This is a genomic window from Acinetobacter sp. YH12241, assembly GCF_013417535.1.
GTDB lineage: Bacteria > Pseudomonadota > Gammaproteobacteria > Pseudomonadales > Moraxellaceae > Acinetobacter.
In genome coordinates, this window is sequence record NZ_VPDQ01000008.1 from 1 (window position 1) to 57,671 (window position 57,671).

Annotated in this window: 57 protein-coding genes and 2 pseudogenes (1 of these 59 running past the window's edge); 25 read left to right on the top strand and 34 right to left on the bottom strand. The window is 45.0% G+C overall.

All coding sequences use genetic code 11. From position 1 onward, the window contains the following. A pseudogene (locus FTV18_RS06435) lies at positions 1–114 on the top strand (IS1595 family transposase); the annotation flags it as partial. Positions 115–384: 270 nt separating this feature from the next. Here the strand turns inward: FTV18_RS06435 and FTV18_RS06440 are convergent. From FTV18_RS06440 to ribF, 5 genes are all read right to left on the bottom strand, one after another. Further along, a complete protein-coding gene (locus tag FTV18_RS06440; protein WP_005232867.1) occupies positions 385–927 on the bottom strand; it encodes an NADPH-dependent FMN reductase in 543 nt (180 codons plus the stop codon). A 133-nt stretch (positions 928–1,060) separates the two neighbouring features. Further along, positions 1,061–1,543 carry a peptidylprolyl isomerase gene (locus FTV18_RS06445; RefSeq protein ID WP_125278879.1) on the bottom strand — a complete coding sequence of 161 codons (483 nt, stop codon included), beginning with the start codon at positions 1,541–1,543 and terminating at the stop codon, positions 1,061–1,063. Further along, positions 1,536–2,075: a signal peptidase II gene (gene lspA / locus FTV18_RS06450; RefSeq protein ID WP_004781354.1), complete on the bottom strand. Its 540-nt coding sequence runs from the start codon at positions 2,073–2,075 to the stop codon at positions 1,536–1,538. The genes FTV18_RS06445 and lspA overlap by 8 nt, the downstream gene beginning before the upstream one ends. Then, positions 2,068–4,914, bottom strand: a complete 2,847-nt coding sequence (gene ileS, locus FTV18_RS06455) for an isoleucine--tRNA ligase (protein WP_180017312.1) — start codon at positions 4,912–4,914, stop codon at positions 2,068–2,070. The genes lspA and ileS overlap by 8 nt, the downstream gene beginning before the upstream one ends. Before the next feature lie 64 nt (positions 4,915–4,978). Next, positions 4,979–5,980, bottom strand: a complete 1,002-nt coding sequence (gene ribF, locus FTV18_RS06460) for a bifunctional riboflavin kinase/FAD synthetase (RefSeq protein WP_180017310.1) — start codon at positions 5,978–5,980, stop codon at positions 4,979–4,981. 255 nt (positions 5,981–6,235) lie between these two features. Here ribF and FTV18_RS06465 point away from each other — a divergent pair, with 255 nt between their 5' ends. Continuing rightward, positions 6,236–6,799 (top strand): 5'-nucleosidase, encoded by a 564-nt coding sequence (locus tag FTV18_RS06465; protein ID WP_180011126.1) that lies wholly within the window; start codon positions 6,236–6,238, stop codon positions 6,797–6,799. A gap of 72 nt (positions 6,800–6,871) precedes the next feature. On the opposite strand, the gene FTV18_RS06470 is transcribed toward FTV18_RS06465, so the two are convergent. The 14 genes and pseudogenes from FTV18_RS06470 to ubiG all read right to left on the bottom strand — a co-directional run bounded on the left by FTV18_RS06470 (position 6,872) and on the right by ubiG (position 18,955). After that, entirely contained in the window at positions 6,872–7,495 is a 624-nt protein-coding gene (locus FTV18_RS06470; RefSeq protein ID WP_005232857.1) for a TetR/AcrR family transcriptional regulator, read from the bottom strand. 348 nt (positions 7,496–7,843) lie between these two features. Then, positions 7,844–8,650, bottom strand: a complete 807-nt coding sequence (locus FTV18_RS06475; RefSeq protein ID WP_180002555.1) for an ABC transporter ATP-binding protein — start codon at positions 8,648–8,650, stop codon at positions 7,844–7,846. A gap of 25 nt (positions 8,651–8,675) precedes the next feature. Continuing rightward, positions 8,676–9,491: pseudogene (ssuC, locus tag FTV18_RS06480) on the bottom strand (aliphatic sulfonate ABC transporter permease SsuC). Continuing rightward, positions 9,491–10,666: an FMNH2-dependent alkanesulfonate monooxygenase gene (gene ssuD / locus FTV18_RS06485; protein WP_180017308.1), complete on the bottom strand. Its 1,176-nt coding sequence runs from the start codon at positions 10,664–10,666 to the stop codon at positions 9,491–9,493. Before ssuD ends, ssuC begins: the two are co-directional and overlap by 1 nt. 16 nt (positions 10,667–10,682) lie before the next feature. Further along, positions 10,683–11,615: a sulfonate ABC transporter substrate-binding protein gene (locus tag FTV18_RS06490; RefSeq protein WP_257218576.1), complete on the bottom strand. Its 933-nt coding sequence runs from the start codon at positions 11,613–11,615 to the stop codon at positions 10,683–10,685. An 88-nt stretch (positions 11,616–11,703) separates the two neighbouring features. Further along, complete coding sequence (locus FTV18_RS06495) at positions 11,704–12,663, bottom strand: sulfonate ABC transporter substrate-binding protein (RefSeq protein WP_180017306.1); 960 nt, start codon at positions 12,661–12,663, stop codon at positions 11,704–11,706. Between the two features lie 335 nt (positions 12,664–12,998). Beyond that, the gene (argA, locus tag FTV18_RS06500; RefSeq protein WP_180017304.1) at positions 12,999–14,342 is read right to left on the bottom strand and encodes an amino-acid N-acetyltransferase; all 1,344 of its coding nucleotides are present in this window, start codon (positions 14,340–14,342) and stop codon (positions 12,999–13,001) included. A 132-nt stretch (positions 14,343–14,474) separates the two neighbouring features. After that, positions 14,475–14,837: an RcnB family protein gene (locus tag FTV18_RS06505; RefSeq protein ID WP_166137582.1), complete on the bottom strand. Its 363-nt coding sequence runs from the start codon at positions 14,835–14,837 to the stop codon at positions 14,475–14,477. A gap of 222 nt (positions 14,838–15,059) precedes the next feature. Next, a complete protein-coding gene (locus tag FTV18_RS06510) occupies positions 15,060–15,455 on the bottom strand; it encodes an RcnB family protein (RefSeq protein WP_180017302.1) in 396 nt (131 codons plus the stop codon). A 306-nt stretch (positions 15,456–15,761) separates the two neighbouring features. After that, positions 15,762–15,917 carry a hypothetical protein gene (locus FTV18_RS06515; protein WP_004781372.1) on the bottom strand — a complete coding sequence of 52 codons (156 nt, stop codon included), beginning with the start codon at positions 15,915–15,917 and terminating at the stop codon, positions 15,762–15,764. Between the two features lie 184 nt (positions 15,918–16,101). After that, positions 16,102–16,521 (bottom strand): hypothetical protein, encoded by a 420-nt coding sequence (locus FTV18_RS06520; RefSeq protein ID WP_004781373.1) that lies wholly within the window; start codon positions 16,519–16,521, stop codon positions 16,102–16,104. A 223-nt stretch (positions 16,522–16,744) separates the two neighbouring features. Next, entirely contained in the window at positions 16,745–17,491 is a 747-nt protein-coding gene (locus FTV18_RS06525; RefSeq protein WP_179991891.1) for a YciK family oxidoreductase, read from the bottom strand. A gap of 49 nt (positions 17,492–17,540) precedes the next feature. Beyond that, positions 17,541–18,230 (bottom strand): HAD family hydrolase, encoded by a 690-nt coding sequence (locus tag FTV18_RS06530; protein WP_034704017.1) that lies wholly within the window; start codon positions 18,228–18,230, stop codon positions 17,541–17,543. Then, complete coding sequence (gene ubiG, locus FTV18_RS06535) at positions 18,227–18,955, bottom strand: bifunctional 2-polyprenyl-6-hydroxyphenol methylase/3-demethylubiquinol 3-O-methyltransferase UbiG (RefSeq protein ID WP_159124177.1); 729 nt, start codon at positions 18,953–18,955, stop codon at positions 18,227–18,229. Before ubiG ends, FTV18_RS06530 begins: the two co-directional genes overlap by 4 nt. Before the next feature lie 226 nt (positions 18,956–19,181). Between ubiG and FTV18_RS06540 the strand changes: the two genes are divergently transcribed. Continuing rightward, on the top strand, positions 19,182–19,799 hold the full coding sequence (locus FTV18_RS06540) for a thiol:disulfide interchange protein DsbA/DsbL (RefSeq protein ID WP_004781380.1): 618 nt from the start codon (positions 19,182–19,184) through the stop codon (positions 19,797–19,799). Between the two features lie 82 nt (positions 19,800–19,881). On the opposite strand, the gene FTV18_RS06545 is transcribed toward FTV18_RS06540, so the two are convergent. Then, positions 19,882–20,526, bottom strand: coding sequence for a TetR family transcriptional regulator (locus tag FTV18_RS06545; protein ID WP_180017300.1), 645 nt, complete (start codon positions 20,524–20,526; stop codon positions 19,882–19,884). Between the two features lie 194 nt (positions 20,527–20,720). On the opposite strand from FTV18_RS06545, the gene rph reads away from it, so the two are divergent. Both rph and FTV18_RS15700 read left to right on the top strand, forming a co-directional pair. After that, positions 20,721–21,437 carry a ribonuclease PH gene (rph, locus tag FTV18_RS06550; RefSeq protein ID WP_004781384.1) on the top strand — a complete coding sequence of 239 codons (717 nt, stop codon included), beginning with the start codon at positions 20,721–20,723 and terminating at the stop codon, positions 21,435–21,437. 149 nt (positions 21,438–21,586) lie between these two features. Further along, complete coding sequence (locus FTV18_RS15700; protein WP_257218575.1) at positions 21,587–21,709, top strand: hypothetical protein; 123 nt, start codon at positions 21,587–21,589, stop codon at positions 21,707–21,709. An 87-nt stretch (positions 21,710–21,796) separates the two neighbouring features. Here FTV18_RS15700 and nadC read toward each other — a convergent pair whose 3' ends face one another. Then, on the bottom strand, positions 21,797–22,642 hold the full coding sequence (gene nadC, locus FTV18_RS06555) for a carboxylating nicotinate-nucleotide diphosphorylase (RefSeq protein ID WP_034704010.1): 846 nt from the start codon (positions 22,640–22,642) through the stop codon (positions 21,797–21,799). Positions 22,643–22,823: 181 nt separating this feature from the next. On the opposite strand from nadC, the gene ampD reads away from it, so the two are divergent. Further along, a complete protein-coding gene (gene ampD / locus FTV18_RS06560) occupies positions 22,824–23,396 on the top strand; it encodes a 1,6-anhydro-N-acetylmuramyl-L-alanine amidase AmpD (RefSeq protein WP_180017298.1) in 573 nt (190 codons plus the stop codon). 77 nt (positions 23,397–23,473) lie between these two features. Further along, positions 23,474–25,024, top strand: a complete 1,551-nt coding sequence (gene murJ, locus FTV18_RS06565; protein ID WP_171505608.1) for a murein biosynthesis integral membrane protein MurJ — start codon at positions 23,474–23,476, stop codon at positions 25,022–25,024. 83 nt (positions 25,025–25,107) lie between these two features. On the opposite strand, the gene FTV18_RS06570 is transcribed toward murJ, so the two are convergent. Next, positions 25,108–25,266, bottom strand: coding sequence for a DUF1328 domain-containing protein (locus FTV18_RS06570; protein ID WP_004647174.1), 159 nt, complete (start codon positions 25,264–25,266; stop codon positions 25,108–25,110). 192 nt (positions 25,267–25,458) lie between these two features. Between FTV18_RS06570 and FTV18_RS06575 the strand changes: the two genes are divergently transcribed. Continuing rightward, positions 25,459–25,911 carry a YcgN family cysteine cluster protein gene (locus FTV18_RS06575; RefSeq protein ID WP_004781392.1) on the top strand — a complete coding sequence of 151 codons (453 nt, stop codon included), beginning with the start codon at positions 25,459–25,461 and terminating at the stop codon, positions 25,909–25,911. A gap of 43 nt (positions 25,912–25,954) precedes the next feature. Here FTV18_RS06575 and FTV18_RS06580 read toward each other — a convergent pair whose 3' ends face one another. Beyond that, the gene (locus FTV18_RS06580) at positions 25,955–28,087 is read right to left on the bottom strand and encodes a bifunctional diguanylate cyclase/phosphodiesterase (protein WP_180017296.1); all 2,133 of its coding nucleotides are present in this window, start codon (positions 28,085–28,087) and stop codon (positions 25,955–25,957) included. A gap of 267 nt (positions 28,088–28,354) precedes the next feature. On the opposite strand from FTV18_RS06580, the gene FTV18_RS06585 reads away from it, so the two are divergent. Next, a complete protein-coding gene (locus FTV18_RS06585) occupies positions 28,355–29,629 on the top strand; it encodes a replication-associated recombination protein A (RefSeq protein WP_180017294.1) in 1,275 nt (424 codons plus the stop codon). 267 nt (positions 29,630–29,896) lie between these two features. Here the strand turns inward: FTV18_RS06585 and purC are convergent, their stop codons facing one another. The 3 genes from purC to dapA are packed head-to-tail and all read right to left on the bottom strand — an operon-like array spanning position 29,897 to position 32,172. Next, the gene (gene purC / locus FTV18_RS06590; protein ID WP_004781395.1) at positions 29,897–30,616 is read right to left on the bottom strand and encodes a phosphoribosylaminoimidazolesuccinocarboxamide synthase; all 720 of its coding nucleotides are present in this window, start codon (positions 30,614–30,616) and stop codon (positions 29,897–29,899) included. A 38-nt stretch (positions 30,617–30,654) separates the two neighbouring features. Beyond that, positions 30,655–31,260, bottom strand: a complete 606-nt coding sequence (locus FTV18_RS06595) for a lipoprotein-34 precursor (NlpB) (RefSeq protein ID WP_180017292.1) — start codon at positions 31,258–31,260, stop codon at positions 30,655–30,657. A gap of 12 nt (positions 31,261–31,272) precedes the next feature. Next, a complete protein-coding gene (gene dapA, locus FTV18_RS06600) occupies positions 31,273–32,172 on the bottom strand; it encodes a 4-hydroxy-tetrahydrodipicolinate synthase (RefSeq protein ID WP_180017290.1) in 900 nt (299 codons plus the stop codon). 728 nt (positions 32,173–32,900) lie between these two features. Between dapA and mhpT the strand changes: the two genes are divergently transcribed. The 3 genes from mhpT (at position 32,901) to FTV18_RS06615 (ending at position 36,051) form a co-directional block, all read left to right on the top strand. Then, positions 32,901–34,106: a 3-(3-hydroxy-phenyl)propionate transporter MhpT gene (gene mhpT, locus FTV18_RS06605; protein WP_179991897.1), complete on the top strand. Its 1,206-nt coding sequence runs from the start codon at positions 32,901–32,903 to the stop codon at positions 34,104–34,106. A gap of 233 nt (positions 34,107–34,339) precedes the next feature. Beyond that, on the top strand, positions 34,340–34,969 hold the full coding sequence (gene pncA, locus FTV18_RS06610) for a bifunctional nicotinamidase/pyrazinamidase (RefSeq protein ID WP_159124185.1): 630 nt from the start codon (positions 34,340–34,342) through the stop codon (positions 34,967–34,969). A 107-nt stretch (positions 34,970–35,076) separates the two neighbouring features. Next, entirely contained in the window at positions 35,077–36,051 is a 975-nt protein-coding gene (locus FTV18_RS06615; RefSeq protein WP_166137546.1) for a bile acid:sodium symporter family protein, read from the top strand. Positions 36,052–36,127: 76 nt separating this feature from the next. Here FTV18_RS06615 and FTV18_RS06620 read toward each other — a convergent pair whose 3' ends face one another. Further along, complete coding sequence (locus FTV18_RS06620) at positions 36,128–37,381, bottom strand: hypothetical protein (protein ID WP_159124187.1); 1,254 nt, start codon at positions 37,379–37,381, stop codon at positions 36,128–36,130. Positions 37,382–37,458: 77 nt separating this feature from the next. On the opposite strand from FTV18_RS06620, the gene serB reads away from it, so the two are divergent. The 3 genes from serB (at position 37,459) to FTV18_RS06635 (ending at position 40,052) form a co-directional block, all read left to right on the top strand. Beyond that, positions 37,459–38,679 (top strand): phosphoserine phosphatase SerB, encoded by a 1,221-nt coding sequence (gene serB / locus FTV18_RS06625; protein ID WP_180002568.1) that lies wholly within the window; start codon positions 37,459–37,461, stop codon positions 38,677–38,679. 417 nt (positions 38,680–39,096) lie between these two features. Continuing rightward, entirely contained in the window at positions 39,097–39,432 is a 336-nt protein-coding gene (aciT, locus tag FTV18_RS06630; RefSeq protein ID WP_034703185.1) for a ciprofloxacin tolerance protein AciT, read from the top strand. 140 nt (positions 39,433–39,572) lie between these two features. Further along, entirely contained in the window at positions 39,573–40,052 is a 480-nt protein-coding gene (locus tag FTV18_RS06635; RefSeq protein ID WP_004281258.1) for an SCP2 sterol-binding domain-containing protein, read from the top strand. Between the two features lie 100 nt (positions 40,053–40,152). On the opposite strand, the gene dtd is transcribed toward FTV18_RS06635, so the two are convergent. After that, positions 40,153–40,593 carry a D-aminoacyl-tRNA deacylase gene (dtd, locus tag FTV18_RS06640; protein ID WP_004281259.1) on the bottom strand — a complete coding sequence of 147 codons (441 nt, stop codon included), beginning with the start codon at positions 40,591–40,593 and terminating at the stop codon, positions 40,153–40,155. A 227-nt stretch (positions 40,594–40,820) separates the two neighbouring features. Between dtd and FTV18_RS06645 the strand changes: the two genes are divergently transcribed. The 5 genes from FTV18_RS06645 (at position 40,821) to asd (ending at position 46,258) form a co-directional block, all read left to right on the top strand. After that, positions 40,821–42,335: a catalase gene (locus FTV18_RS06645; protein ID WP_180017289.1), complete on the top strand. Its 1,515-nt coding sequence runs from the start codon at positions 40,821–40,823 to the stop codon at positions 42,333–42,335. 186 nt (positions 42,336–42,521) lie between these two features. Then, positions 42,522–43,049: an ankyrin repeat domain-containing protein gene (locus tag FTV18_RS06650; protein ID WP_179991900.1), complete on the top strand. Its 528-nt coding sequence runs from the start codon at positions 42,522–42,524 to the stop codon at positions 43,047–43,049. 128 nt (positions 43,050–43,177) lie between these two features. Further along, complete coding sequence (pncB, locus tag FTV18_RS06655) at positions 43,178–44,383, top strand: nicotinate phosphoribosyltransferase (RefSeq protein ID WP_179991901.1); 1,206 nt, start codon at positions 43,178–43,180, stop codon at positions 44,381–44,383. 178 nt (positions 44,384–44,561) lie between these two features. Continuing rightward, positions 44,562–45,410: a sulfurtransferase gene (locus FTV18_RS06660; protein ID WP_179991991.1), complete on the top strand. Its 849-nt coding sequence runs from the start codon at positions 44,562–44,564 to the stop codon at positions 45,408–45,410. Then, complete coding sequence (asd, locus tag FTV18_RS06665) at positions 45,407–46,258, top strand: archaetidylserine decarboxylase (protein ID WP_166137528.1); 852 nt, start codon at positions 45,407–45,409, stop codon at positions 46,256–46,258. The genes FTV18_RS06660 and asd overlap by 4 nt, the downstream gene beginning before the upstream one ends. Positions 46,259–46,557: 299 nt before the next feature. On the opposite strand, the gene FTV18_RS06670 is transcribed toward asd, so the two are convergent. Both FTV18_RS06670 and argS read right to left on the bottom strand, forming a co-directional pair. Continuing rightward, a complete protein-coding gene (locus tag FTV18_RS06670; protein ID WP_159124212.1) occupies positions 46,558–47,172 on the bottom strand; it encodes an SPOR domain-containing protein in 615 nt (204 codons plus the stop codon). Positions 47,173–47,485: 313 nt separating this feature from the next. Then, entirely contained in the window at positions 47,486–49,276 is a 1,791-nt protein-coding gene (gene argS / locus FTV18_RS06675) for an arginine--tRNA ligase (protein WP_179991902.1), read from the bottom strand. Positions 49,277–49,529: 253 nt separating this feature from the next. Here argS and FTV18_RS06680 point away from each other — a divergent pair, with 253 nt between their 5' ends. Further along, positions 49,530–49,817: a DUF2798 domain-containing protein gene (locus tag FTV18_RS06680; RefSeq protein WP_125278848.1), complete on the top strand. Its 288-nt coding sequence runs from the start codon at positions 49,530–49,532 to the stop codon at positions 49,815–49,817. A gap of 88 nt (positions 49,818–49,905) precedes the next feature. Here the strand turns inward: FTV18_RS06680 and FTV18_RS06685 are convergent, their stop codons facing one another. The 3 genes from FTV18_RS06685 to FTV18_RS06695 are packed head-to-tail and all read right to left on the bottom strand — an operon-like array spanning position 49,906 to position 52,369. Then, positions 49,906–51,207, bottom strand: coding sequence for a DUF445 domain-containing protein (locus FTV18_RS06685; RefSeq protein ID WP_179991903.1), 1,302 nt, complete (start codon positions 51,205–51,207; stop codon positions 49,906–49,908). Between the two features lie 11 nt (positions 51,208–51,218). Then, positions 51,219–51,788 (bottom strand): hypothetical protein, encoded by a 570-nt coding sequence (locus FTV18_RS06690; protein ID WP_180017286.1) that lies wholly within the window; start codon positions 51,786–51,788, stop codon positions 51,219–51,221. Positions 51,789–51,829: 41 nt separating this feature from the next. After that, the gene (locus tag FTV18_RS06695; RefSeq protein ID WP_034703170.1) at positions 51,830–52,369 is read right to left on the bottom strand and encodes a DUF924 family protein; all 540 of its coding nucleotides are present in this window, start codon (positions 52,367–52,369) and stop codon (positions 51,830–51,832) included. A 211-nt stretch (positions 52,370–52,580) separates the two neighbouring features. On the opposite strand from FTV18_RS06695, the gene gshA reads away from it, so the two are divergent. Together gshA and FTV18_RS06705 are read left to right on the top strand one after the other, a co-directional pair. Further along, a complete protein-coding gene (gene gshA / locus FTV18_RS06700) occupies positions 52,581–54,158 on the top strand; it encodes a glutamate--cysteine ligase (protein WP_159124207.1) in 1,578 nt (525 codons plus the stop codon). Positions 54,159–54,176: 18 nt separating this feature from the next. Beyond that, positions 54,177–54,704 carry a disulfide bond formation protein B gene (locus tag FTV18_RS06705; RefSeq protein ID WP_180002577.1) on the top strand — a complete coding sequence of 176 codons (528 nt, stop codon included), beginning with the start codon at positions 54,177–54,179 and terminating at the stop codon, positions 54,702–54,704. Between the two features lie 88 nt (positions 54,705–54,792). On the opposite strand, the gene FTV18_RS06710 is transcribed toward FTV18_RS06705, so the two are convergent. Next, complete coding sequence (locus FTV18_RS06710) at positions 54,793–56,124, bottom strand: alpha/beta hydrolase (RefSeq protein WP_166137513.1); 1,332 nt, start codon at positions 56,122–56,124, stop codon at positions 54,793–54,795. Between the two features lie 242 nt (positions 56,125–56,366). Here FTV18_RS06710 and FTV18_RS06715 point away from each other — a divergent pair, with 242 nt between their 5' ends. Continuing rightward, complete coding sequence (locus FTV18_RS06715) at positions 56,367–56,960, top strand: YqiA/YcfP family alpha/beta fold hydrolase (protein WP_180002578.1); 594 nt, start codon at positions 56,367–56,369, stop codon at positions 56,958–56,960. A gap of 1 nt (position 56,961) precedes the next feature. After that, on the top strand, positions 56,962–57,671 hold the beginning of the coding sequence (gene parE, locus FTV18_RS06720; protein ID WP_180002579.1) for a DNA topoisomerase IV subunit B. 1,171 nt of this gene lie beyond the right edge of the window; only the first 710 of its 1,881 coding nucleotides appear in the window; the start codon lies at positions 56,962–56,964; its stop codon lies beyond the right edge, outside the window.

The window sequence follows — 57,671 nt, forward strand, 5'->3', positions numbered from 1 at the left end:
AAGTTTAACGGCATATCAAAAGAGTACTTTGATTATCATCTTAAAGAAACTGAATGGCGTTGGATGAGGGAACCTAATGAGTTAGCAACTGAGCTGTGGAACCTCATTAGGTAAAATTAAGTGTAAACCTGCTAGTCTAGAGCCTACCAGATTTTAAATACAAAAAAGCCCCAACATCCTGTTGAGGCTTTTCTGGATTTGCTTTTCAGATCTGACTCCTGTCTGACCTGTCAACGTCCTGTTACTCTGCGCTTTTTATTGTTGTTGTATCGCTTTGCAGACTTCCTGTCTGTCTATGAATCAAACTATAGCCTTGAACTGAAAGTGGGAATAGCCGACAAATTCTGCGCTGCCTGTAGGCTAAAGCGCACATCGCTGTCGTCCTCAGGCACTGACATACTGGATCAGCTTATCCACGACATCTCTGAGTGTTTTATTGTCGAATTCATTTCCTTCAAAGCTGTAGTCTTTATTGCGACTAAAAATGTCTCGCAGCTCTACAATCGCATTGGTATCCACCATACCGAGCTGAGTGCCGACCTGGCGGATCTGATCAATGGAACGTGAGCCATTAGTGACGCCATAACCTATATAGGCTGCCGGCTTGCCTTGCCATTCCTTGGCCAGATAATCCAGCGCATTTTTTAATGCCGGGCTATAGCCATGGTTATATTCGGGACTGATAAAAATAAATGCATCCGCAAGGGCAATAAAGTCAGCCCATTCCTGCTGTTTCGGCTGATCATAAATACCGGTCAATGGGGGATGAGAACCAGCAAAAAGCGGAAGATCCCATTCTTTTAAGTCGACAAGTTCGGTTTCAAGCGTGCTAAAACCATATTTTTTAATTTCCTGTAGTACCCAATGTGCGACCTTAATTGCTGTACGTCCTTCACGCACACTGCCAACCACAATATAAATTTTCATATCTTTCCCTTTCTTATCGCATGCTCATCAAATTAAATTAATCAGATTTCTGAACAGAGACTAGAGAGGATTTGTATCCAGAAACTAAAAAAGCTCCCGAAGGAGCTCTTTTAAATCATGTGATTAGCCGATATTACATCAGCTTCACGCCTTGCTGGCCAGCTGGAGTAACTTTGAAGATTTCGACTTCAAAGGTGATATTTTTACCTGCAAGCGGATGATTAAAGTCCACTTCGGTAATATCATCATTTACGGATCTTACTACGCCATACAAAGTCGATTTGGCCTTGTCTTCAAACTCGATCATGTGACCTTCGATCGGACGTTCGCCAAATTTCACCGTATCAAATTTTTGGACATTTTCAGGATTCCACGGACCAAAAGCTTCTTCGGGCGGGAGGCTGACGGTACGACGGTCACCAGCACGCAAGCCCATCAAGGCTTTTTCAAAACCTGGTAATAGGTTGCCATCACCAATGGTCAGGCTTACCGGTTCTTCACGGCTACGGGTATTGTCAATTTCTACGCCACTTTCGATCGCGACAGAAAAATGAAGCTCGACTTTAGAGCCGTCTTCAACACGAGTTTCCTCGTTAGGATTAATAAAATCAGTCATGTTGCGCCTGTGCACGTTGAATTCGGTGTTTTTCCAGGAAAAACGTATCAATCAGCAGCAGAATCGTACCTAAAGTAATGGCACTATCCGCAATATTAAAAGCAGGGAAGTGGCTGTTCTGATAATAGACATGAATAAAGTCAACCACATAACCCAAAGAAATGCGATCAATCAGGTTACCAATAGCACCACCCAGAATCAGGGCAACCGCTAATGGTAATACTTTCATGCTCTTTGGCATACGCATCAGCCAGAACACGAAAACCACAGACACTAAGCCTGCAAGAGAAGTAAAGAAATAACGTTGCCAGCCACCGGCATCGGACAAGAAACTAAAGGCAGCGCCATAGTTATGTAACAGTGTCCAATTTAAAAAGGGCAGGACGGGCACCGGATCTGCATATTCCAGATGTGTTACCGCAATCCATTTGGTCCATTGATCTAGAATGATCGCCAGAATAGCCAGTCCAATCCACCACAAATTGTGAGGATAGAACTGGAACAGACCCTTTTTCTGCTGTGGGTTAGGCATATTTTCTCTCTTCACCTTGGCCGCTCGGGAGGTTAATAATACAACGACCGCATAGTCCTGGATGTGAGGCATGTGTATTCACATCAGGAAGCACGTGCCAGCAGCGTACACATTTCTCGCCATCTGCCGCAGATACTTTCACGCGTAGACCTTCAAGTTCAGCGTCATTGCCTTGAGCAGCATCAAACGGATTCACGATTACCTGAGAAGTGATCAAAACGAAACGCAGCTCATCACCCAGACGGTCTAGAACAGCTTTCAGTTCATCATTGGCCCACAGCTCAACTTTGGCAGACAGGTTTGAACCCACCAGTTTCTCGTTACGCGCATTTTCAATGTGCTTGTTCACCGCAGATTTCACTGTAATCAGGGTTTGCCAGTCTGCTTCAGACAACAGGTTTGCCTGTGCTGAAACTGGAATATCGTACCATTCAGCAGTGAACACATATTTCTCGCTTTGACCTGGAATTAGTGGCCATGCTTCTTGAGCGGTGAAGCTCAGGATTGGTGCCATCCAGCGAACAAAGGCTTGTACCAGATGATACAGCGCAGTTTGCGCAGAATGACGTGCCTGTGAATCTGCTTTAGTGGTGTACTGACGGTCTTTGATGATGTCTAAGTAGAAACCACCGAGGTCGTTAATACAGAAATTGGTCAAGGCATTGGTCACGATATGGAAGTTCATATCTTCATATGCTTTCTTGATGGTTTCCTGTACATCATTGGCGCGTTGCAGGATGTATTGATCCAGTGCAATCAGTTGATCTACAGGTAGTGCATCAGTTTCCGGATTGAAGCCATTCAAATTCGCCAGCAAGAAACGCAGGGTATTACGGATACGACGGTAACCATCTGATGCACGGTTAAAAATTTCTTTACCTGCGGTCATTTCATAACGGTAATCTGCTGAAGCGATCCAGAAACGCAGGCCGTCTGCACCCATGTTCTTGATAATGTCTTGCGGAGTAATAATATTACCCAGCGATTTCGACATCTTGCGACCTTTCTCATCAACCACGAAACCGTGAGTCAGCAGACCTTTATATGGCGCACGTTGATTGATTGCCATAGAGGTCAATAATGAAGACTGGAACCAGCCACGGTGTTGGTCAGAACCTTCAAGATATAAATCAGCTGGATCAGTTAACTCTTCACGGTCACGCAGCACTGCATAGTGAGTTGTACCAGAGTCAAACCATACGTCTAAGGTATCGCGAACTGCGTTGTACTGCTCAGCATCATTACCAATAAAGTCTTTGGCTTCACGATTATACCAGGCATCAATACCTTCCTGTTCGATTAGTTTAGCCACTTCTTCGATCAGTTCAGGTGTACGAGGATGCAGTTCATTGGTGTCTTTGTGCACGAAGAATGGGATTGGCACGCCCCAAGTACGTTGACGTGAGATACACCAGTCCGGACGGCCTTCGATCATTGCCTGGATACGGTTTTTACCCCAATCCGGAACGAAGCTGATGTCATTTTCAATGGCATTCAATGCGCCCTGACGCAGACCTTTTTCATCCATGCTGATGAACCATTGTGGGGTCGCACGGAAGATAATCGGAGTTTTATGACGCCAGCAGTGCGGGTAGCTATGCTTGATCGGCTTATGTGCCCATAGCTTGTTAGCTTCGCCAAGCGCCGCAATAATTTGTGGATTGGCCTTGTAGATATGTTCGCCTGCAAATAGTGGTGAAGTCGGTAAATACACACCATTACCGCCCACTGGATTATCTACTTTCAGGTTATACAGCAGACCAACTTTATAATCGTCCACACCGTGGCCAGGTGCAGTATGTACAGCACCAGTACCGCTGGTTGCAATAACGTGTTCACCCAGAATAACTGGCACTTGACGCTCAGCGATTAAAGGATGTTGTAGTACCAGATTCTCAAGTTTCGCACCGGCAAAATCGGCAATCACTTCAACCGCGTTAAAGCCATAACGTTCAGTCGCAGATTCAACCAGATCTTTAGCCAGGATAAAGTTTTGCGCCGCTTTATCTTCACCACGTGCAACAACCAATTGGTATTCAATTTCAGCGTGCAGAGCAACCGCCTGATTCGCAGGCAGGGTCCAAGGCGTAGTCGTCCAGATCACGATATCGGTTGAGTCTTTAACTTCAACACCTAAACGTGCAGACAGATCCGCCAGATCCACCACGGTGAAACCCACGTCAATCGCGTCTGACTTTTTATCTTCATATTCAACTTCAGCTTCAGCCAGTGCTGAACCACAGTCCAGACACCAGTTCACCGGTTTAAGACCTGGCTGGATATGGCCATTTTTCGCGATTTCACCGAGTGAACGCACGATGTTGGCTTCCTGCTTGAAGTTCATGGTGAGGTAAGGATTGCTCCAGTCACCAAACACGCCCATACGGATGAAGTCTTTTTTCTGTAGCTCCACCTGACTCAATGCATATTCGCGGCAAGCTTTACGGAAAGTAGGCGCATCCACTTTAACGCCGACCTTACCGACTTTTTCTTCAACTTTCAGTTCAATTGGAAGACCGTGACAATCCCAGCCTGGCACATAAGGCGCATCAAAGCCGTCCATGATGCGGCTTTTAATGATGATGTCTTTAAGTACCTTGTTGACTGCATGACCTAAGTGAATCTGGCCATTGGCATATGGAGGGCCATCATGAAGCACGTATTTTTTCTTGCCAATTCGCGATGCACGAATCTGCTGATAAATGTCATCGGCATACCACTCTTCTAACCATTTCGCTTCACGTACTGCCAGATTTGCTTTCATTGCAAAGTCAGTACCTGGGAGGTTCAGCGTGGCTTTATAATCCACTGCATTTTCAGGAGTTTGCTTATCGCTCATGCAAGTTGTCTTCCAATTTAATCAGTCATTAGACTGACACGTTTTACAATAAAAATACGGGACATTAAAAGGGAAATGTGGGGTGTTTTCGACGAAACTCAAGCAGTTTCTCAACATCATCATCAATTCCGGCCTTTAACGCTTCAAGCGAAGGATAATCTTTTTCGCCATGCAGATAATTCAAGAAGGTTACCCGCATTAACAGGCCATACAGATTAGCAGAAACATCAGGAAAATGTACTTCTAATCGCCATTCCGGATGAGTCTGTTTGATCGCAGGGCGGGTACCTACATGACCGGCACCAAACAGGCTGCCCTGATCATAGCCGGCAATACCCGGCTGTTCAGGATTTTCTTGCTGAACCTTGGCGCTGAGTGATCCGGTTTCACAGACGACTTCAACCCCATAAATACCCTGCAGACAGGGTCTATGCCGGTTTAACCGGACATTAATGGTCGGGAAATCAATGGTACGGCCAATCTGGTCGCCGTATTGCACCCGGCCGGTAATACTATAAGGACGTCCCAGTAATTTGGCTGCCAGAGCCAGGTCACCCGCTTGCAGAGTCTGACGGATGCGGGTAGAACTGACCCGTTCACCATCCAAGGCAATGGTATGCAGGTTGGTAACCTTAAATCCGTAGTCTCGCAGGAATTCACTATTACCTTGACGGTTTTTACCAAAGTGAAAATCATCCCCCAAGACCAGATGCGCTGCATTCAGTTTATCTTTCAGAATGTCGGCAAAGGCTTCGGCACTCAGGCTACGAAAATGATGATCAAACTTGGCGACCGCAATATAGTCCACACCCAGTTCGCTTAAATATTCCACTTTTTCACGCAAAGAGGAAATACGCGGCGGTGCTTCATAAACTTTAAAAAATTCAAGCGGTTGTGGCTCGAAAATCATCACAACAGTTTTTAGTTGCTCAGCTTCTGCAACAGCTTTTAACTGTTTGATCATGGCCTGATGACCCAGATGCACGCCGTCAAAATTACCAATCGTAACGGCGGTTTTTGGCAATTCAGAATGTGACGCTAAAGCATTGAGACGGAGCAGCTGCATAGGCGAAATCAGGGAATTGAAAAATAGGAAAGGCTATATATTGCCATAATCTCAACGATTCGTCTTGTTGTTGTGTTTTTATGCAAAAAAATTATTGAAAAATCACGAAACCCATCAAGAAGAAAGTGTGCCATCCAAGAATCTTCTGCGGTTATTTAAGTGAAAGATCTGCAAAACAGAAATCTAAAAACCCGCTTTTCATTGCCTGGATTTTGCTTTCTAATGTCACGGTTTTCTCAGTATCGAGTAGTTTGCATGTCAGATTCGGCACTCATCATGGCATTGGCCAGTGAATCCAAAGGTTTGTTCGAAGCAGAAGGTGTAGAAGTCCACTATAGTGGCATCGGCAAGGTGAATGCTGCTTTTAAGGCTTTTGAAGTGATTCAGAAAACTCGCTGTAAGACCCTGATTAATCTGGGCACCGCAGGCAGTTCCCATTTCAAGGCGCATGAACTGGTCGAAGTTAAGCGTTTTGTGCAACGTGATATGGATGTTTCACCCTTGGGGTTTGACGTCGGCATTACCCCGATGGATAATCATTTGCCGGGTGCAATTGATCTGGAACCGTTCTTTGCCCATTTACCGAAAGGGGTTTGTGGAACAGGGGACAGCTTTGAAATAGACTTACCAAAAGTGGCTTGTCAGCTGGTGGATATGGAAGGCTATGCGCTGGCCAAGGTATGCAGAAAATTGGATGTGCGCCTGATTTCAGTCAAATATATTACTGACGGTGCAGATGATAGCGCTCACTTGGACTGGGAAGAGAATCTGCTGCTGGGTGCGCAGAAATTATTGAATTTATATCGAACGTTAAAATAATAATAAAGGGTGAGAGAAGGGGTCGGCGACCATAAAATTTATGGTCGTATGCCAAATAATTTTTGCGTTGACCTATTTTTCTTGTGTACGCGGAAGTACGCCGTACAGCATCATATGTACAGTATGCTGGATAATCCGTTGTTGCATGCTGCGGTTACGTAAAGTCTTGCCTGTTACCATTTCCATCTGAGTCGCGAAATCTGCATAGTTCTGGGTTACCGCCCAGATATTCAGAATCAGCAGTTCAGGATCGATATCTTTAGAAATCTTGCCTTGTTCCTGCCAGTTTGAAATCACTTTGGCTTTACGCTTGACCAGTTTTTTCAATGGACCTTTTAAGATTTCTAAAATGTGCGGCGCACCCTGAATCACTTCCAGAGCGAACAGGCGTGAAGCTTTAGGCTGGGTACGCGATACTTCAATTTTTTGCATCAAATAATTGGTAATCGCTTCTTCAGGCTCAAGATCAGCTTCTAGCATTTGTAAAGGTGCCAGCCATTTTTGTAGAACGGTCGTTAAAACCTCTACATAGAGCGCCTCTTTATTTTCGTAATAATAGAAAATATTCGACTTATGCATTTCTGCAATTTGCGCGATCTCATCTAAACTCGCCCCATTAAAACCGTATAGGGAAAAAACATCGAGTGCAGCATTCAGCAGCTGGTTGCGTTTTTGAGTACTCTTTTTTTGTTCCATCAGCAAATATTAAAAACAATTAAAAAGGGAATTTTTAATTGTACGTCAAATCATCAGATTTGTGCATCAAGTCAGGTGCTAATTTTATGAATAATGATGATTTATTCTTTAGATTAAAGATATAATTAGTATCGGTTTAAGGCGCAGGAATTAAAAACCAAGCTTTTGAAAAGGTTGATGATTTTTTAAGTATTAATTATTACCTTGAAGCATCATAAAGTTAAAATAAAATTAATGAATGAAGTTGAAATTTTGCCAATTGCTGAATAAATAATCAGTGAGACAGATATTCTCTTGATTCGAAATAAGGAATCCAGAATAAACAGTTATTCCAGATTCCCTCACATTTTAGGTTGCCAGAACGGCATTCAGAACCTGCTGTTCAAGTTCGGCGAATTTCACATTCTTTTGTCGTGGACGTGGAAGATCAACTTTGAACTCTTTGGCAATATGGCCTTTATCCAACAGGATAATCCGGTCTGCCAGTTGTACGGCTTCACTCACGTCATGGGTGACCAGAATCGCGGTAAAGCCCTGTTCAGTCCATAATTTTTCAATTAGGTTCTGCATATCCAGACGGGTCAGGGCATCCAGCGCACCAAGTGGTTCATCTAGCAATAAAATACGCGGCTTATGCGATAAGGCGCGTGCAAGAGCTGTACGCTGACGCTGACCACCAGACAGTTGTGAAGGCCAGAGCCCGGCTTTCTCTTTTAAGCCGACTTTCTCCAGCATTTGTGAAGCATTGTCATGCTGGTCTTTTGGTAGGCCGAGTTGCACGTTCTGTTCGATGCTGCGCCATGGCAATAAACGCGGATCCTGGAACATCACGCGGATATCATCAGCGGTGATGCCTTCACGGATATGACGTGCGGACTTGAATTTAATTTCGCCATAGCTCTGTTTTTCTAAATCTGCAATCAGACGAAGCAGGGTACTTTTACCACAACCACTACGACCAACAATCGCCAGAAATTCACCCGGCTGAATATGCAGGTCCAGATCTTCCAGTACCTTCACCGAACCATAGAACTTGTGCAGCTGTTCAATAATGATTTCGGCACCCGCAACGGCATTGGGATTGATGTCGGTTGCAGCAGGCTCCTGCACTGCAGTCGGATCATTGGCAAGACGCCCTAAGCTGAGATCAGTCATCACATGCTCCTCAATATTTTTTCAATTATTTTTGATAGCCAGCATGCCAGCGCAGCAGGAATCGTTCTAAGGCCACGGCTAGGACATCTGCCAGTTTACCGAGCAGGGCATACAGTAAAATACCCACCAGTACGACATCAGTTTGCAGGAATTCACGCGCGTTCATGGTCATATAACCGATACCAGACTGGGCAGAAATCGTTTCCGCCACAATCAGCAGTACCCAGACCAGACCGAGTGAAAAGCGTAGACCGACCAGAATTGAAGGCATTGCCCCTGGCAGGATGATTTCTTTATAAAGCTGCCAGCGAGTCAGGCCATAGCTTTTACCCATTTCAATCAGCTGGGGATCGACTGAACGAATCCCATGATAGGTATTGATGTAGATTGGGAAAAACACACCAATCGCGACCAGGAACAGCTTGGCTGATTCATCAATCCCGAACCATAAGATGACCAGTGGAATTAAGGCCAAAGCCGGGATATTACGGATCATTTGCAAGGTGGTATCCAGCAGGGTAGAAGCCGTTTTGGATGAACCATTCAGTAGACCCAAAATCAGCCCTAGACCACCACCTACTAATAAACCACTTAAGGCACGGCCAGCACTCACTTTGACATGTGTCCACAATTCACCGCTGAGCAGCAAATTCCAGAACGCGATGACTACGGCACTTGGTGCAGGCAAAATGCGGCTTTCCAGCAAACTGGTACTCGACGCGATTTGCCAGAGTAGAATTAATCCGACAGGAACTAACTAGGGCAGCAAACGCTGCCCAAGCTGTGTTCCACGTGAAACCTTCTTTTCTGCGAGGGTTTCAACTGAAACGACTTTCGACATTAAGCTGGCTCCTGAATACTCTCAGCCTTCTTGTTCTCATCTGGAGTGTAGTTATTTGCCACAATCTCACCGAATGGACCAGTCAGGTTTGGCTGAGCCAGTTTTTGCTGAGTTTCAAGCGGAAGTAATGGGAATACCAGTTCCGCAAAACGGATCGATTCTTCCAGATGTGGGTAACCTGAGAAAATGAAGGTATCGATACCTAGATCAGCATATTCCTGAATACGTGCTGCGACAGTTTCTGGATCTCCTACAAGCGCTGTACCTGCACCGCCACGTACCAGACCTACACCTGCCCACAGGTTTGGAGACACTTCGAGTTTGCTACGGTCGCCATTGTGCAGCTCAGCCATACGACGTTGGCCGACAGAGTCCATTTGCTTGAATTTCGCTTGTGCAGCAGCAATGGTGGCATCATCCACATACTGGATGAGCTCGTCTGCTGCTCTCCATGCTTCTTCATTGGTTTCACGCACGATCACATGCAGACGGATACCGTAGCTCAGCTTGCGACCTTTCGCTTCCGCTTTGGCACGCACATTTTCAATTTTTTCTTTCACTGCTGCAGGTGGCTCACCCCAAGTCAGGTAAGTGTCAACCTGATCAGTGGCCAGTTCAACGGCTGCATCTGAAGAACCACCGAACCAGAGTGGTGGATATGGTTTTTGAACTGGTGGATAAAGCAGTTTGGCATCATCTACACTGAGACGTTCGCCATGGAAAGTGAAGCTTTCGCCGGTATGTGAATGGGTCAGGATTTCACGCCAGATGGTGGTGTATTCAGCTGCAGTCTTGTAGCGTGTTGCATGATCTTCATAAACGCCGTCGCCTTTTAGCTCTTGCTCATCACCACCCGTCACCAGGTTCAGCAATACACGGCCACCAGACAGACGGTCAAAGGTTGCAGCCATACGTGCAGTCAGAGCAGGCGTAGTAACACCTGGACGCAGCGCGACGAGGAATTTCAATTTTTTAGTGGCATCAATCAGGCTGGCAGCAGTTAACCATGGATCTTCACATGAACGGCCAGTCGGGATTAACACACCTTCATAACCAAGATTATCGACCGCAACCGCAATCTGCTTCATGTAAGCATGATCGACCTGGCGTGCACCTTTGCTGGTACCTAAGTAGCGGCTGTCGCCATGTGTCGGGATAAACCAGAAAATTTTCATGTCTTTGATCCTTAGATTATTTGCCTGCCCAAACGGCTTGCTGAATATTGATAGATTTCGGAATGATCTTGAGTTCGCTGAAACGGTTTGCGAGTTCCTGCTGATCGGCAATTACTTTCTTGGTGAGCGGTGCCGCACCAGACGGATTCGGACGACGCTGGATAAAGGTCTGGCTGACAATCGGTTTTAGACCGGTACTTTGTGCAAAGATGCTTGCAGTTTCAGCCTTATGGCTTTGTACCCATTTATCTGCAACATTGACCTGCTTGATAATGCCTTTTAAGGCTTGCGGATGATTTTTGATCAAATTTTCTGAAGCGAGGTAAAAGGTATAATTCGGACTTAAGCCCTTGCCTGAAGATAAAACTCTGGCTTTATCTTCTACTTGAGCCGCAGCATAGTACGGATCCCAAATTGCCCAGGCATCAATCGCCCCTTTCTGGAAAGCTGCACGCGCATCAGCAGGGCTTAACCAGACCGGCTGGATATCGGTCCATTGTAGACCCGCTTTGCGTACTGCCTGCACCAGTAAATAATGTGAGCTTGAACCGCGGTGTACGCCGACACGTTTACCTTTGAGCTGGCTCAGCTTGGTAATTTTGGAATTGTGCTGGACCAGAATGGCAGAAGATAAAGGTTTTGCAGTTTCATAAGCAAAATAGTGCAATGGCTTATTGCCTGCCTGAGCGTAGACAGGAGGTGTATCTCCAGTTGCACCCACATCGATAGAACCTACCGCCAATGCTTCTAGAATTTGTGGTCCGCCTGGGAATTCATTCCAGCTGATTTTTGCATTTGGAAATTCTTTTTCAAACAGTTTTTGCTGCTGTGCAATCACCAGGTTCACAGAAGCTTTTTGATAGCCCACACGAAGCTGTTTAACAGAAGGATCTACTGCCCAAGCGGCACTTGAACCCAACATCGCGCAAGCAACTAATGCAGCGTTCATTCCATGACTGGAGGTCTTGAACCATGTGATTGCTTTGTTGTGTAGCTGATGTTGAGTCATGATTAAATCCCCTAAATTGTTCTTTGGTTTACTTCGCGATAATTGCAGATTGAATATTCAGTTTGGCTGGAATCAGTTGCTGACCATAGAAAGCATCAGCCACTTGTTGTTGTTTTTGTGCCACTTCGGGAGTGAGTGGTTTTACTCCAAAACCCATGCGTGAAATAGACGTTTTCAATACATCAAAGGCCAGGCCTGTCGGTTTTTCCAGAAGTTTGGCGGCTTCATCCTGATGAGCAGAAACCCACTCAGTGGTCAGGTTGAGTTCATTCACGACAGCTTCAATAATCTGTGGGTTGGCTTCAGCGAACTTGCGATCTGCCAGATAGAACTGATGGTTACTGATGATGTTCTCACCCGTTGCGATGACACGCGCACTAATCTGATGTTCTGCTGCAGCGAAGAACGGGTCCCAGATCACCCAGGCATCGACAGCACCGCGTTCAAAAGCGGCACGGGCATCAGAAGGTGGCAGGTAAACCACTTCGATATCACTGAGTTTCAGATTGTTGGCTTCAAGGACTTTAAGTAGTAAGTAATGAACATTTGAGCCTTTATTTAAGGCAACACGTTTGCCTTTCAGATCCTGAACTGACTGGATATTCGAATCTTTTTGTACGATTAGCGCTTCAGCTTTCGGTGCTTCAGGCTGATTGGCCACATAGACCAGATTTGAATTCGCTGCTTGAGCAAAGATCGGTGGCGCTTCACCGGCTTCACCAAAAGATACGCTGCCGACATTCAAGCCTTCAAGCAACTGAGGACCAGCCGGGAATTCAACCCATTTCACATTCACGCCTTGTTCTTTTAATGACGTTTCTAAGGTGCCACGTTCTTTTAAGATCGGCAGTACGCCATATTTCTGGAAACCAATATTCAGGGTCACGGCTTCCTGTTTTTTGCCACAGCCAGAAAGCATCATCACGCCAGCCACCGCAGCACTAAGGACCGCAGTTTTTGTGAATAATTGAATGTGTGATTGGCGCATGAATCAGAACTCCTGAAAATTTAGAAATGTGAAATGAAGAGCTTAGGCATACGCTAAAGCTTTTTACTTTTCTAAAAAAATAACTATTCAGGAATTTCTAATGAAGAAAAAAGATAAATAAAAAAGTGCAAAACTTATGCAGGAAAGTGATTTACACATTAATTTAGGAAGAAAGAATTATTTATATAAGGCAATGAAATATAAAATTATTTATTCTAAATAAAGTGGCCAGATATGCTTATTAGAAAATCAGCAATAAGATTTTTATGCTGAATGCAGGTTTTATGAATATCATTATCTAAAATAGAGATATGAGAGCGCATAAAAAAGTCACTTTAAAGTGACTTTTTACAGACAATTGAATTGCGCTGATAATTATAAAAAGCCTGTCGGGCATCAGGCAAATCATCTACTGATGCCGGTTCAAAACCCTGTTCCAGAAACCAGTGTGCAGTACGGGTCGTTAAAATAAACAGTTGCTGAATACCCAGACTTTTGGCCTTATCTTCCAGATAATGCAGGATCTGGCTACCGCGGTTGGATTGACGGTAACTTGGATCTACTGCAACGCAGGCGATTTCTGCGGAACGCAGTTCATTGCCCGTAGTCGGAATCGGATACAGGGCAGCACAGGCCAGAATCATGCCGTCACGCTCAATTACCGCGAACTGGTCAATTTCATTTTCCAGACGTTCCCGCGAACGGTAAACCAGAATGCCTTCTTCTTCCAAGGGGCGAAGCAAGCGGATCAGGCCACCGACATCCTGAATATCGGCCATACGCACTTCTTCATAATGCGCATCGGTGATCATGGTGCCGGAACCATCCCGGGTGAACAGTTCTTCCAGCAAGGCGCCGTCATAGGTATACGAAATCAGGTGAACGCGATTGACGCCATTTCGGGAAGCTTCCTGAGCGGCCTTGAGCTGGAGCCGAATTTCAATATCCTGTTCATCAGAAAGAATATAGTCATCCAGTTGCTGTGGGGTTACTTCCCGTTTTAACTGACCCTTACTGTCGAGCAGACCATGCTCTCGACCCAAGATAATCAGTTTATCGGCTTTGAGGCGAGTCGCAGTTTTGGTGGCAACTTCCTCAGCTAGAAGGTTAAAAACTTCGCCTGTGGTTGAATAGCCGGTCGGACCGAGAATCACAATATTATGATTGTTCAGATGACGTTGAATCGCATCAGTATCAATGGCCCGAACTTCACCAGTTAACTGAAAATCGACCCCGTCACGGATGCCATAAGGTTTAGCTGTCACAAAATTTCCTGAAACGGCATCAATGCGCGCACCATACATGGGTGAATTGGCCAGCCCCATCGACAATAGCGCCTCAATCTGTAAACGGATCGATCCTACTGCATTCAGTACACAGCTTAAGGATTCACGAGTTGTGACCCGACGCTGCTGGTGGAAGGGGGTCTCGAAGCCACTCGCAGCCAGATTCTGGTTAATTTGCGGACGCGCGCCATGTACCAGAATCAGGCGGATTCCTAAAGAATTGAGCAGGGCAATATCATGAATGATGTGCTGAAAGTTGCCATGCAATACCGCTTCACCATCAAACATGATCACAAAGGTTTTATTGCGATGAGCATTGATATAAGGCGCAGAATGGCGAAACCAGTGCACATATTGCAAGGTGTTGCTCGGTGAGGTTTCTGCTGCAGTCATAGCTGTGCCTATTTCAATATTTAAAGATCTAGCTTTGATTCTAATGAAAAAATACTGAAGTGGAAGTACAGAGATAAAAAAACACCTGAAGCGAGCTTCAGGTGTCTGCTAGAAGGGCAGAAAAGAGAATGATTAGTTGATGATTCGAACAATCTTGTCGTTACGATCATTGACTAGTACATAGTCACCATTGATTTTGTACCATTGCTGGTTTTTACCTGCTTTCGGCAGACGGCGTGCTTCATAGCCACTGACTTCAAAGCGACGGTTATCGTACTGGTTTGGCAGTTTTTGACCTACGCGCCAGTCACGGCTTGGGTTAACCCCACGGTTGTTGTAACGACGATCATCCCATTTTTTCGCATCTTTATGATCCCAGTGCGGTGCCGGTTTATGTGGTGCATAACGTGGATCATGATGCTGCGGTGCGGCCATTGCAGAAGTAGCAACCAGCGCACTAAGAGATAAGGCAATTGTAGTTAAAACTTTTTTCATGGCTCTCACCTAAAAATCTGTACATGTTTTCGATGAGATTAAATTAGCGAATAAGTAGATAGAAAGCGTGAGGCCAGTTTAGTGGAATTGTTAAATTCATGAAGGAATTTAGGAGATTAGCCACGATTAAAAGGAAAGCTCTAAAATAAGAAAAAGCCTAAAAAGGCTCATCCGAAAAATCAAAAAGCCCAAACGAGGTTGGGCTTTGCATCAGGTTCTAAATCAGTCTCCGATAATCCGGACAATACTGTTATTTTCAGAGTTCACCAGAATGTAGTCATTGTTGACTTTGTACCATTGCTGCTTACGGTCTGGTTTAGGCAGTTTATGGTCCTTATATTCGACCTTGTAGCCATTACTGCGATAATGCTGCGGCATGACATAGCCAGGCTGCCAGCGTAACTGTTGCAGACGTTTAACACCACGTTCTTCACGCATACGACGTTTATCATACTGGTCTTGGTGATCGTCATGGAACCCACGCGCTTTCTTGGCCTGATGATGGCCCGAACCCCGTTCCATACGCTGTTCATCATTGAAATGAGGGGCAGCGTTTGCAACATTTGCCAGCATGAATGCACTGCAAGACATCGCTAATGCTACCAGAACCTTTTTCATGTTGAACCCTCATTCAATTGTTCATTTTTTACAGTAACTAATGTACGGAAAAATTGCAGAGAAACTGTGAAGAACTGGCTGAAGTTTTATATCAATTACAGAGAAATTATGATTATGCCATGATTTTACATAAGCTTAGGATGCACTTCAGTCAGTTGACCAGTTATACCCAGCCCCATTGGCATTTCAGCAAAACCGGGATCAAGATGCAAGCGCAATGTCCTGAATTGTGTATCAAAACCGTCTCAAATTAGTGGAAAAATATTCTTTTTAAGCACCAGATCTTGATTCAGTCATTGCAATTTTTCAATTCCACTGTTCCGTTAAACCCTGTAAGGACTGAATGGCTTCAGCCACAGACTCTGCCTCGACTGCATCTTCTAAAGCCAAAATCAGGGCAGTTGATAACTGCAAGTTTTCAATACGACGAATAGTTTCAGTTTTACGTTTTTGGTCTGCCATTAAATTTTCCTTCGCTTTGACTTAACTTGAAAAGCATTATAAAAATTTTATATTAATTTGGAAAACCGAATAATTTTATATTATTGATTCATTAAAACGATTTATATCTTTTTTTTTAAAGAATTTAAGGATAAGAAAAGCGCACTATCCGTAAATGCGCTCTTTCGGGATCTAATGAACGATCTTAATAGGCATAGTTCAGATCAGTATAGTCACTTAGGGATTTCTGTACATGTGCCTGAATAAAAGTACGCACATCTTCTGCTGTCATTGCTTTGCCCTGATTGCTAATCACATGTTCAATTTCAGGCTGACCTTCGATCTTGATGCGATAGACAAAGTGTTTCGCTACCTGATAGCGATCGTCCAGTTTTTCGATACCGGTCACATAATGATAGGAATGTTCAAAATTCAGATCGGTATGGGAAAAGACAAACTGGTCAAACAGTTTCAGTTTTTGACCATTTTCGAGTGCCTGAATGTCATCGACAATGCTGGCATCAAACTTCATGCCGTATTTTTCAGAGATCGGCTGCTGATCGACCAGCAGAGAGACCATGCCATCTTCCAAAGTCGTCACGGTGATGTTGTTTAAGTCAGTCATGTTGCACTCAAATAAAAATCTGTTGGCGCTAGTATAGGGGAATTTGCAGCGAACTGAATAAAGACAGTATTGTAGAAATAAGAAAGGTCTGGCTGATTCAGTCTGAAATCTGGATGAATTGGGCAGAAGAATAAGCCAGCTTTCAAATGGGTCTTATCTTTATAGAGTTTAAAAACAAAAAGCCAATGCGGACATTGGCTTTTAAATAGGCGTCAATTAAAGCTTAATCTTGAGCATCAATACTTTGACCATTCATATGCAAGCTATCTTCACCCATCAGGTACAGATAGGCTGGCATGATGGAATCCGGTGTCGGTAAGGTTTTCGGATCTTCATTCGGATAAGCCTTGGCACGCATTGCCGTACGTGTAGCGCCTGGATTGATACAGTTAAAACGGATATTCGAATTGACCCGTTCTTTGGCAAATAACTGGCTCACTGCTTCAATGGCAATTTTTGAAACTGAATAAGCGCCCCAGCATTCCCGGGCTTCACGACCTACGCCGGAACTGGCAAAGACCACAGAAGCATGTTTGGATTTTTCCAGCAAGGGTAACAGGGCTTGGGTAATCACAAAAGGCGCACGAAGGTTAACCGCCATGACATCATCCCAGACATTGACCGGGTATTCCGCCAACGGCACTCGTTCGCCTAAAATACCGGCATTATGCAAAATCCCGTCCAGACGGCCAAACTGGCGATCGAGCGTGTCGAGCAATAACTCATAATCACGTTCAGAGGCGCTAGATAACTGTAATGGGAGAATGGCAGGTTGCGGCGCCCCCAAGCTTTCAATCTCGTCATAGATGACTTCAAGCTTGTTTAAGGTACGCCCATGCAGAACTACAGTCGCCCCATGCAGGGCATAGCTGATTGCTGCTGCACGACCAATGCCATCGCCCGCACCCGTGATCAGGATAATACGATCTTTTAACAGATCGGGGCGAGGTTGATATTCTGAATACTTCATTATCTACCTCCTCATTATTATTGTTAAGTGTCTTCAGTAGTTTCAGGAATCAAGACAGGACACTTGGCTCGCTCAAGACCAGTTTTTGAATGTGCTGATGTAACTCATTCACTGTATTCACTATATAGTCGGCTTGCCAGGCTGTTAAGTCATCTTTGTATTGCAGTGGTAAATAACCGTATGCTGCCAGTATGGTATACATCTTGGCATTGCGGCCTGCATCAATATCCCGTGGATGGTCACCGACATAGATACAGTCCTCTGCAGCCAGCTGTAGCTGCTCGGCAGCCAAATACATTGGCTCTGGATCTGGCTTGGTTCGGGTCACATCTTCCGGACAGACCAGTACGGCACAGCGCTCGGTCAGGTTTAAAGCTTTAAGTAAAGCTTCGCTCAACCAGCGCGGTTTATTGGTTACGATTCCCCAAGGGATATCATTTTCCTCTAATTCTTCAAGTAAAGGATACATTCCGCTGAACAGGTCTGTATCTACTGCAATATCTGCACCATACATATCCAGAAAACGCTGGCGATGATCCAAGAAAACCGGGTCTTCCAGTTGCAGTTCCGGATAGACCAATTTGACCATAGCACGTGCACCTTCTGAAACCTGGGTACGGATCAGATCAGCTTCAACCACTTCACGGCCGGCTTCGCGGCACATATGCTGGATAATCCGGATAAAGTCAGCCGCAGTATCAATTAAAGTACCATCTAGGTCGAATAGAACAGCCTTCATTGGGCGGCCTCTTGCGTGTTTTCTTTAACGGTGTACACCATATAGTTTACATCGACATTCGGTGCCAGCCAGTAACGCTTGGTCAGCGGGTTATAATGCAGGCCAGTCATATCTTTCAGTTTTAAACCGGCATTACGGATGTCGTGCGCCAGTTCAGACGGCTTGATGAATTTGCTGTAATCATGTGTACCTTTGGCCAGCATACGCAGGATATATTCTGCACCAATGATCGCGAACAGATAAGATTTTGGATTACGGTTAATGGTCGAGAAGAAGACATGACCACCCGGTTTGGCCAGTTTATAACAGGCCTGAATAATAGAGGCTGGATCAGGTACATGTTCCAGCATTTCCATACAGGTAACCACATCGTATTGACCGGCTTGCTCTTCTGCCAGCTGTTCTACCGGAATCTGACGGTATTCAATATTGCTAACATCTTCCTGCTCAGCATGGATGCGTGCCACATTCAGTGGCGCTTCGCCCATATCAATGCCCAGCACCTGAGCGCCACGGCGCGCCATGCTTTCTGACAGGATGCCCCCGCCACAGCCCACATCCAGCACTTTCTTGCCGCTCAAGCCACCAGCATGTTCATCAATCCAGTTGAGACGTAGCGGATTGATCATATGCAATGGGCGGAACTCGGAATGCTGATCCCACCATATAGCTGCAAATGCTTCAAACTTGGCAATTTCTTGTGGATCAACATTCAATTGCGACATCGGTGTCACCTCAATCAGTCGTGATTATTTAAAATTTAAGTTCGCCCAGAGGCGGTATAAACAGATTTAACTTCTTGTAAATCAGTACACTTGTTTAGTGTAGCGATTCTGGAAAAAAAAGCGATAAAAGCTGTAAAAAAGTTCACAGAATAAAAACGAAACCGGCATAATTACTTTATAGTGAAGCCATAAATTAGACATAATGATTTAGAGGACGATAATCCCAATGAAAAAATTTATTTTAGGCACTGTAGCCGCATCTGTTTTGGCATTTTCTGGCAGTGCAATGGCCGCCAACTTTGTAGCAGGTCAAGACTATCAAGTCTTGGCGAATCCAGTAAAAGTTGAAAAGCCGGGGAAAATTGAAGTCCGTGAATTCTTCTGGTATGGCTGTGGTCACTGCTATTCACTTGAACCACACATGCAGAGCTGGTTAAAAAAATTGCCTAAAGATGTACGTTTCGTGCGTACCCCAGCCGCGATGAATCCGCTATGGGAACAGGCAGCACGCGCATACTATGTGTCTGAAGCTCTAGGTGTTCGTCAAAAAGCACATTTGCAGCTATTCCATGATATTCATGCGAAGAAACAGCCAATTCTGGAACAGGCTCAATTAGCCAAGTTCTATACCCGTTATGGTATTTCTGAAGCGAAATTTAATACCACTTATAAATCATTCCCGATTTCTTCAAAAATCGCACAGGCCAAAAATCTGGCTGCGACTTATCAGTTGAGCGGTGTACCAGCGGTAACCGTAAATGGTAAGTATGTGGTTCAGGGCGATGATGCCAAAGTGGTTCAAGTGGTAAATTATCTGGTTGAAAAAGAGCGTAAAGCTAAATAAACCAGATCTGCATGAATCTAAAAACCCGCAGCTATATGCGGGTTTTTTTATGTCAGGATAAAATTGAATTGTGAAATAGATTTCACTCAGATGAGACTCCGGTTTGAGATAAACTTCCACGAAATAACAGTTCTAACTGCTTTAGGCTTTGGGCTTTGAAGTCATTTATCCGAGTTTGTCGCAGTGCAGGATCAGGCTGTGCCTGAAGCTGAATCCAGCCCATAGCCCAGTTTAATGCGAGAGGAACTAAGATCTGTGCCAGTGCAGTTAACTCGGCTGGAGAAGGAGATTGCTGGACGGCTGGAATCTGTTCCAGGGTATGCCGTAAATCTTGGGTCAGATAATGAATTTCCCGCTCAATGCCTTGTCTGAGGATATTGGAACCGCCCCAACGTTCGGCACTGACAAATGTCCAGGCTTCGGGATGGGCATCGACTGCTTGAAAAAACAGTTCGATTTTGGCTGAAAGCTCATCCAGAGAAAAATCTGCAGGTCCCAACTGACTCAGCACACCTTTGAGATGAATTGAAACCTGATCCAGAAGTTCCAGCCCCAACTGATCCATATTCTGAAAGTGTCGATAAAACGCAGCAGGCACCAGCCCGACTTCATGAGTGATTTCGCGCAGGCTGATGCTGCTAAATGCATAGCCACGGCTGCTCAATGCCAAGGTAGCATCGAGGAGGGCCTGGCGGCTTTGGTGCTTGCGTTCTTCACGTAAAGACATAGGGATTTTCCTTCGGCAGATTTGCAGTTTAGCAAAAAACATCTGTCCATCGCAGTAGCGCAGATGGACTGAAAAATCTATACAAGCAAAGCGTGTCCAGTGATTTTGTAAATGATCTGTCCTCTGTTCCAATCTTGGCGGAGGCTTCTGTTATACTGAGCCGCAATTATTTTTAGTCAACAGCAGGACCTATTATGCGTATCGACCAACGAGCATTAGATCAATTACGTGAAGTGAAAATTACCCGTAACTATACACGTTATGCGGAAGGTTCCGTATTGGTTGAATTTGGTCATACCAAAGTGCTGTGTACTGCCAGTGTGGACAGCTCTGTACCACGTTTCCTGAAAGGTCAGGGTCAAGGCTGGGTAACAGCAGAATACGGCATGCTGCCACGTTCAACACATACCCGTAGTGATCGTGAAGCTGCTCGCGGCAAACAAAGTGGCCGTACTCAGGAAATCCAGCGTCTGATCGGTCGTAGCCTACGTTCAATGGTCGACCTGAAAAAACTTGGTGAAAATACCATTACCATTGACTGTGACGTGATCCAGGCAGATGGTGGTACCCGTACTGCATCAATTACGGGTGCAGCCGTAGCATTGATTGATGCCATGAACGTATTGCTTGAGAAAAAGAAAATTAAACAGGACCCACTTAAAGGTCTGGTAGCAGCCATTTCTGTAGGTATTTTTAAAGATGAAGTCTTGCTGGATCTTTGCTATGAAGAAGATTCAAACTGTCAGACTGACTTGAATGTCGTGATGACTCAGGCAGGTGAATTTATTGAAATCCAAGGTACTGCTGAAGATAAGCCATTTACCCGTGAGCAATGCAATGACATGCTGGCCATGGCTGAAAAAGGGATTCAGGAACTGATCAAGAAACAGCAAGAAGCTTTGGGCTGGTAAGCTTTTCAAGTTGTAAAAAACGCATCTTCGGATGCGTTTTTTATTGTACCTACACATTGCCTGACAAAAAATGAACAGGATCTGTCTACTGTGTAACCTCTGTTTTAAGCGATGATCTTTTAACCAAATCTCATTCAGAGGGGTATAACATGAAAATATGGTTGATGGCATTTTCAGTATTTGCTGTACTGGGTTTAACTGCCTGTGATTCGAATTCTCGTGATGAAAACCGTGATGGTGCAAATATGAAACGAGGAAGTGATACCAATTAACAGAGTAGAGGCCATTCAACCTCTATGATTTATATCCTTGAGAATAAGAAAAAGGGTGCTATGGCACCCTTTTTTAATAATAAGACTTTAACCATTAAAACGCATCGACAGGTCAATGGCTTTGACATCTTTGGTTAGTACGCCCATCGAAATATAATCTACGCCTGTACTCGCCACTTCACGTAAGTTATCAATGGTGATATTGCCTGAGGCTTCCAGTTTACAGCGACCAGCCACATGTTTGACCGCATCAATCATTTGCTGCTGACTGAAATTATCCAGCATCACGATATCAGCCTCGGCTTCTAGGGCCTGATTCAGTTCATCCCAGGTTTCAACTTCCACTTCAACTGGTTTACCCGGTGCAATCTGGTGGGCCATGGCAATCGCCTGGCGAATGCCGCCGGCTGCCATAATATGATTTTCTTTAATCAAAAAGGCATCGAATAGGCCCAGACGGTGATTCTGACCACCACCGACAGCAACAGCATATTTTTGGGCAATACGTAAGCCTGGCAGCGTTTTACGGGTATCTAAGAGCTTGGTATGCAGACCGTCCAACTCTTTGACATAGGTTGCTGTTTTGGTCGCAACTGCAGACAGCGTCTGTACAAAGTTCAGGGCAGGGCGTTCTACAGTCAGTAGGCTACGTGCAGAACCGGCCAGTTTTAGAAAAGCTTCATTGGCAGCGACATGATCGCCGTCATTTTTTAGCCAGATCACTTCTACACTCGGATCATAGGCCTGAATCAGGGCATTGACCCAAGGCTGACCAGCAAGAACCATTGCTTCACGGCTAATAATCGTGGCAGTCGCCTGTTCATCTTCAGGAGTCAGCAGGGCAGTAATGTCACCATCGCCAATATCTTCGGAGAGTGCCTGTTGAATATTGATCTGAATCGACTGTTCTAGCAAAGCCTGAGATATGCTCATGAGTATTTCCGTATCTTTTTTAGCCGTGAAAAATTGTGCGTTATCTTAACACCGTTACATTAAAATGAGCGATTTTTCATACAGCCTGCCGGGATGAATTGAGATTTGCCTATGAAAGTTTTAGCATTAAGCCGGCTGCAATCCTGATATTGCAGATTTTATTTTTGTACAGGACAGTTTTATGCAACAGGCAGCTGAGTTTCAAATCCGGGACGGGCAATTGCTCGGGGCGCGCCAGATCCCTTCTCCAAATTATAATCAGCGGCCTGAACATACCGATATCCAGTTAATGGTGATCCATAACATCAGTCTGCCGCCGTCACAGTTTGGTGGTGGCTATATTGAACAGTTTTTTCAGAATCAGCTGGAGTGGTCAGTGCATCCGTATTTTCGGACTATTGAAGGCATGCAGGTGTCGGCGCATCTGCTGATTTTGCGTTCTGGTGAAGTGCTGCAGTTTGTGAATTTCAATGACCGAGCCTGGCATGCAGGTCGTTCCAGCTATCTGGCCAAAAAAGAATGTAATGATTATTCCATCGGGATTGAACTGGAAGGCAGTGATGACCTGCCGTTTGAACAGGCACAATATGATGCCTTGGTCAAAGTCACCGCCTGTTTGCAAGACTATTATCCAAAAATGCAGCAGCATATTGCCGGACATTCGGATATTGCACCGGGACGTAAAACCGATCCGGGACCATATTTTGACTGGTGTGCTTTTCGTGCCCAGTTACAACATTATAAGAACCCATGACCCTTCAGGAAGTCATGTGATTAAGCAATGAACTTCTTTTGCAAGTTTCATTACAATAGGCCCAAATTAATTATTAGGTGAATAGGATGGCGCTTTGGCGTTCGACCGTAATTGTCAGTGCGATGACCATGTTGTCGCGGGTTCTGGGATTGGTCCGGGATGTGGTTTTACTGAATGTATTCGGTGCCGGTAAAGATTTCGATACCTTCGTGGTGGCATTTCGTATTCCAAACTTTTTCAGACGGCTGTTTGCAGAAGGGGCATTCTCCCAAGCCTTTATTCCGGTACTGACTGAATATAAGACCAGTCGCACCCATGCAGAAGTGCAGATCCTGATCAGCCGGGTCTTTGGCTGTCTGGCTACCTTCATGACCACCCTGACCATGATTGCCATCATTGCCGCACCGGTGATCATGTATATCTATGCGCCAGGGTTTCATGGCGATGAAGCAAAGTTTGCGCTGGCCACAGACATGTTCCGCCTGACCATTCCCTACCTGCTGTTTATGTCACTGACGGCTTTTGCCAGCAGTATTCTGAACAGTTATGGCTCTTTCAGTACGCCAGCCTTTGCTCCGGTTTTATTGAATATTGCCATGATTGCCGGTGCGCTCTGGCTCACGCCTTTTATGGCAGAGCCGATTATGGCACTAGGCTGGGCCGTCGTCATTGCCGGGATTTTGCAGCTGGCAATCCAGATTCCAGAGTTATGGCGTAAAAACCTGCTGATTCCACCGAAAGTGGACTTCAAGCATGAAGGGGTGGATCGCATCATGAAACTGATGCTACCCGCTTTATTTGGTGTATCCGTCACCCAGATCAACCTGTTACTGAATACGGTTTGGGCCTCTTTCATGCAGGACGGTTCAGTGTCGTGGCTGTATAGTGCTGAACGGATGACCGAGTTACCATTGGGTCTGATTGGTGTGGCAATCGGTACCGTGATTCTGCCGTCCTTATCCACACAGCATACAGAAAAGAATCCGGAAAAATTCCGCGACATGATGGATTGGGCAGCGAAAGTCATTGTGCTGGTGGGTCTACCAGCCAGTATTGCCTTGTTCATGCTGTCAACACCGATTATTCAGGCATTATTTGAACGCGGACAGTTCACTTTTGAAGATACCCAGATGACGGCGCTGGCATTGCAATGTATGAGTGGCGGTGTGATTGCTTTTATGCTGATTAAAGTCTTTGCTCCCGGCTTCTATGCCCAGCAGGATACTCGTACACCGGTACGCGTCGGTTTAATGGCGGTAGCAGCCAATGCGATTCTGAACGTGATCTTTATTGGTTTCTTTAAGCTGATTCATTGGGAAGCGGAGCATATGGCACTGGCACTGGCTTCGACCGGTTCAGCCATGGTCAATGCGGGTCTGCTGTATTTTTATCTGCATCAACGCAATATTTTCCGTTTTGGCGCACACTGGAAAAAAATCTTTATGCAATTCATGTTTGCCAATGTGGTGATGATTGCAGCCTTGGCCTATGCACTGAGCTGGTACAATGGTGATGTATCACAGTGGATGCGTGTACTGGAAGTGCTGATTTTATGTGTGGTAGGAGTCGTGGCGTATTTGGCCGCATTGGTCGCTGCTGGTTTCAGACCACGCCATATCAAACCGTAATTCATTTTGGGCGCATAAAAAACAAGAGCCAAATGGCTCTTGTTTTTTCTGTAGGAAACTTTTCCTTAAGCAGAACTCAGTCGCTAGACCTTGCCGCGAGAAAGGAAACCAACAATGGCAAGAATAACGGCAATCACCAATAAGATAATTGCGAAATCCTTAGATAAGCCTGCTACTCCACCGAAACCAAGTAGACTGGCAATCAAGGCAATCACAGCAAAAATAATAGCCCAGCGAAACATATCAATTCTCCATGTGTTTTTATTCTCAAATCCAGTATAGGAATATTCGATTTTGGGCACTGTTAGTGTTTTGTTGATGTACTGTCTCTGATTTAACAATAGTTTACGTGATATTAATAAGATTCACGTCCCTACATTTCCTTTGTTGAGACTTGGTATAATAAGCTGATTTTTACCATAGCCGTTTTGATTATGTCTGATGCCTTACGTCCATACTTCTGGAAAAAATATAGTCTCACTGAGCTGACGCCAGAAGAATGGGAAGCGCTTTGTGACGGTTGTGGGCTTTGCTGCCTGATCAAGCTGGAAGATGAAGACACCCACGAAGTCGCCTATACCAAAGTGGCTTGCAAATTACTGGACTGCAAAACTGCCCGCTGTTCGGATTATCCGAACCGGCTGCAATATGTGCCGGATTGTATCCAGCTGACACCTGAGAAACTGGACACTATTCACTGGTTACCCTCAAGCTGTGCTTATCGCCGAGTTGCTGAAGGGAAAAGCCTGCCATCCTGGCATTATCTGAAGACGGGTTCACGACAAAGCGTGATTCAGGCCAAAAAATCCGCTGCTGGTCGCTGCTTAAGTGAAGTCGATATTGATGAAGATGAAATTGATGAATATATCGTGCGCTGGGTGCGCTAATGATTAGCGCAATCCAACCCCGTCAAATGATTAAATAAAAAAATTAAGCGGCCTGTTGTAGCAGTTGCTGTGCTGAAGACCCGGACATAGGACGATAAAAATAAAAACCTTGTCCGATCTGGCAATCACAATTGATCAGCGTGTCCAGTTGTTCAGTATTTTCAATACCCTCGACCAATACATCCAGAGAAATACTGGAACCAATCTGGGTAATGGCTTTGACAATGGCCAGCGCAGACGGATCATTGTTCATGCGTTCTACAAAGTTGCGATCAATCTTGATGCAGTCGACCGGATATTCCTGCAAACGGGTCAGGGAAGAATGACCGGTACCGAAGTCATCCAGAGAAATATGAATTCCATGTTTTTTCAGCAGGTTCAGTGCCCGGATCACATAATTGGCTCCGCCTTCAGACAAGCTCTGCTCGGTAATTTCCAGCTCAACCTTATGCGCAGGAATATCGAATCGGGACAGACGAGCCAGAAATTTCTCAGCATAGTCATCGCGCAGGAATTCAACTGGAGCTGCATTGATTGAAATTGGCAGAATATCCAGACCTTCGGCCTGCCAGCGGCTCATATCCTCAAAGACTTTTAGCTGCATGGTTTCACTGATGCGTGAAGCCAGGTCATAGTCCTGGAACGCTGAAAAAATATGAGAGGGTAACTGGATCTGATGCTGCTGATCCTGCCAACGCAATAAGGCCTCAAAACCAATCACCTCACCATCGGAGAGACGGACCTTAGGCTGATAATAAGGAATGATCTGGTCGGCATGAATAATCTTGCGTGCCAGCGTCAGTTGTTTGGTCATGTTTTCCAGTGATCTGAACATCTCCTGATTAAACATGCGAATCCCGCCACGACCACTATTTTTCAGATCATTCAGGGCAATATCGGCACATTTCAGCAGGTTAGAGCTATTCTGGGCATCACGCGGATAAACGGTACAACCAATACTCATGCCGATACTCATACGATGGCCGACATAACTCACTGGTTGTTCTAGTTGAGCATAGGCCAGTTGTGCGGTATTAATCAGCTGGGCTTCGTTTTCCAAGTTTTTGACCAGAATGGCAAACTCATCTCCACCGAGACGGGCAACGACTATATTGTTGGAGCCAAAACAGGCCTGAAAACGCTTGCCCAAGACGTGCAACAAATGATCTCCGGCAATATGACTCAGGGTGTCATTGATATGCCGGAAATAGTCCAAGTCGATCAGGAGCAGGCCAACCATCATTTGCTGTTGCTTGGCTTTTAGCAGCACCTGTTTAAAGGTCTTATAAAAGGCATTGCGGTTATACAGTCCGGTCAGCTCATCACGCTGAATTACGGCTTTTAAACGGCTTTCGGCTATTTTTTGCTGACTGATATTACGTGAAACACACAGAATATTTTGGGGAATATTATTTTCGTCCAATACCGGAGTCAGTAAATGATCCCAATATTCTGGGTTCTCATTCTCCGTCTGAGCTTTTTCTACAAAACGGCTATTTAAGCCTTGAGCAGCCTGTTTTAAAGCGCGTTGTCCGGTTTTTTTAACCTCGGCTGGTAACAGGCTTAACCATGAATGCGGGGCAGGCTGCTGTTCAGGATCAATCCCTAACTTATGACAGGCTGACTGATTGATATGACGGATCTCGCCTTGTGGAGACATCACTTTAATACAGTCGACACTGGCATCCAGCATGTTTTTCTGGGTAGAAATGACCTGAGACAGTTGTTGCTGAATCTCAAAATATTCATGGATGTCCGTCAGTGATACCGACCATTGCAGCAGATGTTCCGCGGTATGCTGAAACTTAATAGCCAAGGCACACATACGGTAGCTGGAATCAGCCGATTTAATCCGGCACTGGGTATTAAAGCCTTGTTGCTGATTCAGGGCAGCATGCCATTGCTTAGAAAACGCTGGTTGATCATCTGGATGAATCAGGCTTTGCCATTCTTTAGGACCATATTCACTTAAATTGGTGCCTAAATAATCCGAAAGTGCCTGATTAAAATATTCAATATTATCTTTGCCCAGCACCCAGAGTGGATGTGGCACATCATTGATTAGGTCCTGTAATAATCTGAATTTTGCCTGTTGCTCATTAGAAGATTGTATCGAGGTTGAAATAAGCGACTCAGCGCATTCTGCAGTTGTTCGTCTAGATTTATTATGCTTCATGCATCCCCACCGATACCACCCAAAGAGCATCCAATCAGTTACTCAAGTCCATTCTAATTAATATGAGACAATGTGAAATTTACAAGCTTATTAACCTGTAATTAATCATGTTCTATTTATCTACTTTTCATAAGATTAATCCATTCATTGTAAAAAAAATAGAGCTTTCTTACATAAATTAAATTTTTCTCATAAATGTTTGAAATATTGGAATCAAAACTACCAGTGTTAGAATGAAAGCAGAATTTAATTTGAGCCAATAATAAGATGTCAGACAGTCATATCCCGCTTCCAGAACGCTTGCGGCCTCGCGACCTTGCAGAAATTATCGGGCAGGATCACTTGCTTGGAGAGAATGCACCTCTACGTCAAATGATTGACCAAGGGCATTTACCATCGATTATCTTCTGGGGGCCACCTGGAGTAGGTAAAACCACAATTGCCTTGCTACTTGCCCAAGCGGTGGACCGGCCATTTATCAGCCTGTCTGCACTTAATACTGGTGTGAAGGAGTTGCGTGAAGTCATTGCAGAAAGTGGTGATCTGCTGACGCCCGTGGTGTTTATTGACGAGATTCACCGTTTTAATAAATCCCAGCAGGATGCACTGCTGAATGCCGTCGAAAAAGGCAAAATTACCTTGATTGGTGCGACGACGGAAAATCCATCTTTTGAAGTCAATAGTGCCTTGCTGTCACGTTGTCAGGTCTATACCTTAAATGTGCTGAGTGATGAAGCGATTCAGACTTTACTGACTCAGGCGATTCAGACTGACAAATTTCTGCAGGAACGCTATATCCAGATTGAAGAATTTGACGCCTTATTGCAGTTTGCCGCTGGGGATGCGCGTAAGGCCCTCAATTTGCTGGATCTGATTGCCAGTACCTTTGAGGCTGACCAGGAAAATATCATTACCAATGCGATTGTGGTCAAAGTCGCACAGCAGAATATTGCCCGTTATGACAAATCTGGCGAACAGCACTATGATCTGGTTTCGGCCTTCATCAAGTCGATTCGTGGCAGTGATCCGGATGCTGCCCTGTACTGGATGGCGCGTATGCTCAAAGGTGGTGAAGATCCGGTCTTTATTGCCCGCCGTATGCTGATTGCGGCATCAGAAGATATTGGCAATTCCAATCCGAATGCACTGTTGCTGGCGGGCGAATGCTTCCGCTCAGTTCAAGCGATTGGCATGCCGGAATGCCGGATTATTCTGGGACAATGTGCGGTTTACCTGGCGACTAGTGCCAAAAGTAATAGTACCTATCTGGCGATTAACAAGGCGATGGATCTGGCTGAAAAAACGGCCAATTTGCCAGTGCCTTTACATCTACGTAATGCACCGACCAAAATGATGAAAGAGCAGGGTTATGGAGTGAATTATCTGTATCCGCATAACTATCCGGAACATTTTGTCCTGCAAGATTACCTGCCGCCTGAGCTGAAAGGCACCAAGCTGTACGAATCGGCACGTAATAAGCGTGAAGTGGAAGGCGAACGTCTGCAACAACGCCGCTGGCAGCAGGAACAACAGCAGCAATAAGCAAAAAAAAGCCCAATTCAAGGAGAATTGGGCTGAAATAGGATGTCTTGGGGGAGATACATCCTAGAGGGTAAGGGTATAAATCTGGTCAGCAACATCAGATGGATTGCATCTGCTGGGGATGTTGCTGGGATACAGTAATATTAAGGCATGCATTGAATAATGTAAAAACGATCATTTTTATTAATAAAATTCATTTTTTCGATCATAAGATTAGACAATAAAAAACCGGGCTATTAACCCGGTTCTTTGAAGCACTATTAGTGCTTAGATATCTTCAAGATTGATACCTAAACGTGCTGCAACTTCTTCGTACGCTTCAACCACGCCGCCTAGGCCTTGACGGAAACGGTCTTTATCCAGTTTTTTCTTGGTGTCTTTATCCCATAGACGGCAACCGTCTGGAGAGAATTCGTCACCCAGTACGATACGGTCGTGGAACACACCAAATTCAAGTTTAAAGTCAACCAGAAGCATATTACCCGCTTCGAATAATGCTTTAAGCACATCGTTCACTTGGTAAGTCAGTTCTTTCATTTTTGCCAGTTGTTCAGCAGTCGCCCAACCTAAAGCAATCGCTTGAGATTCGTTCACCATTGGATCGCCTAGCGCGTCATCCTTGAAGAACAATTCGAATGTAGGAGGAGTTAATTCTTTACCTTCTTCTACACCCAGACGACGGCATAAAGAACCCGCAGCATAGTTACGTACCACACATTCTACTGGAATCATTTTAAGTTTTTTCACTAACACTTCAGTTGGTGTCAGCAGTTTCTCAAAATGAGTTTCAATACCAGCAGCAGCCAGCTTTTCCATGATGAAGGCGTTAAAACGGTTATTCACCTTACCTTTACGATCCAGTTGTTCGATTTTTTCGCCATTGAATGCGGACGCATCGTCACGAAAAACTAAAATCAGGTGGTCTTCACTGTCCGTGGTATAGACAGATTTCGCTTTACCAGTATAGAGCAAGGTTTGTTTTAACATGAGGGAACCTTCTACAAAAAAAAATGCCTAGAAAATGTCTAGGCTGGCCAATTTTGGTAAATCTGGTTTAACAGTTCTGCTGCTTTTTCGCGGTCGGCAAAACTGTTATCGGGATTAAACACAGCCAGGGTGTTACTCGAACCTGCGGGAGAGAGTCTTAAAACATAGGTTTGCTGATCAACCTGAATCGTTACTTCATAACGATCTTTATTTTGACCAACGATAGAATGGTTAAGGCTGCTAAGCGTGGCAAGAGTGTATTGCCATATTGTAGCAGCATTTCCATCAATTTTGAGCAGTGGATTTTGATTTCCGTCAGTGACTAATTGCGGCTTTCCTGAAAAATTTTCTTGAGTTTCATCTGCTTGAGTTGAATTTACTGGCTGTGCAGTAGGGCGTGGCATCGCAAAGCGGTTACCACGCTGATTTTCAAGTTTTGGTGCATTTTCCAGGGCAAGCGGATCCACTGTCGGAGCAGGGTACAAAGGCGTTGCAGGACGAACCATTGACCCTTCAGGATATTGCAATGGTTGCAGCGTGGTTGTTTCTTTATAGTCCAAGGTACCGTTTTTAAAGGCTATTGAACTACAACCTGCTAAACTGAATACTGAAAGTGCCAGGGTAAGTCCTAAACGTAATTGCATAATCGTTGCTCTTTATTTAATGACGCTCGCTTCTAGAAGTGCCTCATGAAGCGGAGCGCGATATTGTTCTGCAAGTGGTGTTAATGGAAGGCGAATACCTGTACCAATTAAGCCCATATCATGGAGAGCCCATTTCACAGGAATTGGGTTTGATTCGCAAAATAGAATATTGTGTAAATTTGCAACCTGAGCATTGAGCTCTTCAGCACGTGCAGCATCGCCTGCAATGGCTGCAGCACATACTTCACTCATGACTTTAGGTGCAACGTTGGCAGTCACAGAAATATTGCCTTTGGCACCATGACTCATTAACTCATAGGCAGTTGCATCATCACCTGAGTAAACGGTCATGTTTTTACCTGCCAGACCTTCAATCAGGGCAGCACCACGGGCTACATCACCTGTTGCATCTTTAATGCCCACGATCTGTGGAATATCTGCCAGACGGATCACGGTTTCATTAGCCATATCCACGCCAGTACGGCCTGGAACGTTATAAAGAATTTGAGGTAGGTCAACCGCTTCAGCAATGGCTTTATAATGCTGGTATAAACCTTCCTGAGTCGGTTTGTTGTAGTAAGGAGTAACCAGCAGGGCAGCATCAGCGCCAAGTTCTTTGGCTTCCTGAGTTAGCTCGATTGCTTCACGAGTCGAGTTTGCGCCTGTACCGGCAATGATAGGAATACGTTTGTTGGCAACACGAATGATTTCTTTGATCACTTGGGTGTGCTCGCTCATGCTGAGCGTTGATGCTTCACCAGTAGTACCTACAGCCACAATGCTGTTAGTGCCTTCTGCAATATGCCACTCAACCAGCTTCTCGAGACCCTTCCAATCTACGCTGCCATCTTCAAACATGGGGGTGACGATTGCGACAATGGAACCCTGAATGGTCTGTGCTTGCTGAGTCATTTTAAAAAACTATCCTATTTGTCCATCCGAAGAGAATGAGAAAACATATTTGGGATGGGTTTGTATTTTGATTTGTAGCAAATTCAATAGATTTGCACTGAATTGAATATTGCTTATGCAAATTATGACTGATCAAACGCATAAGAACAATATGCTTTAGTAAAAGCCACTGAATTCTTTATACAAAGCCTCTAGGCAACAATCAAGTTTTAATCGTTATGATTTTTTGCTGTCCAAATCATCCTTTATCCTCCAGCAGGATGAAAGCTAATGAATTCATTTTTTCAGGAAAAAATACACAGAATAAGTCACTTAAGTGAATTAAATAGATTTAGAAAACATTCTTTTATGGTGTTTTAGGGGAGTATTAATATTTATATTCGATGAATTAAGAGCTAAAATATATCGAATAATAAACCTCATTTATGATGAATAAAAAGCAAAAATGCCTGAACTAATCTTTTTTTCGTATTAGTGATCGGCCCCGAATTTTTCTCACTGTTGAATTTCCGGGTTTGATGTATAAGTCTAAATCCAAAAATACTGGGATTTTAATACTTCTCATTAATTGCTTTTTTGACTTTATCGAACAGCATCTTAAAGTCATCAATTTTCTGGATTTTTCAGTATATCCGAGCAAATTGTTCAACTTATTGGTAGTTAATTCTATTTGAGCGCTCATAGATGATGGCCTCTCTTTTGAACGCTGATTGAACAAGGATATTCCAATGGAAAAATCAGACAATAAGCACGCGATCATCACGGTAGGGATCTGCTTTCTGATCGCTGTGATTGAAGGCCTGGATATTCAGGCTGCCGGGATTGCCGCTGCTGGTATTCGTGAGCACTTTGGTCTTGATAGCTCACAATTGGGTGTGTTTTTTAGTGCAGGGATTCTGGGCTTATTGCCTGGTGCACTGGTCGGTGGTCGATTCGCGGACCGTATTGGTCGTAAGAAAGTTTTAATCTGGTCAACCGCAATTTTTGCACTATTTACCTTATGTACCGTGTGGGTGAACAGTTTCCACAGTTTGCTGGCAGTTCGTTTTCTGGCGGGTGCGGGTCTTGGCGGTGCAATGCCAATCTTAATCACGCTGGCTTCTGAAGCCGTGGCTCCACAAAACCGTGGACGTGCCGTGGGCCTGATGTACTGTGGTATGCCAGTGGGTGCTGCAATCTTGTCTTTAATCGCAGCAACTGAATTCGGTGCAAACTGGAAAAATGTTTTTTACTTAGGTGGTTTATTACCCATCATTGTGATTCCACTGATGATGTTGTGTCTGCCTGAATCTAAAGAATACTTAAAGACACAAAACAAGACAGCCGCAGAACGTGCAGCATCTCCTCAGGGTTCATTCAAGGATCTGTTTAACTCTGACAACTTGCTTCGTACGCTTTGCATCTGGGTCAGCTACTTCTTCACCCTGATGGTGGTGTACATTATGTTGAGCTGGTTGCCATCATTGTTCATGGAACTGGGCTTCACCCGTAAAGATGGTTCAACTGCACAGTTCTACTTTATGGTGACTGCAACGATTGGTACTGTGATTTTGGGTATGCTCACGGATCGCCTGAAAAAAGCCTATGTGATCCTGTTGATGTATGGCGGTATCCTGGCGGGTCTATTGGCACTCAACGGTGCAAGCTCACTTGAGCAAATGTACATGGCCGCAGCACTGGCAGGTGCCTTTGTGATTGGCTGTCAGGGTGTACTCTATGCCTTCGGTAGTATCGTTTACCCAACTGAAGTACGTGGTACAGGGGTAGGTGTTGCTTCCGCAGTTGGCCGTATCGGCGCCATGCTTGGCCCTGCAATTGCGGGTCAGCTACTGACAGCAGGCTTCGGTGCAGCAGGGGTGATCTCGGCAGCGATTCCATGTATCGTAATCTCTGCGGTATGTATGCTACTCCTGGTCAGCCGTACCAAGGTTTAAAAATAAAAAGATGAATATCCGAAAAGCCTGCACTGATGCAGGCTTTTTATTTTCCAGTATCAGTTCAGCTTAAGACAAATTCTTTCTATGTTTTGGAGAGCAATAGCTTTTACAGTTAACTCATCATGCGTTTTATCAGAATGCAGAGTCATTCTATTTTTACCTAAAGGGCTAAAAATTTTCTTTAGTTTTAAGCTATGCTTGGATGCAAACTCAGATTTCAAGGGATGAAAATGATGCAAAATGCGGCGCTGATTGTGGTGGATGTACAAAAAGGATTTACCCCAGGTGGAAATCTGGCTGTTACCAATGCCGATCAGATTATTCCGAATATCAACCGATTGGGGCAGTACTTTCAGAATATTGTGCTGACTCAGGATTGGCATCCGGCAGAGCATATCTCCTTTGCAGACAATCATCCTGCTCAAGCAGCCTATGACACGATTCAGCTGGATTATGGTTCTCAGGTCCTTTGGCCGAGTCATTGTGTACAAGGGACTGAGGATGCTGAATTCCATCCGGAGCTGAACCTTCCGCAAGCTCAACTGATTATCCGCAAAGGCTTTCATCAAAATATCGACAGTTACTCCGCCTTTATGGAAGCTGATCAAAAAACCAGTACCGGTCTGGCCGGCTATTTACGTGAGCGCGGTATTGATACCGTATTCATCGTGGGTATCGCGACTGATTTTTGTGTGGCCTGGACTGCGATGGATGCCTGCAAACTCGGCTTTAAGGCCTATGTCATTGCGGATGCCACCAAAGGTATAGACCTGAACGGTTCGCTACAACATGCCTGGCAGGACATGCTGGCACAGGGTGTAAAACGGATTTATCTGAAAGATATTATTAATGCTGCCTAAGCGCTAACTTAAGGCGATTAGGGCCATTTGCCATTATGCAATGGTTTGTTTACTTTGAGGCATCCACAGATGCCTTGATTTCTTTTTCATGACACTTGGATTTTCCCATGTCAGCACTTCTTCAATTTAGCCAGTTTGTCCAAAAGACCTTTGCTCTATGGGTCATTCTGTTTTCAGCCATTGCCTTGATGCTGCCGGATCTTTTTGTCTGGTTACGCGCCTATATTCCCTGGATGCTGGGTCTGATCATGTTCGGCATGGGCATGACCATGACGCCAGGTGATTTTAAAAGTATCTTGCAAAGTCCCAAGGCCGTTGCGATTGGGGTCGTGGCTCAGTTTATGGTGATGCCAGGGTTAGCCTTTTTGCTCTGTCAGCTATTCCAGCTTCCGGCTGAAATTGCGATTGGTGTGATTCTGGTGGGCTGCTGTCCAGGTGGCACGGCATCTAATGTGATTACCTATATGGCCAAAGGCAATACGGCCTTGTCTGTGGCGTGTACTTCGGTATCAACTTTATTGGCACCGCTTTTGACTCCGGCAATTTTTTATCTGCTGGCCAGCCAATGGATTGAAATTAATGCCTTATCTATGCTGATTTCGATTCTACAAGTGGTGCTGTTTCCAATCATTTTAGGTTTGATTGTCCGTGCCCTTCTAAAAACCAAGGTAGAAGGCTATATCCAAGTAATGCCAGTAATTTCGGTGATTGCCATTGTCGCAATTGTGGCGGCCATTATTGCTGGCAGTAAAACCCAGATTCTGGAATCCGGGTTAATGATTTTGGGTCTTGTGGCTTTACACAATGGAATGGGCTACTTATTGGGTTATTGGGCAAGCCGAATATTGAAACTGGCAGAAATCGATTGTCGCGCGGTTTCGATTGAAGTGGGAATGCAGAATTCTGGTTTAGGGGTAGCGTTGGCTGCGACCCATTTTGCCGCGTCTCCCATCACTGCGGTTCCAAGTGCTATTTTCAGCCTATGGCATAACATTTCTGGACCCGCCTTGGCGACGTACTGGGCCGCCAAAAGTAAGACAATTGAATCTGCATCAGCACAAGATACTTCCGCAGATAGATAACATCCTGACTGCTGAAGATTTTATTTCTCTCATATAAAAAGCCCGATATTCAATCGGGCTTTTTGCTTTCTGTGACTTAGGACGCTTTAGACTGTTTCGATTTGAGAATCTCGGTTCTGAAGCTTTGCGCTAGTTCAGCACTTTCCGCATCCATCCCATTGACCACAAAGGCATGACGGGTCAGAACATTGGTCGGATTTGGCATGCTGACCAGCTCAAAGTGGTCCGCGATTTGTTTCAACAGGGCATTAGGAACATGCAGTGCACTTTCCTTAGCGACTAGTTGCTGAACCAGACGTTCTGCAGCCTGAACGGAATTAAGCTGCATTTCTTCAACGGCTGAAGAAATTGCGCTACGTGTCTGCAGGACAAAACGTTTTTCTTCGCGATAACGCTTATACAGGACTTCTGAAAGCAACTGGAATACTGAACTGATCATGGTCAAACAGGCGAGGGCATCTGGCTTCTCTGCCGCAATACTGATACTGGCACCTTTTTCATCAAACTTGTGTACGGTACAAATATCCGTGCTGTTCAGTTTGTAATGCTGGATGCACAGTTCAGTAGCTTTGTTCAGGAAAATCTGGCACAGATTGAAATAAGGAACCGATACCGTCTTATTCACACTATCTAGCAACTGTTTTGGATCATAGAACTGAATGTTCAAGCTCAGGCTATCGGTATCCAGGACCACAGGTTTACTGTCTTTTTCTTTCGGTTTGTTTTTCAGGGCTTGCTGTGCCTGGGCAATGGCGAGGGCAGCATTATGCTTTTCCTGTTCTAATGCCTGAGTTAAAGTCTGAATCTCGAATTTCAGTCGCGATTCATTATTGATACGTGCCAGATACTCGGTACGGCTTGGACGCGCTACCGCACGATAACCGACCCAAAGCAAACCATGAATAATGAAAGAGAACAGAATGGCAAGCCATTGAGTCCGGAGAATTTCACCAATACTTGGCTCAATCAGGGTGATTTCAATCACACCGACTTTTTTCTCGTTTTGCAGGGCATCACGGACAAAAACTTCCCCATCACGGGTCTTGGTCAGCCCACCAGTGGCTAAAACCTGACCATTCGCATCCAGGATACGAATTGAAGCAACGCTTGGGTTAGTCGCATAACGGTTGGCCAGAAGTGCCAGAGAAACGCGGTTCGCCGGTTCAAGCTCCGCCAGGCTGTCTGTGACCAGTTGGCTCGTCATGAGCTGTCCCTGGTTGGCACGGTTATCATTCAGTTGGTGAGTCGTTGCCAATACCAGTAAAAAGGTATGCAGAGCAAAACTTACAATCAGTAGGCTAGCAAATAGCCCTTGTCTAGGCGCATTCAACGTAAACTTCCAAGGCAATTCTGTTCAATTTCGATTATGATTCTAACAATAGTTGTAGCTCAGACCCGAGTCAATTCATGCGAGAAATCATTCTTATATCATTCTTAGGACCCGACCAGCCTAATCAATTTACACGATTAATGCAGGTTTTGTCCGCTCATTCCTTACAGATTCTAGATGTGGGGCAAGCGGTCATTCATAATCAACTGACCTTAGGTATTGTTGTATCGTCTGATGACCAAACTGCAACAGCATTAGCCATGAAGGAAATCCTGATTTTAGCACATGATATCGGGTTAACAGTGCGCTTTAAACCAATCTCTGCTGCTGAATATGAACAGTGGGTAAGAGAGGGCGGCCGCACGCGTTATATCGTAACGGCATTGGCCCCGGAATTAAATGCCTCTCATCTGCAAGCCGTGACCCAGATTGTGTCGAGTCAGGGCTTCAATATTGAAACCGTAACCCGTCTTTCTGGCCGTCCTGAGCTGGATGGTTCCAATACTGGCCCTAAACGTGCCTGTGTACAGTTTGGTCTGAAAGGCCAGATGCTAGATGCAGCAGCCATGCGTGCAGCCTGCTTAAGCCTGTCGAATAACCTGAATGTCGATGTGGCAGTACAGGAAGATAATGCTTACCGCCGTAACCGTCGTCTGGTCTGCTTTGACATGGACTCGACCTTGATCGAGCAGGAAGTCATTGATGAGCTGGCGATCGAAGCTGGTGTCGGTATCCAAGTCTCTGAAATTACTGAACGCGCGATGCAGGGCGAGCTGGACTTCCAGCAAAGTTTCCGTGCCCGTGTTGCTTTATTAAAAGGCATGGATGCATCGGTATTGCCAAAAATTGCTGAGCGTCTGACCGTGACTGAAGGTGCAGAACGCCTGATTTCCACCCTGAAAGCACTGGGCTACCGTACCGCAATTCTGTCTGGTGGATTCCAGTATTTTGCAGAATATCTGCAAGCCAAACTGGGAATTGATGAAGTTCATGCCAACGTTCTGGATGTGCAGGATGGCGTGGTGACAGGCGAAGTCAAAGGTCATATTGTGGATGGCGCACGCAAGGCTTTATTGCTCCGTGAAATTGCCGACAATATGGGAATTTCTCTGGAACAGACCATTGCTGTAGGTGATGGTGCCAACGACCTGCCAATGCTTTCAATTGCGGGCCTAGGTGTGGCTTTCCGTGCCAAGCCTTTGGTTCGTCAGAATGCCAATCAGGCCATTTCCAGCGTGGGTCTGGATGGTGTGCTCTACCTGCTCGGTGTACATGATAAAGATCTGAGCCGCGCGTAACACATAGCTTTTCGGTGAAATCCAACGCGGCCTTAGGGTCGCGTTTTTTTATATTTTTAGCTTAACTTTTATCGAGGGACGGCGCAGCTTGTCTATAAATACCCCGATCATCTTAAACGGAAAATATTTTTTTTAAGTCGATGAAAGGGCATATGATTTTGTAATGACACGCCAACATCGACGCAGCAATTGATCCACAAATACTGTGAAAATAAAAAATGTAATGACAAAATAATATCGCGACAGAGTATGTCGTAAGGGGAGAAAACAGGACTTTTTTTATGCAAAAAACTCAGCATAATGCATGCATAGAGATACAAATCAACACATTCCATTTTATTGATTTAACGAAATTCAATAGGTAGGACGGTTGCAATATCAAGCATACACACTATCCTTTTGGATGGAGGGGTTTATATGGTAACAGCGAATCTAGCAACTCTCGTAGGCTTTAGTTTAGTCGCCGCGGCTGTGCTTGCTGTTTTCTTCTCGCCTTATCGTCGCTGGTTAAGTTTTATGGCTGCGGGAATGCTGGCCTGGGGCCTGATCGAAGTGATTCGAGTAGGTACTCAAGCCTTGTTTGAGCTCCCGATGACATATAGCTATCTGACAGCTTTAACGGCCGTGATGGTCGTAGTGACCTTACTGTTATTGCGTGAAGATCGACGTGCAGAGCGTGCTTTGGCTAAACGCCGTTATATCGAACATACACCAGTGTATGAAGATGACCAGCAGCAGCTATCTAGCCGTTAAGTTCTCTAATATCAGCGAAATAATGCACCTGCGGGTGCATTTTTCGTTTAGAAATATGATACAAAGTCCTGCATCTGCCTGGCTTTGATCTATGCTAGGATATTTGTCAATTTTCGTACAATTAGAATAGGCATAATTCCATGAAACTGTCCTCCATTCCTGTGCTCAAACTTCCTCTGGTTGACCTCAGTACCGATCCACTTGATTTGCTAGTCGCAGGTCTTGCATTACGTATGAAGCAGTTAGCACGTACCAGCCCGAAATTTATTGAATTGGTACATGAACGCCAGTTCCGTATTCAGATTGGAACAGATGAAGGAATGGCACGTCAGATCGTTGTGAATAATGGTCATATTGATACCGTTTCAGGTGATGCAGAAAAAGCTGATTTTGTACTGCAATTTGCTGACAGTGAACAGGGTGTAAAAACGTTACTTAAAGGTGATCCGACTGCATTCATGACCGGTATGCAAAGTGGCACGATTAAAATGGAAGGTGATTTTGGTCTGCTGGTCTGGTTTAACCAGGTTGCGAAAATGATTCCGCCTAAACTGCCAAAACCGGTCAAAGAAAAAGTGAAAATGGCACGCCAGTTTATTAAAGAGAAAACTGGTAAATAACTCCTAATCCCCCTGCTTTAATTAAAGGAGGGGCTAGGGAAGGATTATCATAAAAAAGCCCTCATCAAGAGGGCTTTTTTCATTTTGGAACAATGACGGTTTATTCAACTTCCAGATTAAACGTTACCGGCCCATCATTGACCAGATGCACTTTCATATCGGCCGCAAAAATACCGGTTTGTACATTTTCGAACTGGCTCTGCGCATATTCAACCAGCTGTTCATACAAGACCTTGGCATCGCTTGGCGGCATGGCGGGACCAAAATCCGGACGTAAGCCTTTTTGAGTTTGCGCCATCAAGGTAAATTGGGACACTAGCAGTAAACCGCCACCGGCCTGACTGACATTCCAGCCCATCTTGCCCTGCTCATCATCAAAGAAACGGTATTTCAATATCTTATCAATCAGTTTTTTGCCTTTTTCCAGATTGTCTTCTTTACCTAAACCTAGAAAAACCAGAATACCTTTGCCAATTTCTCCGGTGGTTTCACCATCGACCACGACTTTGGCTTCCAGTACCCGTTGTAATAATGCACGCATAATCAATTTTAGTCAGATTCAAAATTGCCGCCATTGTAGCAAGATCAGACTCATCTGTTATTAAGTTAATGTCTAAAAAATGGGCTTAATTGATTGATTAGCATTGATAATATTTTAAACTATCTAAAAACACGATCATAATCATAAAAATTATCTGTTTTATCTATTTTTTGCTCTCAAGTATCTTAGCTGCATGCAGGAAAGGTATTAAATTGAGAGATTTAGAAATGTTTAAGCGTTCATTACTTGTTGCAATGCTTGCAACGGTGACAGCTGCACAAGCTGCACCATTAACCAAAGATAACGGGGCACCAGTCGGTGATAACCAGAACTCGATCACTGCGGGTCCACAAGGTCCAACTTTGCTGCAGGATGTACAACTGGTTCAAAAACTGCAACGTTTTGGCCGTGAGCGCATTCCTGAACGTGTGGTTCACGCACGTGGTGCAGGGGCTTATGGTGAATTCGTTACGACTAAAGATCTGTCTGATTTAACAATTGCTTCTTTATTCAAGGCCGGTACTAAAACTCCAGTTTTTGTGCGCATGTCTACTGTCATTCATGGTAAAGGTTCACCAGAAACCCTACGTGACCCGCACGGTTTCGCCATCAAATTCTATACCCAGGAAGGTAACTGGGACTTGGTCGGTAACCAGACACCAGTCTTCTTTATCCGTGATGCGATCAAATTCCCGGACTTCATCCACGCGATGAAACCAAGCCCCGTCACCAACGTACAAGATGCCAACCGTGTGTTTGACTTTCTGTCTAGCCAGCCTTGGGCAACCAACATGCTGACTTATGTTTATGGCAAGCAAGGTGTCCCAACCAGCTATCGCGAACAGGACGGTTTTGGTGTACATGCTTACAAACTGTATAACGACAAAGGCGAATACAAATACGTGAAGTTCAACTTCCGCTCTAAACAGGGTGTGAAGGGCTTAAATGTCAAAGAAGCGGCTGTGCAACAAGGTAAAGATTTCAATCACTTGACCAATGATCTTTATAACAACATCTATGCAGGTAATTTCCCGAAATGGGATCTGTATATTCAGGTGCTTGATCCTAAAGATCTGAATAGCTTTGATTTCGATCCGTTAGACCCAACCAAAATCTGGCCAACCAATTTGGTTCCAGAAGTAAAAGTCGGTACATTGACGCTGAACCGTATGCCGAAGAACTTCTTCAATGAAACTGAACAGGCTGCATTTGCACCAGGTAATCTGGTACCAGGTATCGAACCCTCTGAAGACCGTTTGCTTCAAGGCCGTATCTTCTCTTATTCAGATACACAAATGTACCGTCTAGGTGCCAACCATCAGCAAATTCCAGTAAACCGTCCAGTGGTGAATGTGAACAACAATAACCAGGAAGGTCACATGAATGTGTCTGAGCGTGACTCTGATGTGAACTACGAGCCAAGCCGTAAAGAGCCTAAACCGGCGACTGAAAAAGCGCGTGCAGTTGAAACACCATTGACTGGTCATGTGCAACAGATCGGTACTAAAGAGCAAAACTTCAAGCAAGCAGGTGACTTGTACCGTTCATATACTGCCAAAGAGAAAGATGACCTGATCATGAACCTGGCGGCTGATCTGGGCAATGTCAAAGATTCAGAAACCAAGCACATCATGTTGTCTTACTTCTATAAGGCAGATGCTGACTACGGTATGCGCATGACTAAAGCTGTAAATGGTGACATCGCCATCGTTAAAGCCAAAGCTGCAAAATTAAAAGACTAATCCCGATTGGTCTTGAGGAACTGGTGACTAGGGCATAGCGCATCACCTCCAAAAAGTCCTGTAATACTCCAAACCTTTCCTGCACCCTAGGGGGAGTTTTACAGGCACTCTGTTTTTCATTCCATCTCAGGTCAATTGAGTTTTTAAAAACTTAAATTTTCCTTTCGATTTCTATTGGAGTTCATCATGAAAGTTCTGCCACACGCATTTCTAGCCAGTATTCTTGCCTTTAGTTCCGCATTCGCAACTGCTGCTGAAGTGAAGAATGTCTCCCCTGCAAAAACTGCGGCAAGCGTTCAGATGACCTCACAACAGGAATTGATCGATCTGTTTTTTGCTGCTGCTAAAATCGGCAATAGCGAAGTGATCAATGAATTTTTAAAGCACGGCTTTCCAGTCGATGTACGCAATCAAGATGGTTATACCTCGTTGATGATGGCAACCTATTATGGCCATCAGGATATTGTGACCACCTTACTGGCCAAAGGGGCAGACCGCTGCGCCCGGGACAACCGTGGCAATACAGCCTTGATGGGTGCCTTGTTTAAAATGGAATTTGCCATTGCCAAACAGCTGCGTCAGGTCGACTGTGATGCCCAAGCCAAGAAAACCGGGCAAAAAACCACAGCTGAATTTGCCAAGGTGATCGGTCAGGAAAAGCAGCTACAAAAAATTATCAAGGAACAGGAAAACGGGCTGAAAGCAGTCAAATAACTGTGTGGGAAGCAGTTTATTTTCTTGAACTTTTGTCGATAATTCAGCTAGCTGTACGTAAATCCTGCAATATTGCCTAAACTTTTATGCTTTAATGCGGGATAAGCACAGCGATATTTCCCTTAGTTATGGCTCCAATTATCCACTCTTTGTTAGATACTGACTTGTATAAATTCACCATGCTACAAGTGGTATTACACAAGTTTCCACAAACGCATAGTGTCTATCATTTCCGTTGTCGCAACCTGGAAGATACGGAATATCCGCTGACGGATATTCTGGATGATTTGAATCACCAACTGGATTTGCTGTGTCAGCTCAAATTTAAAGAAGACGAATTACAATATTTACGCAGCCTGCGTTTTATCAAAAGCGATTTTGTGGATTATCTGGAACTATTCCAGCTCAAACGGCGTTTTATTAAGGCCACCATCGACAATGAAGGCCGCCTGGATATTACTATTGAAGGCCCCATGGTTCAGGCAATGATGTTTGAAATCTTTGTACTGGCCATTGTGAATGAACTGTATTTCAGTCGTATCCGTACACCCGAAGTGCTAGCCGAAGGTGAGCGCCGTTTAAAAGCTAAAATTGAATTGCTAAAACAGTATGATGCCGCGCAGAACCCGAATGATCCACCATTCCTGGTCTCGGACTTTGGTACCCGCCGTCGTTATAGTTTTGACTGGCAAAAGCATGTCGTTGAAGAATTTAATAAAGCTGCACCGCACGTGTTCCGTGGGACCAGTAATGTGTACTTAGCCAAAGAATTGGGTATTACCCCGATCGGCACCATGGCGCATGAATTTCTGCAAGCCTTTCAGGCCTTGGATGTGCGTCTGCGTAATTTCCAGAAAGCAGCCCTAGAAACCTGGGTACAAGAATACCGTGGTGACCTCGGAATTGCCTTGACCGATGTAGTCGGTATGGATGCTTTCCTGCGTGACTTTGACCTGTACTTTGCCAAACTGTTTGACGGCTTGCGTCATGATAGTGGCGATCCCTATGAATGGGGTGACAAGGCTTATGCTCACTATAAAAAGCTGAAAATTGACAGCAAAACCAAAATGCTGACTTTTAGTGATGGCCTGAATCTGGAAAAAGCCTGGAAATTGCATCAATACTTTAAAGACCGCTTTCAGGTCAGCTTCGGGATCGGCACCAATCTGACCAATGACATGGGGCAGACGCCGCTAAATATCGTATTGAAACTGGTGGAATGCAACCGTCAGTCGGTAGCGAAAATCTCCGATAGCCCAGGAAAAACCATGACGGATAATGATACTTTCCTGGCATATTTGCGTCAGGTGTTCAATATCTCAGAACCTGTCTAAAAATCTCTGCTTGATTCAAAAAACCGCTTCAATCATGAGGCGGTTTTTTCTTGGATGATGGTCTTTCTTAAATCAGCTTTAGCTAAAATTATGCTAAGGATCTAGATAAAAACAACATAATTGAAAAAATGAGCTGTGCTAAGATCAAAAGGATTTGACCGCAATGACAACTACTAAGATGACAGCTTCCGCCTTTGACTTTGGTCTGCTGATTGAAGCAGAAGATTTGGTTCCACATTTGGGAAATGAAAAACTTCGAATTGTTGATTTAAGCCGGGCGTCGGTTTATGAACAATTGCATATTCCACATGCCTTACATCTGCAACCCAAGCTGCTGGTTCGTCAGGAAGAAACAGCCATGGGCCTGTTACCGGATGCAGAAGGGCTGGAAGCTTTAATTCGTTACCTGAATATTTCTCCTGAACATCATGTCGTAGCTTATGATGATGAAGGCGGTGCGTGGGCAGGGCGTCTGCTCTGGAACCTGCATTGCATGGGCTTTGAAAATACCAGTTTACTCAATGGCGGCATTCATGCCTGGCTGGGTGCGGGACTACCGACTTCATCAGATCAGGAAACGTTTATACCTGTCGATCATCTGGTTCCAGTCAATCTTGAAAGAAAGGCTGAGTTTCAGATTGATTATGATGAATTAAAACAACTCATTGAAAATGAAAAAATTCAGGTATGGGATTGTCGTACAGAAGATGAATACACTGGCCTGCGTCTGGCTGCGCGACGCGGTGGTCACATCCCGGGCGCACGTCATTTTGAGTGGAGTACTGCCCTTAACCGGCAAAATCATTTAAAATTACATCCTTTACCACGTACTCAGCAGCGTCTGGAACAACTGGGATTTGATCTGGATCAGCCGGTTGTGGTGTATTGTCAGTCCCATCACCGTTCAGGTCTGGCTTATATTCTGGGTCGCTTATTCGGCTGGAATATTCGAGCCTATGATGGTGCGTGGAGTGAATGGGGCAACCGCCTCGATAGTCCAATCGCTACAGGAGAGGTGCCATCTTGAGCATCACATCGCGTCTAAAACAACAACTGTTTATCCAGGCCCAAAAAGTGGTGCCACAGCATCGCCTGTCCCGTGTGGTGGGAAAAATTGCAGCCAGCGAAAATCCGATTGTAAAAACAGCCGTGATCGCAGCATTCAAGACCAAATACGGAATTGATATGTCGATTGCTGAGCAAACCAATGCCCTGAAATTCAAATCATTTAATGATTTCTTTACCCGTGGACTAAGAACCGGGGTGCGTGCGGTCGATGCTGATTCAACTGCGATCGTATCTCCGGCAGATGGCGCGATTTCCCAACTGGGTAAAATTGAAAATGGCGATGTGTTTCAGGCCAAAGGCCAGAAGTTTACGGTTGAAAACTTGATTGCTGATCCGCAACTAGCAGAACCATTCAAGAATGGTGAGTTTGCGACGGTGTATCTGTCACCACGTGACTATCACCGTGTTCACATGCCATTTGCCGGGACTCTGACTGAAACTTTATATGTGCCGGGTGAACTGTTCTCGGTCAACCAGACCACAGCCGAAAATATTCCAGGTCTGTTTGCCCGTAATGAACGTATGGTATGTCTGTTTGATACCGAACTTGGTCGTATGGCAGTGGTTCTAGTTGGTGCGATGATTGTGGCTGGTATTGAAACTGTGGCGACTGGCAAGGTAAAACCATCTGGTCGTATCGAGCTAAACCAGCACAATTTATTCCTTGAAAAAGGCGCTGAACTGGGTCGTTTTTACCTAGGTTCAACCGCCGTTATCCTGTTTGAGGAAAACAAGATGCAATGGGATGAGAAATTTAAAGCCAATTCAACCGTATTGATGGGTGAGGCGTTGGGTCATACCCTATAAAAAGCTTTTAATCTCCTGTTATGTTGCTTCCCCCTTTGAAAAAGGGGGATTGAGGGGGATTAAATATTCTAATTTCCTCCTCTTGCGTTTCAATTCAAAGCAGTGCTTCAAAGCTTGCTTAGGAGGGAATCTCATGATAACAAATATCCCTTAGATTCTTTCCCTTTGAAAAAGGTGAGAAGCCTTGCTTCGCAAGAGGGAGTTAAAAAATTAAAATCCCTCCCAACCTCCCTTTAAAAAAGGGAGGAGATAAAAGATCCAAAAAAAGCGCCATCTGGCGCTTTTTTATTTTCTAAACTTTATCGTTTGACCACGATCGAATCGATACCACTATGTTGTAAGGTTTGCTGTGCAATAATCGCAGATTCTGCTGAATCATAAGGTCCAGACACGACACGATACCAAACCTTGCCATTTTCCACACTGCGGACTACATCTGCAGATAAACCGTTGAGAATGATTTCTGCACGGCGGGCATCTGCCTGATCCGGGTCATCAAAACTACGAACTTGTAAAATATAGCTTGCAGAAGCAGGAGTTGGGGCTTCGGTTGCATCCAGACCTGGCTCAGTTGCTGTTTCTGATTCATCAACTTCAGGTCTTGGTGCCTCTACAATCACCACTGCTTCCTGATTTTTTGCTTCAGGAACCGCCTCTTCAGGAATCGGTGTCACTTGCTGCTGTGGCAACAGATCATAAAAACGGTAGTCTTTATTGGTATCTTCTTCTTGAGAATGCTCAGCCGTAGCCTGGTTTTTAGGTTTAACAGGTTCCCATGGCTTCCACAGCATGAGTGCCATTAAAAAACTTAACACGATTAAAATGATCACGAGTGTGCCGAGCCAGGTAGGAATAAGTGGCTTTTTGGGCTTATTCGGTCTTTCAGATACACCGCGCTGCGTTTTTCCAAACACTTGGGATTTCCTCTTATTTATCGGGGCAAATAGAAAAGGCATAACAGCAGTTATGCCCCTACTATGACTTCATCCTATGTGATCGTGATAGAAAAGTCATTATCTAGATCACAAATCACACAGAATTTTAATTTATCTGCATCTTCAAACACATAGCTAAAGTTACAAAATATTTATTCAGCAGATAAACGGCAATGACTAGCATGCTGACTTCGAGCAGAGCTCTCCGTCTTGCGTCAATGTAAAAGCAGTGCTTTACATTTTCGCTTCGAGCTTAGCTCTCGCCTTGCGAGCATGCAAAACAGTGTTTTGCTTACATGCTCTCAGGCGCAGATACACCAAGCAGTTCCAGACCGTTACGCAGCACCTGGCGAACATTTACAGATAACAGTAAACGTGCCTGAGTTAATTCTGCATCATCGCCCAGAACCTTGTTGTCGTTGTACCAGCCATGGAACAGCGCAGCCAGCTCTTTCAGGTAGTTACCAATCTGATGCGGTTCATAGCTGTTTGCAGCACGAACGACAATCTCTGGATAAGCTGCCAGCTTTGCCAGAATTTCAGTCTCCGCTTCCAGCTCAAGTTTGGCTGCCAGACCACGTGCAGTGGCTGCATCAAAGTTCACACCTGTAGAGGTTGCCTTTTCTAACATACGGCAGATCCGCGCATGCGCATACTGGATGTAATACACGGCATTGTCCTTGCTTTGAGATACGGCAAGGTCAAGGTCGAAGTCAATGTGCTGTTCAGATTTACGCATGACATAGTAGAAACGCGCTGCATCATTACCGACTTCTTTACGCAGGTCACGTAAAGTCACGAACTGGCCTGAACGAGAGGACATCTGTACCATCTCTCCACCACGCCACAGGCTGACAAACTGAACCAGAAGTACAGTCAGTTTTTTCGAGTCATAGCCCAGAGCATCAATCGCTGCTTTTACACGTGCGATATAACCGTGGTGATCTGAACCCCAGATATCTATAATATCGGTATAGCCACGTTGTAATTTGTTTAGGTGATACGCAATATCAGACGCGAAATAAGTGGTTTGACCATTACGGCGTTTAACCACGCGGTCTTTTTCATCACCAAATTCAGTTGACTTGAACCAGATGTTGCCATCTTTTTCATACAGGAAGCCTCGCTGATCTAGAGTTTGTAGCGCTTCATCAATTTTTTCAGTCAGAGTTGCTTCGCTGAACCACTGGTTGAAAGTCACCCCGAATTCACCGAGGTCATCTTTAATATCATCAAGGATGGCTTTTAACGCAGCTTGATGGAATACACGGTAACCTTCATTTAATAAAGTTTGTGAGTTGAAGATCAGGCCATCAATGTGCTTTTCTTTATCGCCTGAAACAACTACTTTATTGCCTTCAGCATCCGGTTCGGCAGCATACTGTACGTCTTCAGGGACATCTTTATAAACGTCTGCAACAGGGCGAACATAGATATCGCCGTCTTTATCAATAATGCTTTGTGCGATTTCTTTAACGTAATCACCTTGATAGGCATTTTTCGGGAACACCAGTTCCTGACCCGTCAATTCTAAATAACGCAGATAAGTTGAAGTCGCCAGAATATCCATCTGACGGCCAGCATCGTTAACATAATATTCACGGTCAACTTTGGCACCTGTCGCTTCAAGCAGATTTGCAACAGTCATACCATAAGCAGCGCCACGACCATGACCTACGTGCAGGCTAGAAGTCGGGTTCGCAGACACAAATTCAACCTGAACGCGTTTTTCCGCATTGGCCTGGGTACGACCATACGTTGCCTGTTGAGCCTGAATCTGATCCAGCACAGCAAAACGCTGGTCTGCATTTAAAAAGAAGTTAATAAAGCCTGGGCCTGCAATTTCTGCCTTGCTGATATCCGCCACTTCAGGCAGGGCAGCAAGGATTTTTTCTGCTAAATCACGCGGTTTCATCCCCGCAGCTTTAGACGCGATCATGGCAATATTTGATGCAAAGTCACCGTGGCTGCGGTCTTTGGTACGCGTCAAATTACTTGTATTGTTCCAGTCAGATGGGAGTACGTTTTGTGCCTGTAAAGTTTGCACTGCATGATCGAGAGCTGCTTGGATTGCCGTATTCATAATCAGTCGAAAATAGATATCGCAGAAAAACAGCAAATATAGCAAATTTCCGACTCTTTAGGTAAAACCATTTATGGGGAATAAAAAATATACGATTAGCAGCCTATGGTTTCTATCCATCGGTCGGTCATCAATGAAGGATCACATGAGAAAGAGGGGAATAAATAAGTTGCAAACTTTACTATAAAAAATGAATCATCCAGCAATCAAAATAGCCTATATTAGCCTGATTGAAACTATAAAAAGAGTCAGCATGGATTCAAAACAGCGTCCGACCATCATCGGCAATATTCCCAAACTTCCAGCCAAATGGGCCTTGGTCATTGTGCCTTTTATCTTGTCCTGCCTGATGAGTGGAATTATTTCCATGATTAACATGCTGCGCAATCTGGGCTGGATTGAGGGCTTTATGGCCCTCTGGTTTCATAACTGGATGATTTCCTGGGCGATTGCTTTTCCGATTGTGGTAACGCTTTTGCCTTTTGTACGCAAATTTGCCGGATTGCTGGTCGATATGTCAGGAAATCAGCCACCCAAATAATTGTTTTCTATCAATGAGAATTAAGAAAGAAGTTTTAGAAGGTAAAAAGCATTCGCTAACAGATGAGTTCTATAGCTGAAAAAACCAACTAAATCAGATGCTCGACTGCAGCGCGGATGATCCCAAGGATCAGACCAATACAGGCCCCGACCACGACACCATTGACCCGGATCATATGCAGGTCACCACCGACTTCGTTTTCAATCTTGTCGATCATCTCAGTCGAATCCCATTCATGAATACGTTCACTGATAAAACGGATCACTTTCTCACTGTACTGGTCACTCAAATCGACAGCGATACCACTGAGACGGTTATTCAGCAACTCACGCACTGAAGTATTTGAAATAATATTTTCACCGACTTGCTGAATGGCGACTCGCAGATTCTCCGCAATCCCCGAATCCGACTTTTGCAAATCTGCTTTGATGGCATCGCATAAAATGACCACTGCACCACTGATAAAATTTAGCACTTGCGGACTGTCAAGCAGGGCATCTTTAGTTTCATTCAGTCGCTGGCTGGCCATACTTTCAGAATCTGCCAATTGCTGCATCAATTCTTGAGCTGTTTCTTCAATTTTAAGCCGCCACGGATGGTCGGGATCTGCCAGCATGGCTTCCACCCGCTGAATCACCGAATCGATACTGCGTTGCTGCACATCAATACCGATCCAGCTGGCGCCTTTGGCCAGACGCCAGACGCCCATTTCCTTGAATAAAGTGCGGGTCAGCTCACGGGTCTGTTCCGGATTTGAAGTCATCCAGGCATGCACCACATCCAGGCCACGTTGCAGCACATCCTGATGGAAATCATTTTCCAAAATAGCGCGCAGCATTTCGCTGGCCAGGGTATTGATCTGGGTGTTTTTGACCCATTGCACACTGTTGCTCTGGATAAACCCGGCGATCTGTTCCTGCCCGACAAATTCAAATACTTTGGGTACGGTCTGCTGAATCACTTGTATGACTTGGGCATTATTCTGCGGATTGGCCAGCCAGCGGCCGGCAGCCAGACTTAAGTCCGTACTAGCCAGACTGCGCTGCACAATTTGCGGGGAAAGGAAATTTTCCTGCACAAAGCGCCCCATAGATTCGGCAATCCGGGCTTTATTGCGTGGAATAATTTCAGTATGGTCACGTAAAAATTTTGGAATCGGTAGCCGGCCAAAAGGATTGCGGAACAGCACGGTAATTGCATACCAGTCCGCCAGACCACCGACTACACCTGCTTCGGCAGAGAGCATCAGAATATGAATCAGCCAGACATATTCAGGCAGCAGTTTGGCAGTAATCATCAGCGCCAGCCAAGCCAGTACTGCGACAACCAGTGCAATGGTCGCAAAACGTTTACTGCGTTGTAAGCTTGGTGACGGCTGCTCTTTCTGCATAAATCATCCTGTTATTGAGGCGTGGCCGGCTGTGGTTGGAGTACTTGGCCGGATGGACTTACTCCATATTTAGCGCCAAGTGATTGTAAAATCAAGCGGGCATCAAAAGCATCTTTCGGCTCCTGACCGGCTTTAAAGCACTCAATGGTATAAGCGACCTGGGCAGGATCTAAAGTGACAGTATAGGGGTGGTCATAGAATGGATCGGGCCAGAATCCCGGATAACGGCGGGAATAACCATAAGGACGATAATAGCCGTATGGATAGACACTAGGCGCTGGATAGACAATTGCCTGACGTGGAGGTTGCTGGCTACGATTACTTGGATCGTTCAGTACCCGGAAAAACTGAAAGCCATTTTGTACCGTAGTTTGAGCGGCTTTCAGCAGGGTAATTTCTTCGGCTGTACCGAAACTCATATTAGGTCGCGCCTGAAAACTGATGCGATAAGTGTTGGCATTCAGCGGAGTGGTGCTGTACTGGCCGAGCTGGTCAAAGGTCAGCGGCTTGGACGGTATCGTTGCACAACCGGAAAGCAGGGCGGTCGTCGCAAGGGTCAGGGCAATGACGGTTTTTTTCATCTTCGTTCTCCTGATAGGATGATCCAGCGAGTTACAGACCTCTAGAAGCTGCTATCTGGCTGGGTCAGGAAACTCAATTCTTCCTCGGTGGATTCACGGCCCAGAATCTGGTTGCGATGTGGGTAGCGTCCGAAACGGTCAATAATGATTTTATGCTTGATTTCATATTCGAGGTTTTCTGGATTGCCGAGTCGCTGAAATAATTTTAGCGCAAATTCATGTATTAATTTAGATTCGCTATGCATGAAAGGCATATAAAGGAAGGAACGTTGCTCCGGGCTCAGCTGTTTGTCCAGATCCTGGCTGATGGCTTCCTGAGCCAGTGCCAAAGCCAGACTATCCTGAGCAAAAGCACGCGGCGTATCCCGAAAAATATTGCGTGAAAACTGGTCCAGAACAAGGATTTCTGCCAGTCGGCCGTCAGCATTCTTACGCCATGACCATAGTTCAGCTTTACTGGCTTGTTCCAGAATATCGCCAAATTTTTCCTTCAAACTTTGGTCGAACTGGTCACTTTTGGCAAACCAGTTGGGTTGCGTTTCAGGACTAAACCAGAAGTCTAAAATATCTTGATAATTCATAATGTTTACAATTTATTAGCATTTATTTGTCAATAAAATCACAAATTTCACATGTCTTATAGAGAAACTTTGTGTTAAAAATTTGCCCAACTAAAAATCAATGGTTTGCTTGAAAACTAGGCAGGGCAGCATGTGCTGTCTGGAAATCGCGGTATACTAAGCTAAACCGATGATTCTATTTTAATAGTTACCCCCATTAAGCGAGATTGTAATGAGTCAACCTGAATCGACTGCCCATGATGTATTACCGGAATGGGTAGATTCGTCGCTCATCAAAGGAATGCTGCGCGGTATCGAGCGTGAGAGCTTGCGTATGCAAAGCAATGGTTTCCTGTCGCAGGAACCGCATCCTCATGCCTTAGGTTCAGCTCTGACACATCCGCATATTACGACCGATTATTCTGAAGCCTTGATGGAGTTTATTACTCCGCCGAAAGAGAGTATTACTGAAGCTCTCAACTATCTGACTGATATTCATGCCTTTGTACACCGTCATCTGAAAAATGATGAAAAGCTCTGGCCGATGTCTATGCCATGTATGCTCGACAGTAAGGATGAAAATATTCCATTGGCGCAATATGGCAGTTCCAATATTGGCTTATTTAAAACGCTGTATCGTCATGGTTTAGGCGTGCGTTATGGCCGTCGTATGCAGACCATTTCCGGGGTTCACTATAATCTGTCTTTCCCGGATCATTTCTTTATAGCGCTCCAGGAACAGGAAACTGATGAAGAGCTGCGCGCTTTAAGTCTGCAGGATTATCGCAGCCATCGTTATATGGGGCTGATCCGTAACTTTATTCGTTTAACCCCATTGGTGATTTTCCTGGTTGGTGCCAGTCCAGCCGTTTGCCAGTGTTTTATGACTGGACGTGATCACCACTTATTCCCGCTGGTACGCGGTACTTTATATACGCCTTATTCGACTGCATTACGAATGGGACGCTTTGGCTACCAGAATTCAGCGCAGAAACAGCTGGGTATTCACTACAATAATCTGCAGGATTATCTGGAAGGTCTGCAAAAAGCGGTCAGAACACCGTACAAACAGTTTACCCGTCTGGGTCTGGATGATGCCAATGGTCAGCCAATTCAGATCAATGACCATGTGCTACAGATTGAAAATGAATACTACAGTCTGGTGCGTCCAAAGCAGGTACCTAAAGAAGGTGAAACTCCATCGCAAGCCTTGCAAAATCGCGGGATCGGCTATGTTGAGCTGCGTGCTGTAGATGTCAATCCGTATAGCGCGATCGGGATCAATGAAGATACTGCCGGCTTCCTGGAAGTAGTGGCACTGTACTGCTTATTGCAAGACAGCCCGGCATTGCTGGATGCCGAACAGGAAATCATTGACCAGAATCAGGCTGAAGTGGTCAATCGTGGCCGCGCCTATAACGCTGCGATTATGGAAAATGGCCAGCGCTATATGATTGAAGACTGGTGTAATTTACATTTGCAACGTATGCAGCCACTGGCTCAATTGCTCGATCAGGCTTATGAAACTGATCTATATAGCAATGCTATGCAAGCCATGCAGATCCGTGTCGATGAAGTTGATGCGACCTTGTCAGCCCTGATTGTCGGAGATATTCGTAGCCACAGCAGCATGTGGCAGTTTGGTCAGCATTTGGCCCATCAGCATAGCAATCTCTATGAATCACATCGATTAAGCAAAGAAACACTTAAATATTTCAATGAATTGTCACAAAAGTCATTGCAGCAACAACAGCAGCTCGAGCAAGATAACACGATCAGTTTTACTGAATATTTAGCCCAATATCGATAATAAATAAGAGGATTAACCATGCAATGGGGTTATCGCTTCGTGAGTGGTGTGTTGTTTTTGGCATCTATTGCCGGGATGGCATTTGCTTTATATCTTGAGCATGGACAGGGCCTGAACCCTTGCCCATTGTGTGTGTTTCAACGAATCGGATTGATCGGACTAGGGATTATTTCCCTGATTGCGTTGCTGCATAATCCGAAATCCAATGCCATGAAGCGCGTATATGCTTTCTTAGGCTCGCTGAGTATCTTATGGTCAGTCGGTGTCGCTGCACGGCATGTCTGGCTACAGAACCTGCCCCCAGATCAAGTGCCGAGCTGTGGCCCAGGTCTGGATTACTGGCTGGAAACTTTGCCGATGAAATCGGTATTACAGCAGGTGCTCAATGGTTCAGGTGAATGTGCCGCTATTGACTGGACTTTCTTGGGGCAATCTTTACCAGTCTGGTCATTGGTGTTCTTCAGTATCTTATTGCTGATTAGCCTGTGGCAGTTATTCCGCAAATATCAGACTGCGCCCGTCAAACGCCTAAGAGATAAATACTGATTTTCAAAATTGGAATCAAAAAAGCCAGTCTACAGACTGGCTTTTTTTTATCACTCTCTTAGAGGCGAACCAAATTTTTCACCTTCAATCAGGTTAGGGCAATGCCTTCAATACTGTCCAGATCGGTCACGTATTCATGAATTTGCGTATAGGTTTCATCTTCCACACTTGGATAGAACCAGCGCACAATCTGTTCGGCCACCAGTGGATGATACTGAATTTCAAAATGATTCAGTCCATAGAAAATCGCCTTATGTGCGTCGGGTACTTTCAGATCAAAACGCGGATGGGGATGTTCGCCCAAGGCACTTTTGACACTGACCAGATAATCACCGATCACATTAAGCGTTTTGTTGGTATGGTGTTCAAACTCGATCGTACCTGCCACCAGATAGGCATCAATATGCGCAGGAATCGGGGCTGGTTTACGGTTGTCGTCCATAAAGCCAATCCGTACCGGATTATGTTCCCAGTCATCATCCCGGACGCTGCCATGACGTAAGTCTAGAATTCCGTTACTGCGAATATTCACCACATGTCCCACAATTTTCACTAAAGGAAAATGTCCGAGCTTTTCCTGCAAACTAAAACCAAAACGTTCCAGTACCGCACCATGATGCGGTGAGCCCAGACAGACCAGATTTTCTACCATCGGAATCCAGTCATAGACATTTTGTTTGCCATAGAACAAGGCGCTGCGTGACACCAGACCGCCCATACTGTGTCCGATCAGATCAATACTGGTAATTCCTGGATTACGTTTGACCAGATCCTGCAAGGCATTGGCCAGACTGCGGCCATTGGCTGAAATGCGGCGTCCGGTATTGTAGTTCAGGTACAGCATGGTGTTATGGTCACGCTGTGCCAGTAATTTTTCTCCAATGCCCGGATATTTGCGGGTTGACCAGTCCAGATGGTTCATGCACAGACCATGCACAAATAGGGTAATGCGTCCGGTTAGCTCACCTTGTTGCAGAGAACCATAATGATCGTAAATGAGCATCGGCAGGGCGAGAGGATTCTGATATTTCAGCAGATAATCGCCAATAATCCCGTTCAGGGCACTGACCATAAAATGCATGGTCGGGGTCAGAGGTTTATTATGTAATTTTGGAAATCTTTCAATAATACGGCGCAGTCCAGGCGCAATCAGGGTATTGCCATAATGAAAGATCATGTCATAAGACATTTGATACAGACGTACGATATAAGGAATATTCTGGAAAGTTTTGGAATTTTTTTCACTCAGCCCGAATACGCTCATTAAAATTTCACGCTGAATCGATTTAATCAGCTCCTGTACTACATCACTAAAGCGCATGGTGACCAATTGTGCCAGGCCTTCCAGGACATCTGCCTGGCTAAGCGGAGTTCGATCCCATCGACAATAGGTTTCATGCAATGGCGTTAAACTTGGCATTTGATCCTATCCTTTATATGAGCCGTAGACATCTTTCTTTTTTGAGCACTTCGCGGTATAAATTCTTTTTTTCAGTATTCTTGATTCTCAATTTATTCGGAATACTCTTAAAATAGCGAGAATTGCATAACATTAAAGGCTTTTTTGTCAGACAATTTAAGCAATTAAGTGGTTATAAAATGAAGTGTATTTCACACTTTTAAATTAAATTTTGACATTTTGTTTGTTTTTATTGATTGCCGATGAATATCATTTACCTGCATGGGTTCAAGAGTAGTAGCAGCTCAATTAAAGGCCAGTTATTGGAACAATACTGTGCCAAGTACCCAGATATTCAGGTGCATTTACCGGATTTAAACATGCCGCCGATGGCTGCAATTCAGAAGATTGCTAAATTGATCCAGTCGATGGATCAGGTGGCATTGGTCGGCAGTAGTCTCGGGGGATTTTATGCGACATATCTGGTCGCTCAAGCGCATGTGCCGGCTGTACTGATCAATCCGGCAATGCGACCATGGCAGCTGTTTCGTGAACTGTTTGATGATGAATTGCCCCTGCAGGTTCATCCGAACTGGTGCCTGAATGACGCAGATCTTGGCCAGCTCGAAGCCATGGCGCTACCAACTGCACAAGATGCAGACAAAATGTTAGTGCTGTTACAACAAGGCGATGAAGTTTTGGATTATCGTGAAGCACATCGCTATTATAGTTCAGCTCGTCCACCTGCACTGCTGATGACCGAGGCCAATGGCAGCCATGGCATGGATGATTTTGCGGAGAAAATTCCGCTGCTCTTACAGTTTTTATCCGACTGCATAAAAAAGGAAACCGAATAACGTGTCTCAATATACGGCTCAATCTCTTGAAGTTTTATCTGGTCTAGATCCGGTCCGTCGTCGTCCGGGCATGTATACCGATACCTCTCGTCCAAACCACTTGGCGCAGGAAGTGATTGATAATGCGGTCGATGAGGCACTGGCGGGACATGCCAATAAAGTCACGGTCACGGTGTATAAGGATGGTTCATTATCGGTTGAAGATAATGGCCGTGGTATGCCCGTCGATATTCATCCGGAATATGGTCAGAGCGGGATTGAAATTATCCTGACCAAATTGCATGCCGGTGGTAAGTTCAGTACTGATAACTATCAATTTTCTGGCGGTCTGCACGGGGTGGGGATCTCGGTCGTCAACGCGCTTTCTAGCCGCGTAGAAGTTGAAGTTCAGCGTCACGGTAACCTGTATAAAATGGCCTTTGAAAATGGCGAACCGACTGCACCACTAGAAGTGCTAGAAGGTAAGGCACCGAAACGTGCCACAGGGACAACTGTTCATTTCTGGCCGGAAACCAAATATTTCGATTCTCCAAAATTCGCGCTTAAAGCCTTAAAACATAACTTAAAAGCCAAAGCGGTATTGGCTGCTGGTCTGCAAATTAACTATATCGACCAGATCAATGATGAAAAGATCACCTGGCAGTTTGAAAATGGTCTGGTCGACTATTTGATGGACGAGCTGGAAGACCGTGAAATCATTCCGGCTCCTGC

Coding starts and splice junctions, on each gene's coding strand:
- FTV18_RS06660 (WP_179991991.1), top strand. CDS start 44,562: ATGACAGCTTCCGCCTTTGACTTTGGTCTGCTGATTGAAGCAGAAGAT.
- FTV18_RS06595 (WP_180017292.1), bottom strand. CDS start 31,260: ATGCAATTACGTTTAGGACTTACCCTGGCACTTTCAGTATTCAGTTTA.
- aciT (WP_034703185.1), top strand. CDS start 39,097: ATGGTAACAGCGAATCTAGCAACTCTCGTAGGCTTTAGTTTAGTCGCC.
- FTV18_RS06685 (WP_179991903.1), bottom strand. CDS start 51,207: ATGCAGAAAGAGCAGCCGTCACCAAGCTTACAACGCAGTAAACGTTTT.
- ssuD (WP_180017308.1), bottom strand. CDS start 10,666: ATGAAAATTTTCTGGTTTATCCCGACACATGGCGACAGCCGCTACTTA.
- FTV18_RS06505 (WP_166137582.1), bottom strand. CDS start 14,837: ATGAAAAAAGTTTTAACTACAATTGCCTTATCTCTTAGTGCGCTGGTT.
- FTV18_RS06520 (WP_004781373.1), bottom strand. CDS start 16,521: ATGACTGACTTAAACAACATCACCGTGACGACTTTGGAAGATGGCATG.
- pncA (WP_159124185.1), top strand. CDS start 34,340: ATGATGCAAAATGCGGCGCTGATTGTGGTGGATGTACAAAAAGGATTT.
- FTV18_RS06575 (WP_004781392.1), top strand. CDS start 25,459: ATGTCTGATGCCTTACGTCCATACTTCTGGAAAAAATATAGTCTCACT.
- FTV18_RS06705 (WP_180002577.1), top strand. CDS start 54,177: ATGCAATGGGGTTATCGCTTCGTGAGTGGTGTGTTGTTTTTGGCATCT.
- ileS (WP_180017312.1), bottom strand. CDS start 4,914: ATGAGCGATAAGCAAACTCCTGAAAATGCAGTGGATTATAAAGCCACG.
- FTV18_RS06570 (WP_004647174.1), bottom strand. CDS start 25,266: ATGTTTCGCTGGGCTATTATTTTTGCTGTGATTGCCTTGATTGCCAGT.
- argA (WP_180017304.1), bottom strand. CDS start 14,342: ATGACTGCAGCAGAAACCTCACCGAGCAACACCTTGCAATATGTGCAC.
- FTV18_RS06525 (WP_179991891.1), bottom strand. CDS start 17,491: ATGAAGTATTCAGAATATCAACCTCGCCCCGATCTGTTAAAAGATCGT.
- FTV18_RS06515 (WP_004781372.1), bottom strand. CDS start 15,917: ATGGCAGACCAAAAACGTAAAACTGAAACTATTCGTCGTATTGAAAAC.
- FTV18_RS06715 (WP_180002578.1), top strand. CDS start 56,367: ATGAATATCATTTACCTGCATGGGTTCAAGAGTAGTAGCAGCTCAATT.
- FTV18_RS06490 (WP_257218576.1), bottom strand. CDS start 11,615: ATGAACGCTGCATTAGTTGCTTGCGCGATGTTGGGTTCAAGTGCCGCT.
- ubiG (WP_159124177.1), bottom strand. CDS start 18,955: ATGTCGCAATTGAATGTTGATCCACAAGAAATTGCCAAGTTTGAAGCA.
- FTV18_RS06510 (WP_180017302.1), bottom strand. CDS start 15,455: ATGAAAAAGGTTCTGGTAGCATTAGCGATGTCTTGCAGTGCATTCATG.
- FTV18_RS06585 (WP_180017294.1), top strand. CDS start 28,355: ATGTCAGACAGTCATATCCCGCTTCCAGAACGCTTGCGGCCTCGCGAC.
- FTV18_RS06710 (WP_166137513.1), bottom strand. CDS start 56,124: ATGCCAAGTTTAACGCCATTGCATGAAACCTATTGTCGATGGGATCGA.
- FTV18_RS06690 (WP_180017286.1), bottom strand. CDS start 51,788: ATGAAAAAAACCGTCATTGCCCTGACCCTTGCGACGACCGCCCTGCTT.
- ribF (WP_180017310.1), bottom strand. CDS start 5,980: ATGCAGCTGCTCCGTCTCAATGCTTTAGCGTCACATTCTGAATTGCCA.
- FTV18_RS06440 (WP_005232867.1), bottom strand. CDS start 927: ATGAAAATTTATATTGTGGTTGGCAGTGTGCGTGAAGGACGTACAGCA.
- nadC (WP_034704010.1), bottom strand. CDS start 22,642: ATGAGCATATCTCAGGCTTTGCTAGAACAGTCGATTCAGATCAATATT.
- rph (WP_004781384.1), top strand. CDS start 20,721: ATGCGTATCGACCAACGAGCATTAGATCAATTACGTGAAGTGAAAATT.
- serB (WP_180002568.1), top strand. CDS start 37,459: ATGCGAGAAATCATTCTTATATCATTCTTAGGACCCGACCAGCCTAAT.
- FTV18_RS06495 (WP_180017306.1), bottom strand. CDS start 12,663: ATGCGCCAATCACACATTCAATTATTCACAAAAACTGCGGTCCTTAGT.
- FTV18_RS06540 (WP_004781380.1), top strand. CDS start 19,182: ATGAAAAAATTTATTTTAGGCACTGTAGCCGCATCTGTTTTGGCATTT.
- argS (WP_179991902.1), bottom strand. CDS start 49,276: ATGAATACGGCAATCCAAGCAGCTCTCGATCATGCAGTGCAAACTTTA.
- FTV18_RS06650 (WP_179991900.1), top strand. CDS start 42,522: ATGAAAGTTCTGCCACACGCATTTCTAGCCAGTATTCTTGCCTTTAGT.
- dapA (WP_180017290.1), bottom strand. CDS start 32,172: ATGACTCAGCAAGCACAGACCATTCAGGGTTCCATTGTCGCAATCGTC.
- ampD (WP_180017298.1), top strand. CDS start 22,824: ATGCAACAGGCAGCTGAGTTTCAAATCCGGGACGGGCAATTGCTCGGG.
- FTV18_RS06475 (WP_180002555.1), bottom strand. CDS start 8,650: ATGACTGATCTCAGCTTAGGGCGTCTTGCCAATGATCCGACTGCAGTG.
- FTV18_RS06470 (WP_005232857.1), bottom strand. CDS start 7,495: ATGGAACAAAAAAAGAGTACTCAAAAACGCAACCAGCTGCTGAATGCT.
- FTV18_RS06695 (WP_034703170.1), bottom strand. CDS start 52,369: ATGAATTATCAAGATATTTTAGACTTCTGGTTTAGTCCTGAAACGCAA.
- FTV18_RS06445 (WP_125278879.1), bottom strand. CDS start 1,543: ATGACTGATTTTATTAATCCTAACGAGGAAACTCGTGTTGAAGACGGC.
- lspA (WP_004781354.1), bottom strand. CDS start 2,075: ATGCCTAACCCACAGCAGAAAAAGGGTCTGTTCCAGTTCTATCCTCAC.
- FTV18_RS06530 (WP_034704017.1), bottom strand. CDS start 18,230: ATGAAGGCTGTTCTATTCGACCTAGATGGTACTTTAATTGATACTGCG.
- FTV18_RS06465 (WP_180011126.1), top strand. CDS start 6,236: ATGTCAGATTCGGCACTCATCATGGCATTGGCCAGTGAATCCAAAGGT.
- FTV18_RS06545 (WP_180017300.1), bottom strand. CDS start 20,526: ATGTCTTTACGTGAAGAACGCAAGCACCAAAGCCGCCAGGCCCTCCTC.
- FTV18_RS06680 (WP_125278848.1), top strand. CDS start 49,530: ATGGATTCAAAACAGCGTCCGACCATCATCGGCAATATTCCCAAACTT.
- FTV18_RS15700 (WP_257218575.1), top strand. CDS start 21,587: ATGAAAATATGGTTGATGGCATTTTCAGTATTTGCTGTACTGGGTTTA.
- FTV18_RS06615 (WP_166137546.1), top strand. CDS start 35,077: ATGTCAGCACTTCTTCAATTTAGCCAGTTTGTCCAAAAGACCTTTGCT.
- gshA (WP_159124207.1), top strand. CDS start 52,581: ATGAGTCAACCTGAATCGACTGCCCATGATGTATTACCGGAATGGGTA.
- purC (WP_004781395.1), bottom strand. CDS start 30,616: ATGTTAAAACAAACCTTGCTCTATACTGGTAAAGCGAAATCTGTCTAT.
- FTV18_RS06635 (WP_004281258.1), top strand. CDS start 39,573: ATGAAACTGTCCTCCATTCCTGTGCTCAAACTTCCTCTGGTTGACCTC.
- FTV18_RS06645 (WP_180017289.1), top strand. CDS start 40,821: ATGTTTAAGCGTTCATTACTTGTTGCAATGCTTGCAACGGTGACAGCT.
- dtd (WP_004281259.1), bottom strand. CDS start 40,593: ATGCGTGCATTATTACAACGGGTACTGGAAGCCAAAGTCGTGGTCGAT.
- mhpT (WP_179991897.1), top strand. CDS start 32,901: ATGGAAAAATCAGACAATAAGCACGCGATCATCACGGTAGGGATCTGC.
- pncB (WP_179991901.1), top strand. CDS start 43,178: ATGGCTCCAATTATCCACTCTTTGTTAGATACTGACTTGTATAAATTC.
- FTV18_RS06580 (WP_180017296.1), bottom strand. CDS start 28,087: ATGAAGCATAATAAATCTAGACGAACAACTGCAGAATGCGCTGAGTCG.